Annotated in this window: 53 protein-coding genes (2 of these 53 running past the window's edge); 26 read left to right on the forward strand and 27 right to left on the reverse strand. The window is 58.2% G+C overall.

Features of this window, described 5'->3' with window-relative positions:
- Positions 1-241 carry the 3' portion of a hypothetical protein gene (locus ACYSMN_RS14070; RefSeq protein WP_488924530.1) on the forward strand. The gene continues 215 nt to the left of window position 1, outside the view, so 241 of the gene's 456 nt are visible here — the last part of the coding sequence; the start codon falls outside the window, past its left edge; the stop codon is at positions 239-241.
- Between the two features lie 273 nt (positions 242-514).
- On the forward strand, positions 515-1,588 hold the full coding sequence (locus tag ACYSMN_RS14075) for a fatty acid desaturase family protein (protein WP_488924531.1): 1,074 nt from the start codon (positions 515-517) through the stop codon (positions 1,586-1,588).
- 65 nt (positions 1,589-1,653) lie between these two features.
- On the opposite strand, the gene ACYSMN_RS14080 is transcribed toward ACYSMN_RS14075, so the two are convergent.
- The 7 genes from ACYSMN_RS14080 to ACYSMN_RS14110 form a co-directional block, all read right to left on the reverse strand.
- The gene (locus tag ACYSMN_RS14080) at positions 1,654-2,316 is read right to left on the reverse strand and encodes a LysM peptidoglycan-binding domain-containing protein (protein ID WP_488924532.1); all 663 of its coding nucleotides are present in this window, start codon (positions 2,314-2,316) and stop codon (positions 1,654-1,656) included.
- Positions 2,317-2,369: 53 nt separating this feature from the next.
- Complete coding sequence (locus ACYSMN_RS14085) at positions 2,370-4,808, reverse strand: LysM peptidoglycan-binding domain-containing protein (RefSeq protein ID WP_488924533.1); 2,439 nt, start codon at positions 4,806-4,808, stop codon at positions 2,370-2,372.
- Positions 4,809-5,665: 857 nt separating this feature from the next.
- Positions 5,666-8,632: a TonB-dependent receptor gene (locus ACYSMN_RS14090; RefSeq protein WP_488924534.1), complete on the reverse strand. Its 2,967-nt coding sequence runs from the start codon at positions 8,630-8,632 to the stop codon at positions 5,666-5,668.
- Between the two features lie 260 nt (positions 8,633-8,892).
- Positions 8,893-9,534, reverse strand: a complete 642-nt coding sequence (locus ACYSMN_RS14095; RefSeq protein WP_488924535.1) for an O-methyltransferase — start codon at positions 9,532-9,534, stop codon at positions 8,893-8,895.
- 102 nt (positions 9,535-9,636) lie between these two features.
- Complete coding sequence (locus tag ACYSMN_RS14100) at positions 9,637-10,077, reverse strand: YDG/SRA domain-containing protein (protein ID WP_488924536.1); 441 nt, start codon at positions 10,075-10,077, stop codon at positions 9,637-9,639.
- 235 nt (positions 10,078-10,312) lie between these two features.
- On the reverse strand, positions 10,313-11,545 hold the full coding sequence (locus tag ACYSMN_RS14105; protein WP_488924537.1) for a M16 family metallopeptidase: 1,233 nt from the start codon (positions 11,543-11,545) through the stop codon (positions 10,313-10,315).
- Positions 11,546-11,710: 165 nt separating this feature from the next.
- Positions 11,711-12,766, reverse strand: a complete 1,056-nt coding sequence (locus ACYSMN_RS14110; RefSeq protein WP_488924538.1) for a glycosyltransferase family 9 protein — start codon at positions 12,764-12,766, stop codon at positions 11,711-11,713.
- 395 nt (positions 12,767-13,161) lie between these two features.
- Between ACYSMN_RS14110 and ACYSMN_RS14115 the strand changes: the two genes are divergently transcribed.
- From ACYSMN_RS14115 to ACYSMN_RS14125, 3 genes are all read left to right on the forward strand, one after another.
- Positions 13,162-13,308, forward strand: a complete 147-nt coding sequence (locus tag ACYSMN_RS14115) for a hypothetical protein (protein WP_488924539.1) — start codon at positions 13,162-13,164, stop codon at positions 13,306-13,308.
- 15 nt (positions 13,309-13,323) lie between these two features.
- Entirely contained in the window at positions 13,324-13,869 is a 546-nt protein-coding gene (locus tag ACYSMN_RS14120) for a hypothetical protein (RefSeq protein WP_488924540.1), read from the forward strand.
- A gap of 415 nt (positions 13,870-14,284) precedes the next feature.
- Positions 14,285-14,518 carry a hypothetical protein gene (locus tag ACYSMN_RS14125; protein WP_488924541.1) on the forward strand — a complete coding sequence of 78 codons (234 nt, stop codon included), beginning with the start codon at positions 14,285-14,287 and terminating at the stop codon, positions 14,516-14,518.
- A gap of 115 nt (positions 14,519-14,633) precedes the next feature.
- On the opposite strand, the gene ACYSMN_RS14130 is transcribed toward ACYSMN_RS14125, so the two are convergent.
- Entirely contained in the window at positions 14,634-16,850 is a 2,217-nt protein-coding gene (locus ACYSMN_RS14130; protein WP_488924542.1) for a PAS domain-containing sensor histidine kinase, read from the reverse strand.
- Between the two features lie 251 nt (positions 16,851-17,101).
- On the opposite strand from ACYSMN_RS14130, the gene ACYSMN_RS14135 reads away from it, so the two are divergent.
- The 3 genes from ACYSMN_RS14135 to ACYSMN_RS14145 all read left to right on the forward strand — a co-directional run bounded on the left by ACYSMN_RS14135 (position 17,102) and on the right by ACYSMN_RS14145 (position 22,081).
- Positions 17,102-18,397, forward strand: coding sequence for an aminopeptidase P N-terminal domain-containing protein (locus ACYSMN_RS14135; RefSeq protein ID WP_488924543.1), 1,296 nt, complete (start codon positions 17,102-17,104; stop codon positions 18,395-18,397).
- A gap of 322 nt (positions 18,398-18,719) precedes the next feature.
- On the forward strand, positions 18,720-20,201 hold the full coding sequence (locus ACYSMN_RS14140; RefSeq protein WP_488924544.1) for an OmpA family protein: 1,482 nt from the start codon (positions 18,720-18,722) through the stop codon (positions 20,199-20,201).
- Positions 20,202-20,461: 260 nt separating this feature from the next.
- A complete protein-coding gene (locus ACYSMN_RS14145; protein ID WP_488924545.1) occupies positions 20,462-22,081 on the forward strand; it encodes an OmpA family protein in 1,620 nt (539 codons plus the stop codon).
- A 467-nt stretch (positions 22,082-22,548) separates the two neighbouring features.
- Here the strand turns inward: ACYSMN_RS14145 and ACYSMN_RS14150 are convergent, their stop codons facing one another.
- The 5 genes from ACYSMN_RS14150 to ACYSMN_RS14170 form a co-directional block, all read right to left on the reverse strand.
- On the reverse strand, positions 22,549-23,094 hold the full coding sequence (locus ACYSMN_RS14150) for a DUF4252 domain-containing protein (RefSeq protein WP_488924546.1): 546 nt from the start codon (positions 23,092-23,094) through the stop codon (positions 22,549-22,551).
- A gap of 276 nt (positions 23,095-23,370) precedes the next feature.
- On the reverse strand, positions 23,371-24,957 hold the full coding sequence (locus ACYSMN_RS14155; RefSeq protein WP_488924547.1) for a hypothetical protein: 1,587 nt from the start codon (positions 24,955-24,957) through the stop codon (positions 23,371-23,373).
- A 111-nt stretch (positions 24,958-25,068) separates the two neighbouring features.
- Positions 25,069-25,476, reverse strand: coding sequence for an EVE domain-containing protein (locus tag ACYSMN_RS14160; RefSeq protein ID WP_488924548.1), 408 nt, complete (start codon positions 25,474-25,476; stop codon positions 25,069-25,071).
- Between the two features lie 110 nt (positions 25,477-25,586).
- Positions 25,587-25,976: a hypothetical protein gene (locus ACYSMN_RS14165; RefSeq protein WP_488924549.1), complete on the reverse strand. Its 390-nt coding sequence runs from the start codon at positions 25,974-25,976 to the stop codon at positions 25,587-25,589.
- A gap of 63 nt (positions 25,977-26,039) precedes the next feature.
- Positions 26,040-26,435 carry a hypothetical protein gene (locus ACYSMN_RS14170; RefSeq protein ID WP_488924550.1) on the reverse strand — a complete coding sequence of 132 codons (396 nt, stop codon included), beginning with the start codon at positions 26,433-26,435 and terminating at the stop codon, positions 26,040-26,042.
- Positions 26,436-26,621: 186 nt separating this feature from the next.
- On the opposite strand from ACYSMN_RS14170, the gene polX reads away from it, so the two are divergent.
- From polX to ACYSMN_RS14200, 6 genes are all read left to right on the forward strand, one after another.
- Entirely contained in the window at positions 26,622-28,376 is a 1,755-nt protein-coding gene (polX, locus tag ACYSMN_RS14175) for a DNA polymerase/3'-5' exonuclease PolX (RefSeq protein WP_488924551.1), read from the forward strand.
- 93 nt (positions 28,377-28,469) lie between these two features.
- The gene (locus tag ACYSMN_RS14180; protein ID WP_488924552.1) at positions 28,470-29,537 is read left to right on the forward strand and encodes a glycosyltransferase family 9 protein; all 1,068 of its coding nucleotides are present in this window, start codon (positions 28,470-28,472) and stop codon (positions 29,535-29,537) included.
- A 166-nt stretch (positions 29,538-29,703) separates the two neighbouring features.
- Positions 29,704-30,009, forward strand: a complete 306-nt coding sequence (locus tag ACYSMN_RS14185; RefSeq protein ID WP_488924553.1) for a phosphoribosylpyrophosphate synthetase — start codon at positions 29,704-29,706, stop codon at positions 30,007-30,009.
- A gap of 6 nt (positions 30,010-30,015) precedes the next feature.
- A complete protein-coding gene (locus ACYSMN_RS14190) occupies positions 30,016-30,459 on the forward strand; it encodes an OsmC family protein (RefSeq protein WP_488924554.1) in 444 nt (147 codons plus the stop codon).
- Positions 30,460-30,586: 127 nt separating this feature from the next.
- Positions 30,587-30,850, forward strand: a complete 264-nt coding sequence (locus ACYSMN_RS14195) for a UBP-type zinc finger domain-containing protein (protein ID WP_488924555.1) — start codon at positions 30,587-30,589, stop codon at positions 30,848-30,850.
- 94 nt (positions 30,851-30,944) lie between these two features.
- Complete coding sequence (locus ACYSMN_RS14200; protein ID WP_488924556.1) at positions 30,945-32,675, forward strand: cellulase family glycosylhydrolase; 1,731 nt, start codon at positions 30,945-30,947, stop codon at positions 32,673-32,675.
- A 106-nt stretch (positions 32,676-32,781) separates the two neighbouring features.
- Here ACYSMN_RS14200 and serS read toward each other — a convergent pair whose 3' ends face one another.
- On the reverse strand, positions 32,782-34,068 hold the full coding sequence (gene serS / locus ACYSMN_RS14205; RefSeq protein ID WP_488924557.1) for a serine--tRNA ligase: 1,287 nt from the start codon (positions 34,066-34,068) through the stop codon (positions 32,782-32,784).
- Positions 34,069-34,557: 489 nt separating this feature from the next.
- Here serS and rho point away from each other — a divergent pair, with 489 nt between their 5' ends.
- The 3 genes from rho (at position 34,558) to ACYSMN_RS14220 (ending at position 38,608) form a co-directional block, all read left to right on the forward strand.
- Entirely contained in the window at positions 34,558-36,810 is a 2,253-nt protein-coding gene (gene rho, locus ACYSMN_RS14210; protein WP_488924558.1) for a transcription termination factor Rho, read from the forward strand.
- A 64-nt stretch (positions 36,811-36,874) separates the two neighbouring features.
- Positions 36,875-37,927 carry an adenosine deaminase gene (gene add / locus ACYSMN_RS14215; protein ID WP_488924559.1) on the forward strand — a complete coding sequence of 351 codons (1,053 nt, stop codon included), beginning with the start codon at positions 36,875-36,877 and terminating at the stop codon, positions 37,925-37,927.
- A gap of 21 nt (positions 37,928-37,948) precedes the next feature.
- A complete protein-coding gene (locus ACYSMN_RS14220; protein ID WP_488924560.1) occupies positions 37,949-38,608 on the forward strand; it encodes a DsbA family protein in 660 nt (219 codons plus the stop codon).
- 78 nt (positions 38,609-38,686) lie between these two features.
- Here ACYSMN_RS14220 and ACYSMN_RS14225 read toward each other — a convergent pair whose 3' ends face one another.
- The 4 genes from ACYSMN_RS14225 to ACYSMN_RS14240 form a co-directional block, all read right to left on the reverse strand.
- On the reverse strand, positions 38,687-39,526 hold the full coding sequence (locus tag ACYSMN_RS14225) for a hypothetical protein (protein WP_488924561.1): 840 nt from the start codon (positions 39,524-39,526) through the stop codon (positions 38,687-38,689).
- Between the two features lie 150 nt (positions 39,527-39,676).
- Positions 39,677-40,549, reverse strand: a complete 873-nt coding sequence (locus ACYSMN_RS14230) for a UbiA family prenyltransferase (RefSeq protein WP_488924562.1) — start codon at positions 40,547-40,549, stop codon at positions 39,677-39,679.
- A gap of 174 nt (positions 40,550-40,723) precedes the next feature.
- Positions 40,724-41,518 (reverse strand): class I SAM-dependent methyltransferase, encoded by a 795-nt coding sequence (locus ACYSMN_RS14235; RefSeq protein ID WP_488924563.1) that lies wholly within the window; start codon positions 41,516-41,518, stop codon positions 40,724-40,726.
- A 215-nt stretch (positions 41,519-41,733) separates the two neighbouring features.
- Complete coding sequence (locus tag ACYSMN_RS14240) at positions 41,734-42,165, reverse strand: hypothetical protein (protein WP_488924564.1); 432 nt, start codon at positions 42,163-42,165, stop codon at positions 41,734-41,736.
- Positions 42,166-42,248: 83 nt separating this feature from the next.
- Between ACYSMN_RS14240 and ACYSMN_RS14245 the strand changes: the two genes are divergently transcribed.
- The 8 genes from ACYSMN_RS14245 to ACYSMN_RS14280 all read left to right on the forward strand — a co-directional run bounded on the left by ACYSMN_RS14245 (position 42,249) and on the right by ACYSMN_RS14280 (position 51,400).
- Positions 42,249-42,890: a hypothetical protein gene (locus ACYSMN_RS14245; protein WP_488924565.1), complete on the forward strand. Its 642-nt coding sequence runs from the start codon at positions 42,249-42,251 to the stop codon at positions 42,888-42,890.
- A gap of 135 nt (positions 42,891-43,025) precedes the next feature.
- On the forward strand, positions 43,026-43,325 hold the full coding sequence (locus tag ACYSMN_RS14250; protein ID WP_488924566.1) for a winged helix-turn-helix domain-containing protein: 300 nt from the start codon (positions 43,026-43,028) through the stop codon (positions 43,323-43,325).
- A 41-nt stretch (positions 43,326-43,366) separates the two neighbouring features.
- On the forward strand, positions 43,367-44,818 hold the full coding sequence (locus ACYSMN_RS14255; RefSeq protein WP_488924567.1) for a B12-binding domain-containing radical SAM protein: 1,452 nt from the start codon (positions 43,367-43,369) through the stop codon (positions 44,816-44,818).
- A 20-nt stretch (positions 44,819-44,838) separates the two neighbouring features.
- Positions 44,839-45,606, forward strand: a complete 768-nt coding sequence (locus ACYSMN_RS14260) for a ferritin-like domain-containing protein (RefSeq protein ID WP_488924568.1) — start codon at positions 44,839-44,841, stop codon at positions 45,604-45,606.
- 91 nt (positions 45,607-45,697) lie between these two features.
- Entirely contained in the window at positions 45,698-47,308 is a 1,611-nt protein-coding gene (locus ACYSMN_RS14265; RefSeq protein ID WP_488924569.1) for a DUF4153 domain-containing protein, read from the forward strand.
- A 59-nt stretch (positions 47,309-47,367) separates the two neighbouring features.
- On the forward strand, positions 47,368-47,607 hold the full coding sequence (locus ACYSMN_RS14270) for a hypothetical protein (RefSeq protein WP_488924570.1): 240 nt from the start codon (positions 47,368-47,370) through the stop codon (positions 47,605-47,607).
- Positions 47,608-48,073: 466 nt separating this feature from the next.
- Positions 48,074-48,412: a hypothetical protein gene (locus tag ACYSMN_RS14275; RefSeq protein ID WP_488924571.1), complete on the forward strand. Its 339-nt coding sequence runs from the start codon at positions 48,074-48,076 to the stop codon at positions 48,410-48,412.
- Positions 48,413-49,027: 615 nt separating this feature from the next.
- Positions 49,028-51,400, forward strand: coding sequence for a transglycosylase domain-containing protein (locus tag ACYSMN_RS14280; RefSeq protein WP_488924572.1), 2,373 nt, complete (start codon positions 49,028-49,030; stop codon positions 51,398-51,400).
- 132 nt (positions 51,401-51,532) lie between these two features.
- Here ACYSMN_RS14280 and ACYSMN_RS14285 read toward each other — a convergent pair whose 3' ends face one another.
- The 7 genes from ACYSMN_RS14285 to ACYSMN_RS14315 form a co-directional block, all read right to left on the reverse strand.
- Entirely contained in the window at positions 51,533-52,045 is a 513-nt protein-coding gene (locus ACYSMN_RS14285; protein WP_488924573.1) for a hypothetical protein, read from the reverse strand.
- 315 nt (positions 52,046-52,360) lie between these two features.
- Positions 52,361-52,771 (reverse strand): hypothetical protein, encoded by a 411-nt coding sequence (locus tag ACYSMN_RS14290; protein ID WP_488924574.1) that lies wholly within the window; start codon positions 52,769-52,771, stop codon positions 52,361-52,363.
- Positions 52,772-52,872: 101 nt separating this feature from the next.
- Positions 52,873-53,088, reverse strand: a complete 216-nt coding sequence (locus ACYSMN_RS14295; protein ID WP_488924575.1) for a type II toxin-antitoxin system RelE/ParE family toxin — start codon at positions 53,086-53,088, stop codon at positions 52,873-52,875.
- Positions 53,076-53,285 carry a hypothetical protein gene (locus tag ACYSMN_RS14300; protein WP_488924576.1) on the reverse strand — a complete coding sequence of 70 codons (210 nt, stop codon included), beginning with the start codon at positions 53,283-53,285 and terminating at the stop codon, positions 53,076-53,078. The genes ACYSMN_RS14295 and ACYSMN_RS14300 overlap by 13 nt, the downstream gene beginning before the upstream one ends.
- Positions 53,286-53,329: 44 nt before the next feature.
- On the reverse strand, positions 53,330-54,244 hold the full coding sequence (locus tag ACYSMN_RS14305) for a TIGR01777 family oxidoreductase (protein WP_488924577.1): 915 nt from the start codon (positions 54,242-54,244) through the stop codon (positions 53,330-53,332).
- A 109-nt stretch (positions 54,245-54,353) separates the two neighbouring features.
- Entirely contained in the window at positions 54,354-55,025 is a 672-nt protein-coding gene (gene folE / locus ACYSMN_RS14310; RefSeq protein ID WP_488924578.1) for a GTP cyclohydrolase I FolE, read from the reverse strand.
- Complete coding sequence (locus ACYSMN_RS14315; protein WP_488924579.1) at positions 55,018-55,425, reverse strand: 6-pyruvoyl trahydropterin synthase family protein; 408 nt, start codon at positions 55,423-55,425, stop codon at positions 55,018-55,020. The genes folE and ACYSMN_RS14315 overlap by 8 nt, the downstream gene beginning before the upstream one ends.
- Positions 55,426-55,684: 259 nt before the next feature.
- Between ACYSMN_RS14315 and ACYSMN_RS14320 the strand changes: the two genes are divergently transcribed.
- Positions 55,685-56,392: a hypothetical protein gene (locus ACYSMN_RS14320; protein WP_488924580.1), complete on the forward strand. Its 708-nt coding sequence runs from the start codon at positions 55,685-55,687 to the stop codon at positions 56,390-56,392.
- Positions 56,393-56,518: 126 nt separating this feature from the next.
- Here ACYSMN_RS14320 and ACYSMN_RS14325 read toward each other — a convergent pair whose 3' ends face one another.
- Together ACYSMN_RS14325 and ACYSMN_RS14330 are read right to left on the reverse strand one after the other, a co-directional pair.
- Positions 56,519-57,112: an inorganic diphosphatase gene (locus tag ACYSMN_RS14325; protein WP_488924581.1), complete on the reverse strand. Its 594-nt coding sequence runs from the start codon at positions 57,110-57,112 to the stop codon at positions 56,519-56,521.
- A gap of 21 nt (positions 57,113-57,133) precedes the next feature.
- Positions 57,134-57,272, reverse strand: the end of a protein-coding gene (locus ACYSMN_RS14330; protein ID WP_488924582.1) for a M1 family metallopeptidase. The gene runs 2,864 nt beyond the window's last position; 139 of the gene's 3,003 nt are visible here — the last part of the coding sequence; its start codon lies off the right edge, out of view; the stop codon is at positions 57,134-57,136.

Consider the following 57,272-nt stretch of genomic DNA (forward strand, 5'->3'; position numbering starts at 1 on the left):
GGACTTACGATACGATGCAGATTTCGAGGACATTCTTTACGTCTTTACCTATCGTCGGGAGTTGCTACGGGAGATACTGGATAGTTCCACTGAGGTGCAGCACTACCTAGGCATTTGCTGCCAGGTACTACTCATGCGAACCAACCTTCAGGAAGCTATTGACGCTGCAAAAGACCACGATGCTAGTATTACAGCAATCGGGAGTGTCATAAAACAGATAGCCGCATTGCTGCATAAGTAGACGATAGATTTCAGCAAAATCCAACTAAAGAAGAGTTCCAGGAATCTCTAATGCACCGCAAACCGACTATCTTGCGCAACTCTACTATACGCATTCCACTTGCGGTGGCGTTAGGATAGCTCTTCGCGTTGTCTGGCTCTTCAGCGGCGCGCTTATCTCACCGAGTATTTATTTCGCAGCACTCTTGGCTTCGGCGGGCATTTTAATTTCTCTGTGTTTGCTATTTAGTCTCGCAGTCACCCACGGCCGAACCAACCGGCCAGTATGCCCTTCATGAAGTATTTGGTTGCCCTCACCGATCCGGTTTACGACCAGTCGGCCCCCGTTTCTCGCTTCGGCAGGTTTCTGCTGCAATTCATCCAGGATAAGCGCGACTTGCCTTTTGTTTATCTCATCCTGGAAATCTCGCTTACTCTGTTGCCGCTGGCAGCGCTGTTGTTTGTGCCGCACTTACCGAATACCATATGGTGGGGCGTGTTCAGCGTGTACCTCTTCCTGACGACTTTCTACTTCAAGGGGCCGTTTGGGCTGATGCTACACTGCACCAGCCACCGTATTCTGTTCAAGAAGAAATACGCGCAGCTGAACCACTACATTCCGTGGGTGATAGGGCCTTTGTTTGGGCAAACGCCGGAAACGTACTTCACGCACCATCTGGGCATGCATCACCCCGAAAACAACCTGCCCGACGACGAAAGCTCCACCATGTACTACCAGCGCGACTCGCTGGTCAGCTTCGGCCGCTACCTCGCTGATTTTTTTCTGCTGGGCATCCCAAAGCTCGTGCGCTATTTCGGCCGCACCAACAAAACCAAGCTGCGCCGTCGTTTGCTGCGCGGCGAGGTAGTGTACTTGGTGACGTGCGTGGTACTGGCTTTCGTGAATTGGCCGGCTATGCTGGCGGTGTTGGTGCTGCCCGTGTTAGTAACGCGCACCGTGATGATGCTCGGCAATTGGAGCCAGCACGCTTTCATTGATGCGGCTGACCCCGGCAACGCGTACACCAACAGCGTGACCTGCATCAACACCAAGTACAACCACAAATGCTGGAACGACGGCTACCACATCAGCCACCACTTGAAACCGGCCATGCACTGGACCGAGCATCCGGCGCACTTCCAGAAAAACGTGGCGCAGTACGCCCAGCAAGGCGCCGTAGTATTCGACGGGATTCACTTCCTGCACATTTTCGCCTATCTCATGACTGGGCGCTACAATCTACTGGCCCGCAACTTCGTCGATATAGGCAACCAGTATAGTTCCGATGAAGAAATAGTAGCTTTCCTGAAGTCGCGCACTAAGCGTATTGCGCGCGTGGCTGAGCCCGAACTGGTGGCGGCAGCGTAAGACGAGGGTTTACAGAATAAAAAGGCACCAGATCGGTGCCTTTTTTTGTGGTTGTGGCTGAAGCTTCACTTCGCCGGATCCAGGAGTAGGATTTCACCAATCCTAACCATAGCATCGGCTTTATTATTCCAAGCCTGGACCTGCGCGGGCGTAACGGCGTAGCGGCGAGCAATGCTGTAAAGACTTTCACCTTTTTGCACAATATGACGAACGCTGAGCCGTGCAAAGCTGCGTGGCACAGATGTAGCAGTTGCAGCTGGTGCTGGTTGCGGTTTGACAGGGGAAGCCGGTGCAGCGCCAGTTGCAGCGGTGGCGGGCGGTGAACTGCCTATAAAGCCGGTGGCGCGCAATTTTGCCGCGGCTTCCTTCAGGGCTGGGTTGCGGGCAGCCCGCACGTCGAAACCTTGGAACTGAGAGCTTTGCTGCAAGGTGCGCAACTCTTGCTGCCAGGGCTGCTGGCGGAGGCGTTGTGCCAGAGCTTGTTGCTGCTCCCGGGTGAGGCTACTCGTGTAGCGCGAAAGCCGCTGATTTAGCGCTGGTATATCGTGCAGGACAGCTTCAATGAGCTGCGTGGCACGGGCGTCATTCGGCTCGAAATAGATGCCGCGCAGCTGTCGCACGCTGGTTTGCACCAGACTCGCCATTGCTCGCACGGAATCTTCCGACAGCGGCGCTACAGCGGGAGCAGCCGGCTGCTGGGCTTGGCTGGTCAGCGGCGCCGTTGCCAAACAAGTGCTTAAAAATGCACAACAAGCCAAACGCATTACCAGAGCACTAAGGCCTATTTCGTGGGTTGTACGACCAGCACTTCGCCGGGCTTCACGTTGAAGTCAGCCTTGCTGTTCCACTCCATGATCTGCTTGATGGTGACGCCATATTTCCGCGAAATAGCGTACATGGACTCGCCGGCCGCTACTGTGTGGCGTACGGTGGCAAGGGCCGGCGCGGCACTCGGAGCAGGAGTGGCAGAGTTGGTAGCAGCCGCAGGTGTGACTGGTGAGCTAGCAATGGAAGCAGAACTGGTAGCTGCTTTGGGCTGATAGGCGCCAGCACTAACCACTGCTTTGGCAGGAGCCGTTTCGGCAGTAGGAGAGGCTGCGGGGGGGGTGGCAACTACCCGTAGCGTTTGACCGACGCGGAGCGAGGGATTCTGAGGCAGACTGTTCCAGGCAATAAGATCGGCGGGGCGCAGACCGTAACGACGAGCTATGGCATAGAGCCCTTCTTTAGGCTGAACTACGTGCAGGCCATTAGCAGGCAAGGCATCTACAGGACCAGTAGTAGCCACTGGAACTGGAGTGGAGGCTGGAGCGGCGACTGGCTGAGGCTTTGAAGCGGCGGCTGGGGTAGTAGCTGGAACTGGCTTGGAGGCAGCGGCAGCAGTGGCAGCCGGAGCAGAAGCAGCTGGCGTAGGCTTGACAACGGGCGCATTGCTCACCGGAGCTGGCTTGCTGGCTGGTTGCGAGGCAGCAACAGGTGCTGTAGATTCCTCGGCGACTGGTTCATCGGCAACGGGCGTGGGAGTCGGCAGCGTTTTCTTGGCCGGCTGGCCCGCGTATACCCCGCGTGATGGCGCCGCGGGCGCCGGAGCGGAAGAAGCTGGAGCTGTTTTGGGAGCTGGGGTGGGTTTCGCTACTGGCGCGGGCGGCAACTCGTTCAGATTCTCCGTGGTGGCATCGGTGGCGCTTTCCGGTTGGGTGGCGGTGCTGCCGCTAGCTTCGGTTTCCTCGGCTTCTTCTAGGGTTTCAGTGGCATCTTCCAAGGTGCGGACTGCACTTGCCGTCGAGCCCATGTAGGGATCTGCTTCATCAGCGCGGCGCTTTTTAGGAGCCGGGGCAGGTGCCGGCTTTGCCTTGGCTACTGGCGGCGCCGAGGCGGTTGGGGTAGCGGGGGAGGTGGGGGGTGCCGCCGTTACGGATTTGCTCACGGGCCGCTCGAAAGCTGCCAGAGCAGCCTCGTTTTTACTGTCGGCGTATTCGATGGCTACTTCCTTGGGGCGGGTGTGTTGCAGCCACAGAATGCGGCCGGGGCGCAGTTCCTCGTTGCGAGGCATGCGGTTTTTGCTCCAAATAGCCTTAGCCCGCACGCCGTACTTCTGCGACACCGTGGCCACGCTTTCGCCGGGCTGGGCCACGTGGTATTCCACTTCGCCTTTGTCGCGCTTCTTCTGTACAAAGTAAGGCTGGCCTACTACAATATTGTCGAAGGCGAATAAGTCGTTGAACTGCATGAACTTGCGCACCTTCAGGCCGGCACGTTTGGCCAAGCTTTCCTTGGTGTCGCCGGGTAGGGCTACGAGGGCCCGCAAGCCGTTTACGCGGACGTAGTCGGTATTTTGCGGGTCGGCTTTGGGCTGATGCAGGAGCTGGCCAGCGGTGGCGGTTTTCTGCTGCGCCGCAATGGCTGTGAGCTGGATCTGGTCCACGACGGGAACCATGATCGTGTAAATCCGGTCGCTGGGGATAGTGGAGGTGAGCAGCCAGCGGTTGTGGCGGGCCATCTCGGCGGGGTTGGTTTGCAGGGTCTGGGCGATGCTAACCAGCGTGAAGCCCGCCGGCGCCGGAAACTCCTGGAACGTCAGCGGGGGCTTGGGGTTCTGGCCTACGGCGGGCTCGTAAGCCAGCTTATGGGCCAGCATGGTGAGCACGTAGGGGTGGGTTTTTTCGGAAATTTCCATTTCCGTTGCGTCGAAATCGGTGGGTAGGGTGAAGGATTTCACGCCGCCGGAGCCCAGGTTGTAGCTGAGCAGCGCGTTCACCCAGTTGTGCAACGGCGCGTTGTTGCGCTGCAAATACTTGGCTGCCGCGTGCGACGAAGCCACAATGTGCTTGCGCTCGTCCACTACCTCGTTCATCACCAGCCCAAAATCAGCCGCCGATTCGCGCTTGAACTGCCAATACCCCACGGCATCGTGAATGCTGTGCGCTTCACCTTGTAGGCCGCTTTCCTGGAGGGCCAAGAAGCGGAAATCCAGCGGCACGCCTTCTTCCTGAAATACCCGCTCGATAACCGGAAAATAGGCGTCGGCGAGATTTACGCGGGACTGAAAGGAGGCCTGGTGGCTGCGGATGGCATCTACTTTCTGCTGCAAGGTCTTACGCCCACCGTCGGTGAGGCGCAGGTGCAGACCAGCAAAATCCAGGGTGGCAGGAACGGTCACGCTCTGGGCAGCGGCCAGCAACGGGAGCCAGCAGAGCAGCGTGAATAGGAATCGTTTCATAACAAGCAAATAATCAGCAAAAGCGGATACCTGGCCGCGCGACTTATGCCCGCCAGATTTCGACTCCTACAAAGTAGAGGAAAAAAATGCGGGAAATGATAGAATTAGGCTCTTTCCAAGGCATTATCCTCAATAAACTCTTTAGAAGGGGGCAGCTTTTTAATCTTGAGAAGACTGAGTTGCACATGAAGTATAGCGGCGCTGTCCTTCGCTAGAATCTTCTTACAATCTTGGAGTCAAGAAATTACAAGCCCTTTCGCCATTGAAAAAGCGCCGATCATTTGGCTAGCGCTCCGTCAGGCACAGTACAGGGCATTTGTGGAGAGTAGCTGTTAGAAGGCGAAATTTCTGCGTAGGTCGCTAGCTGTGAGGGTGTGCGGCTGAAGGGATATATCACACGCAAGCCCGTTTATTGTTGTTGGCACGCCCTATCTTTGGTGTAAACACGGTAAACACCTGGCCAACGTATCGTCCCTGAAAGACGAAACCCCCGGTTGTTGGAGCAACCGAGGGTTCCAAGAAGTGGGTGAGTAAGCACCTAACTTCTCTACGAAAATGGGAAAGTATCGTGTTAAAGCGAAGACAGGCGGTTTATCCGTCCGTTTTCGTGTCCTGTTAGAACTGAGTAAAGCAGTACTAACAGGGGTTGTAAGAGGGCTCGTAGAAGAGTTCTTCAAGCAGCCGTAAGGTGATAGCGGGGGCTGGCTCCCGCTATTTTACATTTCTACCGTTTGTAGAATGGGACAAATATATAACCTATAACGCAAATTCTGTGTCAAAAGGTGTCGCAATTGTATGCACTACCGAACACAGTTGCAGTCAAGTGGCAATTATAATTTAAGGTGTAAAGAGCCAGGCTACATGCCGCCACCCGGAGGGCCAAAACCACCGGGCCGAGGACCGTCGGGGCCTCGACGGTCGGAGGGAGCTTCGCCGGGCAGGGCGTCGGAGCCACGGCCGGCGCCACCAGCGAAGCTGCGGATGTTGTAGGTGAACATCAGCATGAAGTAGCGTTGCAGGATGTTGGTTTGCACGTCTTCGGTGTACGCGGCCGTGTTGTTGACCTGGATGCTGTTGTTTTGGCCCAGTAAGTCGAAGGCGTAAAGCTTGATTTCGCCCTGCTGCTTGGCAAATATTTTCTTGCCCAAGGAGGCATTCCAGAGCACGAAGTTCTGGTTGAAGCCCGCTGATAAGCCGCTGTACAGCTGGTGGCTCACATCGGACTGCAACGTGATGCCCTTCGCTATAATCCAGGAGAAGCGCAGATTGGTATTCTGCCGGAAATACTGCCGGTCTACCTGGCCGGGCAGGCTGTTGCGCACGTAGGTTTGGCTGGAATTGGAGGAGAGGGTGAAGTCCAGCTCCGGGCTGATATTGCTGCTCAGTACCACACCCAAGCCCACGGAAGGCGTACGGCTGTAATTCAGCTCACTGAACACCAGGCCCGGCGTCTGAGAATAAGTGGCGTTGGCGTTCAGGTTCAGGTTGGACTTCGCGAAGCTGAGCGGCAGGCTGTAATTCAGAAAGGAGCGAAGCGTGTACTGCTGGTCCACGTTTACGGGCCGCGTGAGCTGCCCACCCGCCGGAATCACGATACCATCGACAGTGAGTGGCTCCACGCTGGCGTAAATGGTGTTGTTGGTGATGTAATTGTTGGTGTAGGAGCCGCCGAGCAGGGCGAAAAATGAAGTCGATTTCTCCGGCACCGCCGATGAGTAGCGGATGAACAAGTTGTGTCGGCTTTCCTGGCGCAGGTTGGGGTTGCCGGTGGTGAGTTGCAGCGGGTTGGCATTGTTCACCACTTCCTGGAGCTGGCTGATGCTGGGCGGATTGGTGCTCATGCGGTACATGAGCCGCAGATTCTGCTGCTTCGAGAAATTGTAGCGCACCATGGCGTTGGGCAGCACGTTCAGGAAAGTACGCTCCGTAAGGGCGGGGCGCGGAAATTCCTGGTCGCTGCGGAGCTGGGCGTTCTGCACGGCCGCGCCCACCATCCATTGCAGGTCCTTGTTTTGGTAGCGGTAGCTCAGCTCGCCGACATTAGTAAGGTAGCGGCTCTGAAACACGCTGCTGAGCGTATCGTTGAGAAGGCTGTAGGCTTGCTCACCGAAGGAGAAATCGTAGGTTTTCTTGTCGGAGTCGTTGGGGGTGTAGGAGAGGCGGTACTCGGCCTGCAACTGGCTGAACTTACTCAGCGGCTCGGTGTAGGTGAGGTTGCCGTTCCAAGCCCAACCCTGCTGCGTCAGCTCCGAAAATTGGTTGAGTAGCGTAGTGCCGCCGCCCACCGCCGACGTAGTAGAGAACAGGTTGTTGTCGCCGTTTTTGTCGTTATACGTCGTGTTGAGGCCCACCGAAACCGTGCGGCCCCGCTTGGCAAAGCGGTGACGGAAAAGCAATTGGTTGCTGGCCGTGATACCCGTCAGGGCCGAGCGGTAGTCACTTTCGTTAGCGCCTTGCGTTTCGCCGGCAGCGTCGCCGTTGGCCAGGAACGTGCGGCCATCGAGACCGTTGTTGCCAGTGTTGCGCTGTACGGAGAGGCTGGGTCGCCAGATGATTGAGTTGAGCGAGTCGAATTTGTGTTCGAGGCGGAGGTTGAAGCGGTTGTTGATGTTGCGGCTCGTGGTGAGCGAGTTTTCGTTGTAGCGCAGATCTTGGGTGGAATTTTCCGGTGCCACGTAGCGGCGCAGCAAGTTGGTGCGGGCTGTGTTGTCGCTGAGGTTGAAGAAGTAGCTGCCCTGCACGTCAGTTTTGGTGCCCCAGGCGTCGGAGTAGTTCAGGCCCAGCGCGTGGGTCCGGCTGATGCCGCCCTGCTGGCTCACCAGAAAGTCGCTGGCATTGCTGCCGCCCTGGCCACCTGGCCCGCCCGGTCCACCGCCTCCGCCGCCAACCCGGCCGCCGCCTTGCCCACGCTGGCTCTGGCCGCCTGCGCCGCTTTGGCGCGAAGCACCCACTACGCCCAGCAAATCCTCGGTGCCGAAGTTCTGCTCGTTCACATTGTTGCTCTGCGCCACCACGCTCAGCCGCTGCTTGCCTTTGAAGGAGTTGATGTTGCCGCTGAGCCGGTACCGGTCGTCCTGGGGGCCGTAGCCGGCCAGCACCCGCCCAAACTTACCGTTGCGAAACTGCGGCCGCGTCACGATGTTGATGGTTTTCTGCTGGTTGCCATCATCGAATCCCGTGAACTGGGCCTGGTCGGAGGCGCGGTCATAAACCTGCACTTTGTCGATTACCTCGGCCGGAATATTCTTAAGTACAGCGTCGGGGTCGTTGCCGAAAAACTCCTTGCCATCCACCAATACGCGCTGCACCTGCTCACCCTGGGCTTGTACCTTGCCCGTGCTGGGGTCCACCGTCACGCCAGGCATTTTGGTGATGAGGTCCTGCGCGTTGGCATCGGGGTTGGTTTTGTAGGAACCCGCGTTGAATTGGGCCGTGTCGCCCTTCTGGACGGCCGCCGCTGCTTTGCCCACCACCTCGACGCCTTTCAGCGCCACTCCGCCCGCACTCAGCGTGAGCGTGCCGAGCGCCAGCGGCTGCCCGGTGGCCGTGAGCTGCCGTCGTAGCGTCTGGTAGCCCAGAAACGAGACTATCAATTCGTAGCGTCCTGCTGGTAGGCCGGTTATCGTGAAGCTCCCGCTAGGGTCGGCCGCGGCGCCGTTCTTCACAGAATCAGCACCAAGTCCGCGCATGAGGATGTTGGCTCCAATCAGCGGCGCTTGGTCGGCCCCATCCACGACGCGCCCGGTCATGGACGTAGTCTGGGCCTGCACCGCGGCCATGCTCGTAAAAATCAGCAGAATACAAAGCGAAAAGAGTCGGTTCATCAACACAGCATAGAAACAGTATGCGCCTTAGACGCGGATAAGGCCACGTTGTTTAACCAAGCCGACTGTTTTCGGGTATTTCCGCCGGTCTGCCCGCTTTTTCGGCGGGCTGACCGGTCGAAGGACGCGCCATCTGGTAATTCTGAATTGGGAATTCTGAATTAGGGCGACCGGGCTATTATAACAACGTCAGCTTACTTCGACCCGTCTGCCCGCTTTTTCGGCGGGCTGACGGGCAGGCGTCTTTTTCGGGGCTGCTGCTAGAGTTTACGCACTAGCAGCAGACCGTCACGCAGGGGCAGAAACACATTCTCCACCCGAGCATCGGCCTGCACTTTATCATTGAAGGCGCGCACGGCGTGGGTGTCTTTGTCGGACGGTTTTACCGCGTAAGAGTCCACTACTTTGCCGCCCCACAGCACGTTGTCGATGAGCAGGAAGCCGCCCGGCCGCACTTGGGGTAGCACCAGCTCGTAGTAGGTATCGTTGTTGATTTTATCGGCATCGATGAACACCAAATCCCAGGTTTCCGTGAGCGTAGGCACGATGTGAGCCGCCGCGCCAATGTGCAGGTGTACGCGCGCCGCCAGCCCCGCCGCCGCCACGTAGCGCCGAATCCGGGTTTCCAGCTCGGGGTTGAATTCGATGGTGTGCAACTCGCCATCCGGCGCCAAGCCTTCAGCCAGGCACAGCGCCGCGTAGCCCGTGAAAGTGCCCAACTCCAGCACCCGCCGCGGCCGTATCATGTGGCTGATCATGCTTAGCAACCGCCCCTGCGCGTGCCCCGACAACATGCGCGGCATGAGCGTCTGCACGTGCGTTTCGCGGTTGAGCCGGGCTAGCAGCGGCGGCTCAGGCGACGTATGCAGGTCGGCGTAGCGGAAGAATTCGTCGGACGACATAGCGGGAAGAATAGGTAGCCGCAAATGTAGCGCGGACTTTAGTCGCAGCTCCTGGTTGTACACCTCAGGCTTGGTGCCGAGAGCTGCGGACTAAAGTCCGCGCTACAGCCGATCAGGAACCAGCCGGAACAGGAATACTTGAAAACCGGCTTTGCCACGAACAAACTTGTAGTCCACGACGCGGTAGAGGCCTTCGTAGCGAAACACCTCGGTGCCATCGTGTAGCACGCGCTGAAAGACGCGCACGGGCTGGCCGGTTTCCTGGCTGCGGCGCATTGCTAGATTGCGCCCCGTCATTTCCTGGTCGGTTATCTGCTTGCCGGTTTTGAGGTCACGACCACCACTGCCGGAATAGATAATTTCTTCTTCCCCAAACAGATCATCCTCGTACGCCCCAGCCAGCACGATGGAATCGGCGCCTTCGGCTTGGCTGCCGCTCACGCCGGCGCGGCGCGGCCGGTGTAGTCCCCGCAAACTCAACTCCAACCGGTTCGCGAATGTGTCGCCCGGCCGGTAAGTGCCGATGTGGCCAAAGACGCGCATGGTTGATGTGCTGATTTTTTAATGTGCTAATGGTTGTGCTGTCATTGCGAGGAGGCACGACGACGCAATCCTTCCTCTCACAGCGGAGAATGTCACTTGTAAGAAAAGCCCTTGACGTTAGGTTGCCACACTAATTTCTGAAGGCTTGTCTGTGTAGGAAAGGTGAATCTTTGAGAGGAAGGATTGCTTCGCTTCGCTCGCAATGACAGAGGCTGCGCAAGAACAGCAGTCCGCTTTACTCCGGCACGTATTGCAGCACGCTCAAATTGTCGTCGGTCAGCACGTCGTTGGCTAGTTCCAGCAGCTCGGCGGCGGTGATGGCGCGCACCCGGTCGAATATTTCGTTGATGGATTCGACGCGGCCGATGTCGAGGATGCTTTTGGCTAGCAACTGCATCATACCGCCGTTACTTTCCTCGGCCATCGCCATTTGGCCCATTAGCTGCTCCTTAGTGGTGTGCAGCTGGGCAGTGCCCAGCGCCTGCTCACGCAGCTTTTTCAGCTCCTTTTGCACCAGCGAAATAGTGCGGGCCACTTGCTTTTTCTCGGTGCCGAAGTAGATGCCAAATAGTCCCGTATCGGTGTAGGGCGAGTACGTGGCGTCGATGGTATAAACGAGGCCGTACTTCTCGCGCACGGCCAGGTTGAGGCGAGAATTCATGCCAGGACCGCCGAGCAGGTTGCTCAGCATGAAAAACGGAATCCGTCGCGGGTCTTCGATGGCGTAGGCCGGGCCCCCAATCAGGCAGTGCGCCTGCGTGATGGGCTTGCGCTCCAATTTCTCCACCCGCTGGTAGCCACTAAACGCGGTGCGGGGCCGCGCACCCAGGCGGGCCGGCAGCGGCGCCAGAAACTTATCGGCCAGGCGTTTCACCTCTTTGAAGGGCAGGTTGCTCACGGAACTGAATACCAGCCGGTCGGTGCGCACGTTCTCGGCCAGAAACTGCCGGAAATCGGCCTGCTGGAAGCTGCTCACGCTTTCCCGCGTGCCCAGAATGTTGTGGCCTAAGGCGTGGTTGGCGAAAATCACCCCGTCGAAATCGTCGATGATGGCGTCTTCGGGAGCGTCGAGGTACATGGCCATTTCCTCCAGAATCACACCGCGCTCCTTCTCAATCTCCTTCTCCGGGAACACCGAGTGGAAGGTCAGATCCGTCAGCAGCTCGAAGGCCCGCTCGAAATGGGTGCTGAGCAGCGAGGCGTAGAAGCAGATTTTCTCTTTGGTCGTATAGGCATTCAGCTCGCCGCCCACGGTTTCGAGGCGGTTTAGAATGTGGAAGCTTTTGCGCTTTTCGGTGCCTTTGAAGGCCATATGCTCCCAGAAGTGCGCCAGCCCCTGCTGGGCCGGTTTTTCGTCGCGGGAGCCAATGTCGAGCAGGAAGCCGCAGTGCGCGATTTTGGTGTGCAGCACTTGCTTATGCAGAACCCGAATGCCATTCGGCAGCTCGTACAGGTCGTAATCAGACATGGAAAGGGAATTGAAGTCTTGGGGCCGGCAGTGCCAGGCCCCGGTCCTGTATAACCCGTCAGCGGGGCAGGTGGTTGCAAAGGTACGCACGCCAGAACCCCACCCCAACCCCTCCCCAAAAGGAGAGGGGCTCTAGCTTTAGAACACTAGCTCCTAAAATTAAAGCTAGAGCCCCTCTCCTTTGGGGAGGGGTTGGGGTGGGGTTACCCGCTCCGCTTCCGCCAAAACAGCCAGCAACTGCTGGGTTTCGATGCCGTGGGCGCAACAGAAGTGGCCTAAGGGGCATTTGCGGTAGCCGTGCAGTCCGCACGGTTTGCAGGGAAGCCCGCCTTCAATTTCGACCACGCGCGAAAACTTGCTGAGCGGGCCGAAGCCAAAAGCGGGAACCGTGGAACAGAACACCGCGCAGGTGGGCGCATCCAAAGCCGAGCACAGGTGCATGGGGGCTGAGTCGTTGACGTAGTTGAGCACAGCGCCGCGCATCAGAGCGGCCGAGGCCAGCAAGGAAAGCTGCCCGGCCAGATTTACCACGCCCAACCGGCCGCTGGCTTGCCGCAGCTCCTCGCAGGCCGCTACGTCGGGCGGGCCGCCGAGCAAGTACACGGGGTAGTGCGCCGGCAAAGCAGCTAGCAGCTTGAGCCACTGCTCCGGCGGAAATTGCTTCGTAAACCACACCGATGTAGGCGCGATGCACACGTACGGACCAGCCGCGGCATAAGGCGCGGCGGCAGCTTCGTCGGCGGGGGTAGGGTAGAGGCGGGGCCGGATGGTGGGGCCTGCGTAGGTTGGGTCGAGCAGGCGCAGGTTGCGTGCCACCTCGTGCACACCTTCCTCAATCACGTGCGGCGCGGTGCGCGTAAACCAGCGGGCAAATGGATTTTTGTCGAAACCAATTCGCTCCCGCGCGCCCGAAAACGCCGTCAGGAAGCCGGTGGAGGCGAAGCGCTGGAGCGTAATTACCCGGTCGTAGTGCGTGCGGCGGATGTGCTGAAGCAGGTACCACAAGCCGCGGTATTTGTCTTGCTTCTTGTCCCAGACCAGCACTTGACGCACGTGCGGATGCTGCTTCACCAACCCTTCATTGCCCTTGCGCACCAGAAAATCTACGGGCGTATCGGGCTCCGTGCGGTGCAGGTGTTCCAGCAGCGCCGTCGCCAGAATTACGTCGCCGATAAAAGCAGTTTGGATGAGCAGAACGGGCCGGGGTGCGGAGGTAGGCATACAAAAGCAGTACGGGGCCGGCTAGTCAGCGGTAGCCGAATCGGAAAGTTAGCACCCCCAACGCAAGGTTAGCGAATAGGACGGCAGGTTAGTGGCCCGGACGCGCGGTCAGTGAACCGAAAGCCCGGTTACCGCACCGAATGCTCGCGGAAGTATCCCGAACACGCCCGGAAGTAGCCCGAGTGCCCCCGGAAGTCCCCCCGACGCTTCCAAAAGTGCCCCGAAGCTACCGCGCAGCGCCCCCAACACGTTCGGCAGTGCCCCGGATGCCTCCAAAAGTGCCCCCAACACGTTGCGCGCCTCCCGGCACGGCCAGCACGGTGTGCCCATTAGCTCAAGCATTAATTCCTCTATATTTAAGCAGTTTAGTACTTCACTCATTTTTTTCAGAACCTATGGAAAATAACCGCCTCGATGCCATGCTCCGGCGCGACGAAGGCACGGCCGCTGGCCTCGTGCGAGATCAGCCGCTCTGCGTCAACATCGAAGAAGACCTGGGTCCGTTGCGCACCGAGCATGCCGCCAACCTCGCGCAGGCCTAAAAGCTGGAAAGCGCCGTGCTCCGCGAAGACCTCGACGACTCCAGCAAGCAGAAAACCGCCGCCAAGAAACTCATGATCAACCTGGGCGAACGGCTGGCCAACGCCTTGCAGGCGCACGCCACCAGCGCCAGCAACACCGATGCCGACCTCGCCGGGCGGGTGCGCGTGAACCGCACCATGCTCACCGCCGCCGACGAGGGAACCCTGGCCGGCCTCGTCAGCGGGTTGCTGCGGGAGGCCGAACCGCTGACCGATGCCTTGGCCCGCCGTGAGTTTACGGCCACCGACCTCACCGAACTGCAACGCCTGCACCAGCGTTTCGAGGCCAAGCAGCTGCGGCAGCGCGCCAGCACCGTAGACGGCAGCACGGCCCGCAAAACGCTGGAAGCCCTGCTGCGCCGCAACGCTGACCTCATCAAAAAGATGCGCGTGCAGGTCCGCCCTTTCCAGGGCACGGCCAAAAACGAGGTGTGGCTGCGCTTCCAGAGCTATACCAAAGTGCTCGTGCGTGGCGGGGGTAGTACAGCCACCGGTTCCAAAGGCACCACTACCCCAGCTTAGAACCCGCAACGCGGCCCCAGAGGCGCGAAGCCGTTGAAACCAAGCGTCCCTCGCCGCACCCGCGACGAGGGACGCTTGGTTTCAACGGCTTGTTTCTACGGACCACCTCTCTAATAAAGGTAGGACTTACGCACGGCGGCGCTTGTTTAGCCCCGGAGGGGCGGTATGTCGGTAGCAACCAGCCGGTAAAAAACCACTAAAGCCCCGGAGGGGCGACACTACCCGTTCAACGATTGGTGCCGCCCCGATGGGGCTTGGTTCCATAGCGCAGCTGTTTTTGCTACCGATATACCGCCCCTCCGGGGCTTCCCATAGGCCGCCGTGCGTAAGTCCTGAAAGGATAAAGCCCCGGCGGGGCTTTGCATCATTCACTCAGCGGAGCCTACCGATATACAGCCCCTCCGAGGCTGGTTGCGTGAGTTCTGTCGAAGTAGAAACGAGCACGAAGCGCCATACAAGATCCATCCGTCCGATAACGCTGCCCGTGGAAATGGATGGCGGCTACCAGAACGCCACGCTCACGCTCCGCCACGACTACGGCGAGGTCGTCCTAAACAAAGCCGTAGTCGGGGTTTACCGCGAAGACCAAAGCGAATTTCAGGTTGGTGTACGGGGTGTAGCGCGAAGCTCCGGCTTCGCGCATCGTTGAACGACACGCGTTGCTACCACCCGCTAGTCGTTCAACCTCCGCAACGATGCGCGAAGCGGAAGCTTCGCGCTACACCCCGTACACCAACTCAGGAACCGCTATAAGTCAGCCCCGCTTACTCCCGCAGAAACACCCGGAACGTGGTGCCTTGGCCGACTTCGCTTTCCACCTCAATGTGCCCGCCGTTGGCCTGCACGATGCGGTTGACGAGGTAGAGGCCCACGCCGGTGCCTTCCGCGTGGGCGGCGTGGAAGCGGCGGAAAAGTTGGAATAATTCGCCCTCGTGGCGCTCCACGTCAAAGCCCAGGCCGTTGTCATCTACTCGTAAAATGGGACTGTTATCCTCCGCCACCCACACCGACACGTGAATGCGGGCCGGGCGGGCCGGGTCGGCGTACTTCAGGGAATTACCGATGAGGTTGAGCAGAATGGTGCGCAGGTTGGGGCGCGAAAAGTGCAGCTCGGGGCGGGCCGCAAAATCAGTCGTGACACGGGCCCGAGCGGCTAGTACCTGAGGGTGTAGTGTTTGAAGAACTTCTTGCGTGAGGTCGTGCAGCCGCACGGTTTCGGCGGCCTCGTGCGGCTCTTGCTGCGTCTGACCCAGCGCGGCCAAATCCTCAATGCTGGTGCTAAGCTGACGCAGCGCATCATGGATCAATGACAACAGAATCTGTTCCTCCGCCGGATCGTGAAACGTGACGGCGTGGCGCAGCTCATCAAACAAGCCGGAGAGGTTGTTAACGGGTTGTTTGAGGTCGTGGCTGGCTGCGTACACGAAGTTGTCGAGGTCTTGGTTGGTGCGCGTGAGTTGGCGGTTGGTACTGCCCAACTCGCGGTTGGTGGCCCGCAGCTGCTCGTTGATAGCCGCCAGCTCCTGGTTTAAGCTTTGGATTTGCTGATTGGCGCGAATCTGCTCCGTTACCTCAAACGCGAAGACCAGTACCCCGTCAACGTGCCCATCTTCATCGTAGCGGGCCTGCTGAATAAAATTGAAGTAACGGTCTTCTAAACCTCCATCACTGGGGCGGGCAAAAGCAATGAGCAGATTTTCTGCCCGGTGGGTAATGCCGGTTGCGTATACCGTCTGGATGGTTTGGTAAGTGGTGTGGCCTATTATTTCGGGCAAAGCCTCCAGGAGGGGAAGGCCGAGTAAAGTACGCTCAGGAAATAGCTCTTGGTAGCTGCCGTTAACCAGCTCAAACACCAGCCTCGTTCCGCCAAGTATGCAAATGGCGGCGGGTGCCTCAAGGAAGAGGCGTTCCAGCCGTTTTTTTTGCCGCTCGGCTTCCCTCTGCGCGGCCTGGAGCTGAAAAGTGCGGTCTAGCACGCGCGCTTCCAACTCCTGATTGAGCTGGCGCAATTGCTGGTCTGTCGCGTACAGATCCTCGTTGGTGGCCTGGAGCTCTTCGTTGGTAACCTGTAGCTCCTCGTTGGCGGTAGCCAGTTCCTGCTCACTTTCCTCGCTGCGGCGACGAGTCAGTGCCTGCTCGCTCACGTCGTAGGCAAAAATAAGTACGCCTGTGATGGTGCCCGTCGCGTCGCGGGCGGCTTGGTAGATGAAGTTGAAATATACCGGATCGAGCCGCCCGGAGTTGGTTTGGTCGAGGTAGGCCAGCACTTCCTTGCCGTAAAAAGTTTTGCCCGTGCGGTATACCTCATCGAGCAGCGCGAAAAAGGGTTGGCCTTCCAGCTCGGGCAGGGCTTCTCGAATGGTTTTACCCACCAAGGACCGACCGCCAAACAGTTGCCGGTAGAGCGGATTGGCTAGCGTGAAGGTGTGCTTGGGGCCCGTGAGAGTGGCAATGCAGGCCGGCGCCTCCGTAAAAGCAGAATGTAGCTGCTGGCGTTGAGCTTCGGCCTCGGCGCGGGCAGCTTTCTCCCGCGCCTGGCTCTCTCGCAAGGCCTCTTCCACGGCCGTGCGCGGCTGGTCGGCCGTATCCGTGACACTCACTATCAGGCCGGCCCCTACGCGCCGGGCTGCCGCGCGGAAATAGTTATCAATCTGGCCTTCCTGGTATAGTAGCTCAAAATACGCGGGCTCGCCAGACAAAAATGTGTTACGCAGAAAGGCCAAGCCCCCATTTTCAAGGCTGGGCTGAAACTGCTGTACGAACGTCTGGTGGGGGAGGGCGGGCAGCCGGAGCATCTGCTGCGCTGCGGGGTTTAAGTGTACAAATGAAAAATCTACCACCTTGCCAGCGTCCACCTGATCGTAGATGGGTGCGAGGAACATAACACCAGCCAGTGAAACATCGAGCAAACTGAGCAGGAGCTCATCGGGCGGGAAGAACTCGGTAAGCGCCACCAGCGACAAATTGGGAGAATCGGGCATATGTATAGCGCAGCTTGAGGCCTGACGCAGTAAGAGCAGCCGTTGCGGGTCTCAGAACTGAACGAAAACCAGAGGCACAGGTTGGAAGAGCAAAGTAACAATGTGCTGCTCAGCTTTATTGTGTTAGGCCGGGCCCAACCCCACAATTGGCCCCGAAAACATCCTCCCTAGGCCACCTGAAGGCTAGAGTAGCTGTTTGTGGGAGAGGCTTGTTAATTTGCGCGCCTCTCCACGTTCTAAATGCCCCACCCATGCGCTACGGCCCTATTTCTCCCGAGCTGTTCATTGAAAACCGCCGCCGCTTCCGCGAGCAGCTGCCCCCGGCTTCGTTGGCCATCTTCCACTCCAACGACGTGATGCCCACCAACGCCGACGGCACCTTGCCGTTCCGGCAAAACAACGACCTGTTCTACCTCTCCGGCGTCGACCAGGAAGAAAGCATCCTCGTGCTCTGCCCCGATGCCACGCTGCCGCAGTACCGCGAAATCCTGTTCCTGAAGGAAACCAGCGAGCATATTCTGGTGTGGGAAGGCTACAAGCTCACCAAAGACGAGGCCCGCGCCCAGTCGGGGGTGCCCACCATCATGTGGCTCGACTCGTTCAAGACTGTGCTGCCGGCTCTCATGAACGAGGCCGAAAACGTGTTCCTCAACACCAATGAGCACATTCGCTCGGTGGTGGAGGTCGAAACCCGCGACGCCCGCTTCATCAAGTGGGTTCGGGAGGCGTACCCGCTACACACCTACCGCCGCGCCGCGCGCATTATGCACCAGCTGCGCGCCATCAAGAGCCCCGAGGAAATCCGGCTCATGCGCCGCGCTGCCGACATCACCGGCGACGCTTTCCGCCGTCTGTTGGGTTTCGTGCGGCCGGGCGTGATGGAATACGAAATAGAAGCCGAAATCTTCCACGAGTTTTTGCGCCAAGGCTCCCGCGGGCCGGCCTACGGCAGCATCATTGCCTCCGGGGCCAATGCCTGCATTCTGCACTACGTCAGCAACGACCGGGAGTGCAAAGACGGCGACGTGATGCTGCTTGATTTCGGGGCCGAATACGCCAACTACGCCGCCGACCTCTCGCGTAGCATTCCCATCAACGGCAAATTCACGCAGCGCCAGCGCGACGTATACGAAGCCGTGCTCCGCGTCATGAAATTTGCCACTTCGCAGCTCATAGCCGGCAACAACATTGAGGAGTACCACGCCGCCGTGGGCCGCACCATGGAGCAGGAGCTAATCAAGCTGGATTTGCTCAATGAGTCGGATGTGAAAAACCAGGACCCGGCCGCGCCGCTCTACAAAAAGTATTTCATGCACGGCACCTCGCACTACCTCGGCCTCGACGTGCATGATGTCGGTTTCAAATACCGCACCTTCGAGCCAGGCATGGTCTACACCTGCGAACCGGGCATTTACATCCGTGAAGAAGGCCTCGGCATCCGCCTCGAAAATGACATTCTCATCACCCAGTCCGGCAACGAAGACCTGATGCGCGACATCCCACTTGAAGCCGACGATATTGAGCGCCTGATGAGTGCCGGCCGGTAGGCACGAGACGACCATCAAATCTGCCACTGGAAAGGCCGTTCACCCGAGATGAGCGGCCTTTTTCATTGTATTTATAGATAAATATTAATTCTTGTGCTAAGATATAAACGGCCATTTTGAGGGCCAATATGTGGTCTGTCTGGTTGGGAATCAGGAAGAAGGCTCCTCGGTAGGCTTCTGCTTGTGCATAAGGCTCGGTCATCTTCTGTGGGCTGCACCATAACTTTCCGAAGCGTAGAACGGTATAGGAGGCTACTTCTGGGCGCCGGGGCTGTGTTGGCGATGGTGTTCCGGGAGGTTTTGTTCACCAAAATTCTCGGCTATGAGAAAGCAATTAACTACTACTTTGGCGCTGGGACTAACGCTACTGGCGGCGGCTCCGCGCGGGCATGCTCAGACGGCCGACCGCAAAACGGCAATTAGTCTCTATGGCAGCGCCTACCAGTACAAAGGCAACTTCGGTTCCAGCTTCTGGAAGTGGGACGACAACCAGTACGGCCCCGGCATCAGCATCAACCGTTACCTCTCGCCCGGCTTGGACCTTGGCCTGCAAGGTGCGTACGTGGAACTGAAAAGCACCGACGAGCAAACCGCTGCTCGGGCCAATTCGCTCTTCACTACCAACGTGGTGAACGTGAACCTGGCGCTGAAGCTGAAACTTAACAACGGCTGGGCGCTGAAAGAAGACGCCGTAATTCAGCCGTACCTGTTGGCGGCACCCGGCATTGCCTACACCAGCCGCGAAGGCTCGTTCAACGCCAACGGCACCAGCACGCTCATCGACGAGGACAAAACGTATTTCGACCTGTTCGGCGCCGCTGGTATCAACTTCCGCATTAGCGACGCGGTAGGCATTTTCGTGCAGACGGGCCAGCACATTCCGCTGAATGCCAACCTCGATGGCGACCCTAACCGCGACGACAACAAGTTTGACGACCGGTATTTACAGCACACGGCTGGTGTTACCATCGCCTTTGGTAAGGCCAAGGACGAAGACCAAGACGGAGTTCCGGACCGTAAAGACAAGTGCCCCGCAACTCCTGCGGGCGTAGCAGTAGACGAAACCGGCTGTCCGCTTGATGGCGACAAAGACGGGGTTCCAGACTACCAGGATAAGTGCCCCACTGAAGCCGGCACGGCTGCCCTCGAAGGCTGCCCCGATAAGGACAATGACGGCGTGCGCGACTCGGAAGATGAGTGCCCCGACCAAGCTGGTACAGCTGCGCTACGTGGCTGCCCCGATGCGGATGGCGACGGTGTAGCCGACAAAAACGACAAATGCCCCGATACGCCAGCCGGCACGCAAGTAGATGCCAACGGTTGCCCGCTGGTACTCGACTCTGACAACGACGGCGTGAAAGACGACGTGGATAAGTGCCCCGGCACCCCAGCCAACACCCGCGTAGATGCCAACGGTTGCCCGCTGACCATCGATCCGGCCGTGAAGCAACTGGAGAAACCCATCCGCTTCCGTACCAACAGCACCGTTATCACGACGGCTTCGTACCCGGCCCTGAACAAGATTGCTCAGGCCCTGAAAGACCACCCCGAGTATAGCTTGCGCGTTATCGGCCACGCCGACAGCCGCGGCAGCGACGCCTTCAACCAGGCTCTCTCCGAGCGCCGGGCCAACTCGGTGAAACGTTACTTCACGGGCAAGAAGGTTGATCCGACCCGCGTAGTGACGGAAGGCCGTGGCGAGAGCGAGCCAGCTGCTCCGAACACGTCTTCTAAGAATATGAGCCAGAACCGTCGGGTAGAATTCAACTTCGAGTTCTTCATCCCGACCACGCCGCAGCCCTAAGGCCAAGCGTTGAACCGCAAAAAAAGCGGCGAGCCCTCGTGGTTCGCCGCTTTTTTTGCGGCTCAAATCGCCTGAAAGCTCAAAATTCACGTTCAATACTGAACCCGGCGTATATAGAAGGCCGTAAATAAGCCGCAAGTAGATGTATTAGAAATAGAATCTTGTTTAAGCACAACCTTAGCGTGACAGAAAAAGTATAGCAGGCAGGTTTCAGAACCCATGCGGCTTTCAGCATCTCTCTCAACCCCCTCTTCCTTCCCATGAAACACCTTATTACCACTGGCGTCGCGCTGGGTATGCTCTTATGGGGCGCCCCGCAGGCGAAGTCCCAATCGGCCGATAAGAAGACGGCCATCAGCCTCTACGGCAGCGCGTATCAATACAAAGGCAACTTCGGTTCCAGCTTCTGGAAGTGGGACGACAACCAGTATGGCCCTGGTATCAGCATCAACCGCTACCTCTCGCCCGGCTTGGACCTCGGCCTGCAAGGTGCGTACGTAGAGCTGAAAAGCACCGACGAGCAAACCGCTGCTCGATTCAATTCGCTCTTCACCACCAATGTAGTGAACGTGAACCTGGCCCTGAAGCTCAAGCTCAACAACGGCTGGGCTTTCAAGGAAGACGCTTTCATTCAGCCGTATCTGCTGGCTGCTCCCGGTTGGGCGTTCACCAGCCGTGAAGGCGTGTTTAATGGCAATGGGCAGAGCACGCTCATCGACGAAGACAAAAGCTACTTCGACCTATTTGGCGCCGCCGGTATCAATTTCCGGCTCGGCGATGGTGTCGGCCTGTTTGTGCAGACGGGCCAGCACGTGCCACTGAAAGCCAACCTCGACGGCGACCCCGCGCGGGATGAGGATAGCTTCGATGACCGCTACCTGCAACATACCGTGGGCCTGACCGTGGCTTTCGGGAAGATGAAGGATGAGGACGGCGACAAAGTGGCCGACCGCAAAGACAAGTGCCCTGGCACGCCCGCCGGCGTAACCGTAGATGCCAATGGCTGCCCCCTCGATGGCGACGGCGACGGCGTACCGGACTACCAGGATAAGTGCCCCACCGAAAAAGGCGTAGCCGCGCTGGAAGGCTGCCCCGACCGCGACGGTGACGGTGTGCGCGACAGCGATGACAAATGCCCCGATACGCCCGGCAAGGCCGAACTCCAGGGCTGCCCCGATGCCGACGGTGATGGTGTGCGTGATGGCGATGATAAGTGCCCCAACACCCCGGCTGGCGTGAAAGTAGACGCCACTGGTTGCCCCGTAGACAGCGACGGTGATGGTGTGCCCGATTTCGAAGACCGTTGCCCCAACCGTCCCGGCCCGGCTTCCAACAAAGGCTGCCCCGAAATGAAAGTGGAAGAGAAGAAGAAGCTTCAGGAGGCTACTAAGTTCATCCAGTTCGACTTCAACAAGGCCACTCTGAAGCCGATTTCCTTCCCCACGCTCGATGGCTTGGTGCAAATCCTCAACGATTACCCAGACTACAGCCTCGCCATCTCGGCCCACGCCGACAACAAGGGCGACGACAACTACAACCTGCGCCTGTCGGATGATCGGGCAGCCTCGGCCCGGATATACATGCTGAGCAAGGGCATCACCGCCGACCGGATTGTGTCGCATGGCTACGGCGAAAGCAAGCCCATTGCCGATAATGCCACCGAAGCCGGCCGTGCCATCAACCGCCGCGTGGAATTCGACGTGTACCTGCCTGGCGACCCGAACCCTGCCGAAACGAAGTACGGCCCCGCCCCGGCAATTCCTGCCGCTCCTGCCAAAGCTGCTCCGGTGAAAAAGGCGCCAGTGAAAAAGGCGGCTCCCACCAGAAAAGCTCCGGTGAGAAAAGCCCCTGCTCGCAAGCCTTCTCCGGGCGCGAGATAGGTTCTGTTAGGCTCAAAAAACGCCTGATGCCTTCACTAAAAAGCGGCCTGCTACTTAGCAGGCCGCTTTTTGTTTGCTACAACAAGCCAACCGGCCAACTACTAGCCGAGCCAGAAGAACGTACCCGGTACACAACGCCAAGTTCGCAGCGGCTTTTGAGTTAAAGTGGGGCCTTGCGGTGGCAGGCAGCGAAAAGCTATCTGCCCCGATTCTATACCAACGCTGAAGCAATTATAGGTTGGTAGACACTAGTGGGAAAAAGTAGAGACGCGTCTACCAAGCTTGATAGACACTAGTAGGAAAAATAGGAGAGGTGTCTACCAACTCTAGTATGCCTTTATAAAGTGGTTCTCGCGGCAGTCGATAGTGCACGCCGATGCACTTGGCTACACCTGACAACAACGCATAAGAAACGGCCGCTTCTAGTAAGGAGCGGCCGTTTTTTATGAAATTAGGGAAGGGAACTGCTATTTGCTCGTTTCGGCTATGCTAGGCAGTATTTTAATGAGCTGGTCGAGCTGGCCTTTGGTGAAGTTGCCACCAATGGACATAAGCATAAAAGAATCTGGCACGCCGGACACGCTCGTGGTGGCTACCACTTCGCTTACTCGGTCGCCCTGCTGGCGGGTGGCGTAGCGCACGTTGTTGCTGCTGGTAGTGAGCGGCGTGTACCGCTCGTTGGCTAGCAGGCCATTCACTTCTTCCACCAGACCTTCGGATACCAGTTTTTGGGCGCTGGCGCTGGTGGGCGTGAAGGTGAGAATGCGGAAGCTGCGAATGGACGATAGGGCCTCCGTGATGTCATTGTCGCCACCTAGCTTGCCGAGGCGGCCGAGCAGGAAGCGGGTGGTAAGTCCGGCTTTCCAGTCGGTAGCCTTGAAGCCGGAGCGGTTTTCATATTTGTTGAAAAACTCGGCCACCGTACGGGCTGGCTTACCCGGACCACTGGCCCGGCAGCCGGCTAGCAACAACAGCGCTACCAGGGGCAGCCAGAAAAACGCGCGTATTCTCATGCGGAAAAGAAAATGAAGTTGACAGGTAAGAAGAGGCAAGTTGGTGGATTAAACGCTGTTCTTCGCATTACAGCCATTCCCGTGTCGTAAAGCCTCTCTATTGGCCGGTGCAACTCTCTGCTGTCAGCTCATTTCTGCCTTTCGCCTTATGTTATATTGAATTGAGCAGCGCGAAGTACTTGGAAAATGTCGTGCTGGTGCAGGCGGACAGGATTATCCGGATGCTGCCTATCGGCGGACAGCATGGCAGAATATATCCGTTGCTACTCGGCTCCGTTACTCGAAGCTTACGGCATTCAGGAAGAAAACTTCCCGGTCGGGGGCTCGCTCCGCGCGTACGTGCTGGTAGCCGTAGGCCAGAAAACGGCTACCGTACCACGTAACTAGCCCTTCCTGCGTGGTATTGGTAGGCTTCTCCTTTGCCGTAGGCAGCGCCGACGTTTTCAGATTGACGTGCAAATCATTAGGCGAAGGACTGGATTTGTCGATGACCTTGTAGCAGAGCTTGTCGTTGTCGAGGTAGGCAATGGCGACGCGGCCGTCGGGCATGGGGCGCAGCCGTACGGTTTCAGTTAGCGTGTAGCGCACCACATCTTTTAGCACAAACGTGTTGTCCCAGAGAAGATTGCCACGCTTGTCGAAGCCGCATACCAGGGCGTGGGTGATGCGGTAACCATCGAAATTGCGGTTGCCGTTGGCCCAGTTGGCGTTGCCGTAGCCCGAATAGTAATAAGGGCTGTAAGGAAAGCCCATCCCGTAGGAATTGTAGCGGTAGTGCGGGAAATACACTTCGGCCACCATCACGTAGCCATCCTCGAACGGAATTAGGTCGTGGATGAGCGTGCGGTAGCGCAGGCGCATCACCCGGTCGGTGGCGCGCATTTTCTCGCTCCGCTGCTTGATCCGGTTGGCCCGGCCCGGACTCATGAAGTCGAAAAAGTGCTTGAGATTCGCAAAGTCGTAGAACCGCAGCGAGCGGCGAGAACCGGTAGGCGTCACGCCGGCCGACAAATCGGCGGCGAACAAGCCCTGCGAATAGCGCGGGTCGCGGAGGGTGTAAGTGCCCGCCAACAGCCGCCCGTTGGCCGAGTCGGTGGCCGGGCTGATTTGCGCCGAAATCAAGCCCCGCTCGCTCTCAGCCTGCACAAACTCGGAGTGCAGCAACATACCGCGCGCCGACAGCTGTTTGAGCTGCAAACGCATCTTGTACCCGTTGGTCTGGCTCATTACGAACTCAGCCCGCTGGGCAGCAGAATCGGCCAAGAAGGAAAGTTGCGCCGGCAGCGGCTCATACACCGACGGCAAAAATTGGTGCTTGCCCGTGGCAAGGTCGAGGAGCAGGATGGTGAGGTGGTTGTCCACAAGCACCGTCACGAAGAGGTTGCCGGCCAGCGCCTTCAGGTCGTAGATGTCGCGGGCCAGCTTGGTTTCAAACTGATACGTGCGCATTTCGCCGCTGAGACCATCCACCGCGGCTACCCACAGCTTATGGTTGACGTATTCGGACTGAAATAGAGCGTACACGTTGGAGCCCTCGGCGCAGAATTGCTGGAACTCATACTCGGGCGGCACGGTGAGGGCGCGGTTCCAACTGGCTTGCAGGCGATGGTCGTATTTCTGGAAAGAGTAAGAGTCGCGCCGATGACCGGGGGCATCTTGCTTCACCAGCAGCACCACGCTGCTGTCTTGCATAAGCGGTTGCACCCGCACATCACTCGAATACACTTCCAAGGGTAATTCGAGGCGGGCGGCTTGGGCAGGGGTATAAGCGGCCGGAGCGGCGGCTTGCGTTTGGGCTTGGGCCGGCTGCACGGTGGTGCCAGCCAGCAACAAGCAAAGCAGGAAGGAATAGTAGTGCTTCATAACCAAAACCTAAGGCTTGTAGGAGCTACTTGGTTCCGGAAGATACGATGAAGCTGGCGCAAAGTCACGCCCAATTGTAGGAAAATTCCAAGCTGAGCGGCCTCTCTTTCGTTAGGCGCCCAGCTCCACAATAGTGTCGAACTCAGCGGCTTTTAGCGGCATCACCGACAGGCGCGACTGGCGCAGCAGCCCAATCTGGTTCAGGCGTTCATCTTGCTTGATTTGAGCCAGGGAAACGGGCCGGGCAAGCGGCTGCTGCGGTTTGAGACGCACGGCCACCCAGCCGCTGCCGGCTTCGGCGGTAGCATCGGGCGCGGCGGCAGCAGCTACCTCGGCGATGCCCACCACCTGCTTTTCGCTCACGCTGTGGTAGTAGAGCACCAAGTCGCCGGGTTGCATCTGTTGCAGGAAGTTGCGGGCTTGGTAGTTGCGCACGCCGGTCCAGTCGGTGCCACCATCGCGCAGCAAATTTGCCCAGGAATAGGCTTCAGGTTCAGATTTGACGAGCCAGTAGTTCATGCGGCGAAGCTAGCAAAGAACCCGCAAGCTCTGCAATTCGCGAGGCTTCCCAACTGTCGCCGTTGCGCAACACTTGCTGATCTGCCAGTGCCGCATCTGCTGGACTAAGCCTACCACTTCACCCGGACCGTAGTGGCATCCACTGCTTTGAGGGTTACTTGGTAGGCGGGTTGCTCGTTGCTTAGTTTGATGCGGAAAACCCCTTCCCCAAGGGCCGTCCATGTACCAGGCACATCGAGGGCTTCATCGGCTGGGCCTTGGGTATGCTGCACAAAACGGCCTTCGGGCTCGAACCGAAAACCATCGATGCCCCCTTCGCCCGTGGGTTTAAATTCGCTCAAGGGGCGGTAGCTGTAGAAGCCTTGCGCATCTTGCTGGCGGGTATTGTACCAGTCTTTTCCAAATAAGGCATCCGGCGTTGATAGGTCGCTTTCTTGTCTGCAACTGCCCAAAGTCAGGACGAACACGAAAAGGAGCGAGAGAAACGAGGAATAGCGCATAATCGAACTGGAAAGAAGATGAAGTTTTGTTGTCAAGATTCAGCTGTTGGGCCAACCGCTACTTCACTTCTCAATCCGACGCACTTTCAGCACGTCATTTTCCAACGACACTATTTCTAGTGTATAATCGGGGTCTTTCTGGTCGGTGAGGGAAATGCGGACGGTATGGTCGTTTTCGGGCTTCCAGGTACCTTTGCGGCCTTCCAGCCCATCGGTAGGGGCGATGTCGAACTGCGTGAAGAGGCCGTTGGGGTCGAAGGAAAAGCCGGTGCGGCCGCGCGAGGGAGGGAAGGCGTAAGTGTTGGGCCGGTACACGCGTACGTCGCCTTGGTCTTCTTCGTGCGCGTGCAGCCACGTGCGCTCCAACTGCTTGAGCCGGGTGCTCGTTTTGGCGTCGGGCTGGCAGGTGGCGGCCAGCAGTAGCACGCTCAACGCGGCCAGAACAGTGAACAAACGCATAAAAAAAGAAGGCTGAAGAGTGGGAATAGAAGCTCACCGAAAGGCAGCCTCGTATGGGCAAAGGTAGTACTTCGCGGCCCGGTATGGCGTATACGACTAAGCCATACGCTAGAGTTTAGGCCATCAAGCTACAACTTTGCCCGTACCTTTACTTGCTCTCCTTCTCACCCTCTACTGCTACTTCCCTTGGACAACCGCGCGCTGATTCGTGCCTTCCGCCTGACTGCCCAGCTCATGGAGCTGCACGACGAAAATCCGTTTAAAATCCGGGCGTACGAAGGCACGGCCAACGCGCTGGAGCAACTCAGCGTGCCCGTGGCCGACATTGAGCGCCACGGCCTGCCCGACCGCACGGGCCTGAGCAAAACCGCCGCCGCCAAAGTGGCCGAAATGCTCGACACTGGGTCCTTCGAAGAGCTGACGCGCTTACTCAACAGCACGCCACCCGGCGTGGTGGAGCTGCTGAAAGTGAAAGGCATCGGCCCCAAGAAAATCCGCAGCTTGTGGAAAGACCTCGGCATCGAAGGCCCGGAGCAATTGCGCGAAGCCGCCCAGAACGATGAGGTGAGCAAACTCAAAGGCTTCGGCAAGAAAACGCAAGACGCCATTCTAGCCGCCCTCGAATTCACGGACCAGAGCCGCGGCAAGCTGCTCTATCCGCAGGCTGAAGAGCTGGCCGAAGACCTGCTTGGCCGGTTGCAAGAAGTTGCTGGCGTAGAACAAGCCGCCGTAGCCGGCGAAGTGCGCCGCCGCCTCGAAACCGTAGAAACGGTGCTGCTTGTGGTGGCTACCACTCAGCCACCGGCCGTGCACACTGTACTCAACCAACTCGATGGTCTTACGCCCGACCCGCGCCGCAGCGGCCCGTTTGCGTGGCGCGGTACGGCCACGGCATCAGGCGTGAAGGTGGAAGTACTGCTCGTGGCGCCCGCCGATTTCGTTAATCAACTGTTGCTGCATTCGGCGGCCGAGGAGCATTTGACCGAGGCTCTGGCGGATGAAATACGGCCCGGCCAGCCGGCCACCTTGCGGCAGTGGCTACGGCGGGAAAAGTTTGCCGCCGAGCCGGAGCTATACCAGCGGGCGGGCTTGCAATACGTGGAGCCCGAGCTGCGCGAAGGGCTAGGCGAGCTGGCGCTGGCCCGCGAAAACAAGCTGCCCCAGCTGCTCGAAGACCAGGACCTGCGCGGCTCCCTGCACAACCATAGTACCTACTCCGACGGCAGCCACAGCCTGCGCGAAATGGCCACTTTCCTGCGCGACCAAGGCTACGAGTACCTCGGCATCTGCGACCATTCGCAGGCGGCGCACTACGCCAACGGCCTCTCGCCGGAGCGCGTACGCCAGCAGCAGCGCGAAGTAGACGAGTTGAACCAAGAGCTGGCGCCGTTTCGCATCTTTAAAGGCATCGAGTCCGATATCTTGTCCGATGGGGCGCTGGATTATCCGCCGGCGGTGCTCGAAACCTTCGATTTCATCGTGGCTTCGGTGCATTCCAACCTCAAAATGGACGAGCGCAAAGCCACCGCGCGAGTGCTGCGGGCCATCGAAAACCCGTACACCACCATGCTAGGCCACCCTACGGGCCGCTTACTGCTGCGCCGGGAGGGCTATCCGCTCGACCACAAAACCATCATCGACGCCTGCGCCGAGCACAAGGTTATCATCGAAATCAACGCCAACCCCTGGCGCCTCGACCTCGACTGGCGCTGGGTGCGCTACGCCCTCGACCAAGGCGTACAACTGAGCATCAACCCCGACGCCCACCACACCAATGGCTACGCCGACATGCGCTACGGCGTGCTGATGGGCCGCAAAGGCGGGCTCACCAAAGCCATGACTTTCAACGCGAAGTCGGTGGAAGAAGCAGCTGCCTACTTCGCCCAGCGCAAGGCCAACATCAAGCCCCCGCTGGAATTCAAGGATTCGTTGTTCGGGTAATTTTGGAAGGAGCTAGGAGATAGAAGCTAAGAGTTAGGAGTCGTTCAGATGCTCCTTTCTCCTAGCTCCTGTCTCCTGTCTCCTAACTCCTCTATGAAAATTCTGATTCTGCGCTTTTCTTCCATCGGTGACATCGTGCTGACTACGCCCGTGATTCGGGCGGTGCGGGAGCAGGTGCCGGGGGCAGTAGTGCATTTTTGCACCAAGCCGGCCTACCGGGGCATACTCGAAGCCAATCCGTACGTGGCGAAGGTGCATTGCCTTACGGGCTCGCTCGGGGAACTGACGGCGGAACTGAAGGTTGAGCAGTTCGATTTCGTCGTGGATCTGCACAACAACCTGCGCACCACGCTGCTCAAGGCCCGGCTCGGAGTGAAGTCGGCCAGCTTCGACAAGCTGAACTGGCGCAAGTGGCTGCTCGTGAACCTGAAAATGGACACGCTTCCCCGCGTGCACATCGTGGACCGTTACCTGGCCGCCGCCGCGCCGCTGGGCGTCAAAAACGACGGCAAAGGGTTGGATTATTTCATTCCGGCTGCCGATGAGGTGGACGTTGCTACGGTGCTGCCGCCCGTCTTTCAGCGCGGCTACGTGGCCTTTGCTATTGGCGCGCAGCACGCCACCAAACGTCTGCCAGTGGAGCGTATCATTGAGCTGTGCGGCTTGCTGCGCCAGCCCGTGGTGCTGCTCGGGGGGCGCGAAGACGAAAGCACCGGCCACATCATCGAGCTGGCTTTCGATGAAGGGGCGGCTGCTTCGCCCCCCGCGCCCGGCCGCATCCCCGACAGCCCCTACTATTTCCCCAAGCTGCCAACAACCAACAACCAACCCCAAACCATCATCTACAACGCCTGCGGCAAGTTCAACCTCAACCAATCGGCCTCCCTGGTACGGCAGGCCCGGTTTGTGGTAAGCCACGACACCGGCCTGATGCACATTGCGGCAGCGTTTCGGAAGGAGATTTACAGCGTCTGGGGCAACACGGTACCGGAATTCGGAATGTATCCGTACCGCACAGAGTTTCGGGTGCTGGAAGTCCGTGGCTTACCGTGCCGGCCGTGCTCCAAAATCGGGTACGAGAAATGCCCCCAGGGCCACTTTCGCTGCATGCGCGACATCCCCTTCAACCTGGAACTGCCCCCGCCCCGCGACGGAAGGTGACTCCTGAATGAGGAATTAGGAATTAGGAATGAGCAATGAAGAATTTGGGTCGCAAGCCTGATGATGCTCTTCCTATGATTGGCGCAGTTAGCAGTAGGTGGGCAGTGAGATGTTGAGTTAACCGAACAATGTATACCTTCTCGTGTCTCTAACCTAAAGCCTACTCATGGAAACATACGATACCCTCAGCGAGGCCATGCAGGCCTTGCAGCAGCGCGGCTACGACCAGGATTTCAATCTTGCCGACGAGTACTTGCACTGTCCTGGCCTCGACTTGAAACTGTATCCGCAGCACTTTCAGGTGCGTGAGGTTTACCGTTTCGAGGGCGAAACCGACCCCGGCGACGAAAACGTGCTCTACGCCATCGAGTCCGATCAGGGCGTGAAAGGTTTGCTTGTGAGTGCCTACGGGCCATACTCGGAGCCGATCAACGACGAGTTGATGCAGAAACTCAACTTCCCGCAAGCCTAAGCCACCATGATAGACGCGAACGAGAAGTCGGTGCTGGTGAAGGTAGGCCCCGAAGCACTGCTGGCCGATGTGCAGGCTGGCCGCCACACCTATTTCGTAGATGAGCCCGTGGAAGTAGGCGGCCAGGATCGGGGCCCTACTCCCTACGATTTACTGCTGTCGGCACTGGGAGCCTGCACGGCCATCACGCTGCGCCTTTACGCCACGCAGAAAAAGTGGCCGCTCGAAGGCATTGAGGTGCGCCTGCGCCACCAGCGCATCCACGAGCAGGATTGCGAAAAATGTGAGCAGCCCGGCCACATGCTCGAAGAAGTGCAGAAAGAGCTGCGTCTGCTGGGGCCGCTCAGCGAAGAGCAGCGCCAGCGTCTGGAGGTGATTTCGCAGAAGTGTCCAGTGCAGAAAACACTGACCAACGGCCTACGCATCGTCACGACGCTGGTGACGGAATAAGCGGAGCCGCTACCCTAAACCGTCGTTCCGAACCATCTCAAGGAGCCAGCTCTCCTGTAGCCATGAGGCTCGGCTGACACCAAAACCTAGTCTAACTTCTCACCTCTCAGTTCTAAGCTCTCACCACATGCCTCTTTGCCAGCACCTTTCCGCCCTCGAAACGCTCATTCCCGCTCCCGACCATACCTGCCCCGAGTGCGTCGCCCTCGGCGATACTTGGGTGCACTTGCGCGTGTGCCAGACCTGCGGCCACGTCGGCTGCTGCGACCAATCAAAGAACAAGCACGCCACCGCCCACTTTCACGCCACCGAGCACCCCGTCATTATCTCCGCTGAGCCTGGCGAGCAGTGGGCCTGGTGCTACAAGGACGAGGCGTTTGCGGAATATTAAAGCATAACGTGCCGCGGCCAACATAGTCGCGGCACCAGCCGTAGCCCAGTTAACATCAGCGCTTTTGCTGCCACCCTTTTCCGCCCTGCCTACTATGAAAACACGCTTTTTACTCTCGGAAACCTTGACTAGCCACCGCATGATCGGGGCAGTGCTGGGTTTGCTCCTTAGCTGGGGTTTTTCGGTTGCCGCTTTGGCCCAAACGCCGGTAGCAAAGTATGGAGCCCTGCGCGTGCAAGGCAATCGGATTCTCGACAAGAATAGCCAAGCCATAAGTCTGGCCGGCAACAGCCTTTTCTGGAGCAACAGTGGCTGGGGCGGCGAAAAGTACTACACCGCCAACACGGTGAGCTGGCTGAAAAACAACTGGAACGCCAGCATCGTGCGCGCCGCTATGGGCATCGATGAGTCGGGCGGCTACCTGGAAAATAAGGCCCGCGAAAAAGCTAAGATCAAAACCGTGGTTGATGCCTGCATTGCGCAGGGACTGTATGTTATCATCGACTGGCACTCCCACCAGGCCGAGAAGCACCAGCAGGATGCCATCGACTTCTTCCGGGAAATGGCTACCATCTACGGCAACTCACCCAACGTGATTTATGAGATCTACAACGAGCCGTTGCAGGTGTCGTGGAGCGGAGTGGTGAAGCCCTACGCGCAGGCCGTAGCGAATGCCATCCGAGCCGTGGACCCCGATAACCTCATCGTAGTAGGCACTCCCACTTGGTCGCAGGATGTGGACGTGGCCGCCAACGACCCCGTATCGGGCGCCAACATTGCTTATACCCTACATTTCTACGCTGCCACCCACAAAGAAAGCCTGCGCGACAAAGCCCGCACGGCCCTGAACCGGGGGGTAGCTTTATTCGTGACGGAGTATGGCACCTGCGAAGCCAGCGGCAACGGCTACATCGACAATACTTCCACGCAGCAGTGGATGGATTTCATGCGGCAAAACAGCCTCAGCCACTGCAACTGGGCCTTCAACGACAAAAGCGAGGCAGCTTCGGCGCTGGTATCGGGTACTAATCCAGCCGCTGCCTGGTCCGACAGCTACCTCACCACTTCGGGTAGACTGGTAAAGGGCTACGTGCAAAACTGGAACGGCAGCGCCCCGCCAACATCGCCTCCTCCCACGGGCGGCACCGGCACAAAAACTAAAGTGGAAGCCGAAAGCTACCACGCGATGTCGGGCGTGCAAACAGAAACTACCTCCGACACTGGCGGCGGCCTGAACGTGGGCTGGATTGATACCGGCGACTGGATGGCCTACACCGTAGAGGTGCCCGAGGCCGGAACGTATACCATCGAATACCGGGTGGCGAGCGTAAACAGCGGCGGCCAGATTCGGCTGGAGCAAAATTCCGGTACCACCTTCCTGGGCACCATAGACGTACCCAATACCGGCGGCTGGCAGAACTGGACCACAATTTCGCGCACCGTCACGCTGGCCGCAGGGCGCCAGGATATTGCCATTGGCGTGCCTTCCGGCGGGTTTAATATCAACTGGTGGAGCTTTGCCAAAGCGGCGACTGGCAGCCGCTTGGCTGACAACGGCGCCACCAAGACGCTAACGGCAACCCAGGAAGCAGTGGCGTACCCCAACCCGGTGCAGCAGCAATTGCACGTAAAACGGACCAACACAGAGCAGCCCGGCCACCTGGAAGTGCGCAACGCCCATGGCCAAACGGTACTGCGCCGCAACTGGAACGCCAACAGCGCCGCCACCCTCGACCTACCGACGGAAACGCTAAAAACCGGCCTCCATACGCTGCACCTCACTCAAGGCGACCGAACCACGCTCATTCGGTTCGTGAAGGAATAGCCATTTGCAAAGCTCAAAGAAGCAAAACGGGGTTGCGCTACTGTAGCGCAACCCCGTTTCTGTTTTCACCGGGCGCAAGTAAAACCCTCGCCAATCAGCAACGAAATCAACGGGCTTCGTGCTGAATTTGCTCAAACCCACAGTAGGAGTGGAGCGCCTGCGGCAGGCGGATGCCCGTTTCAGTCTGGTTGTTTTCCAGCAGCGCCGCCACAATGCGCGGCAGCGCCAGGGCCGAGCCGTTGAGTGTGTGCAACAACTGCGTTTTGCCGTTTTCGGTGCGGTAGCGCAACTTCAGGCGGTTGGCCTGGTAGGTTTCGAAGTTCGAGCACGACGACACTTCCAGCCAGCGGCCCTGCGCGGCGCTCCACACTTCGAGGTCGTAGGTGAGGGCCGAGGTGAAACCCATGTCGCCGCCGCAGAGGCGCAGCACGCGGTAGGGCAGCTCCAGCTTCTGCAGCAGCCCTTCGATGTGGGCCAGCATTTCTTCCAGCTGGGCGTAGCTGTGGTCGGGGTGCGCAATCTGCACGATTTCCACCTTGTCGAACTGGTGCAGGCGGTTGAGGCCGCGCACGTCGGCGCCCCAGGAACCGGCCTCGCGGCGGAAGCAGGGCGTGTAGCCGGCGTTACGAATGGGCAGCTTTTCCGGCGCTATGATTTCGTCACGGTACAGGTTGGTGATGGGCACCTCGGCCGTGGGAATCAGGTAGAGGTTGTCCTGCGTGTCGTGGTACATCTGGCCTTCCTTATCGGGCAGTTGGCCGGTGCCGTAGCCGGAAGCCTCGTTCACGAGCACCGGCGGCTGGATTTCGGCGTAGCCGGCGTCACGGGCCTCATCGAGGAAGAAGTTGATGAGGGCCCGTTGTAAACGCGCGCCTTGGTTTTTGTACACCGGAAAGCCGGCTCCTGTAATCTTAACGCCCAGCTCGAAGTCGATGATGTCGTACTTCTTGATTAGCTCCCAGTGGGGCAGGGCCGTGGCGGGCAGCGTGGGCTGTTGGCCAACCTCGCGCACCACCTCGTTGTCCTGCGCCGAACGGCCTTCGGGCACGCTGCTGTGGGGCAGGTTGGGCAATTTGTAGAGCGTTTGCTGCAAGCCCAACTCTACCTGGGCCAGCTCTTCGGCGTGGGTTTTGGTTTGCTGCTTCAGTTCGGCGGTGCGGGCTTTCAGCACTTCCGCTCCGGCTTTGTCGCCGGCCTTCATAAGACCTCCGATCTGACGGGCCAGCTCATTGGCTTCGGCCTGGGCGGAATCGTGGGCGGTTTGCAACTCTTTGCGGCGTTGGTCGAGGGCCAGAATGGCCTGTACGTCGGCCTCGGCCGTTTTGTAGTGTTTTTTCGCCAGCCCGGCCAGTACGGCTTCGGTATGTTCTCTCAGGACGGAAACTTGTAGCATAGAAGGCAGAAAACGCGGAAGGAATGCGGCAAAAGTAGCCGAATGATTTTGCAGATTCTACGGCGGCACGTATTCAGCCATAACCGACCAGCCCATTCGTCGCGAACCTAATACGCCAACGCTCCGTTTTAAGGCACATACCCCAGGCTGCTTTTCGCTGGTATAGCCTCACAGGCTGGATTTTCAGTCGGTTGAGTAACCAGCTAGCGGCAATAAATCCGTAAAATCTGTGCTTGGGTTTGGCAGTTCGACTGTATTACGCTAACATTGCGCTAACAAGCCGGCTGCTGATAGTCGGGCCCGTCGTTGATTTCATACGTCCGGTCCGCGGTTATTTTCCAGCATCACCGCCTACTACAACCCCTCTGTTCCTTTTCGAACCCCTCCCGTGCTGAACGCCGCTCCCGCGGCTCCTAGGCATTGCCACATTTGAGGGCAATGCGCTGCTGTTGGCTGTGCCCCCCGATTTTCCCTCCCCTCATTGCATCTATGTACACTATTGAAGAGTTGAAAGACCGCCTGCTTTCAGAGTTAAAAGAAATAGCGGAAGAACTCAACGTTGGCAACTTTAAGAAACTCAGCAAGCAGGATCTGATTTACAAGATTCTCGATCAGCAGGCCGTACTGCCCGCCGACAAGCTTCCTCCTAAAGTGAAATCGGCTGGCAAAGCCCGGCCCGCCCAGGCCGAGCCGGCAGTAGCAGTGGCCGAAGCTCCAGCTCCGCCTCGGCCCGCCACCCCAGCTCGGCCGGCTGCTCCGGCCCGTCCTACTGCCTCCGCAACTCGCCCTGCTGCCCCGCGCGGCAGAGCAGCTAAAGCCCCCGTAGCGGTGGCTGCCCCAGTACCAGAACCTGCCGTTGCTCCAACGCCAGTTGCAGCCCCGGAAGCCCCGGCTCCAGTTGAGGCGGTGCGCAGCCCGGCGCCAGCCCCGGTGGCCGAGGTAGCTGCGCCGGAAGTAGCCATTTCTGAGCGTCCCGTAAAGCCTTATCAGCGCCCCGAGCGTCGTACCCGCGAAGCCACCGGCCGCGGCGGACGCCTCGTCTCAATAACTCCCGAAGCACCCACCGAGGCCGCTGCACCAATTGCGGAGGTAGCTCCAGTAGTTGCACCAACCGTGGCACCGGCAGCTTCGCCAGTAGCCGTAGCGGCGCCAGTCGTTACGGAAGAGCCTAGCGCCCCCGCCGAGCCCGCAGTAGCTCCAACCCCGCGCATCTTCCGCCCCGAGCAGATGAATGCGCCGGTGCGTGCCCTACGCGACCAGCCGCGCGAACGGGAGTCTCGTTCCGACCGTGACCAGCCACGGGATGGCCGGGAAGTGCGGGATTTCCGCGAACTGCGCAACGGCAGCAGCGACGTAGCGCGGCCGGCCGAAGTGCCCCGCGAAAACCGCGAGTTCCGCCCGGAACAGCCCCGGCCAGAGCGGGCTGACCGTGACCCCAATCGTCCTTTGCGCGACCCCAACCGGCCAGAGCGTGATGGCCCGCGCCCCGAGCGCGACCCTAACCGTCCCGACCGGGAGCAGCGCCGCGAAGACCGTTACGCCGCCCGCGAACAGCAGCGCCAGCAACGCCAGGAAGGCGGCGCGCCGCAGCAACAACAGCAACAGCGCGTACGGGCTAACGATTTCGACATCACCGTTCCCGGCGAAGGCACACTGGAAATGATGCCCGACGGTGGCTACGGCTTCCTCCGCAGTCCTTTCTACAACTACCTCGCCTCGCCCGACGACATTTTTGTGGCGCCGCAGCAGGTGAAGCAGTTCAGCCTCAAGGCCGGCGACACGGTGATTTGTACCATTCGGCCGCCCCGCGAAGGCGAGAAATACTACGCCTTGGTAGGAGTGGAAAGCATCAACGGCCGCGCCGTGGAAGACGCCCGCGACCGAGTGCCGTTCAACAGCCTCACGCCGCTGTTTGCGGAAGAGCGTCTGAAGCTCACTACCAAATCCAGCCTCTACAGCACGCGTATTCTGGATTTGTTTGCGCCGATTGGTAAAGGCCAGCGCGGCTTGATTGTGGCGCAGCCCAAAACCGGTAAAACGGTGCTTTTGCAGGAAATTGCCAACGCCATCAGCGAAAACCACCCCGAGGTGTACCTGATGATTTTGCTGATTGACGAGCGCCCGGAAGAAGTAACGGACATGGCCCGCTCGGTGAAAGCCGAAGTGCTCAGCTCCACCTTCGACGAAACGGCCGACCGCCATGTGAAAATCGCCAGCATCGCGCTCGATAAGGCCAAGCGCCTCGTAGAGTGCGGCCACGACGTGGTGATTCTGCTCGACTCTATTACTCGTCTGGCCCGGGCCTACAACACGGTGCAGCCAGCTTCGGGTAAAATTCTGTCGGGTGGTGTGGATGCCAATGCGCTGCACAAACCCAAGCGCTTCTTCGGGGCGGCCCGCAACGTGGAAAATGGCGGCTCGCTCACCATCATTGCCACGGCCCTCATTGAAACCGGCTCCAAGATGGACGAGGTGATTTTCGAGGAATTCAAGGGCACCGGCAACATGGAATTGCAGTTGGACCGCAAACTAGCCAACAAGCGCATCTTCCCGGCCATCGACGTGCCGGCCTCCGGTACGCGCCGCGAAGACTTGCTCATGAGCAAGGACGAGTTGAGCCGGATTTGGGTGCTGCGCAAATTCATGGCCGACATGACGCCTTCCGAAGCCATGGAATTCCTCAAAGACCGCATGAAAGGCACTCGCGACAACAACGAGTTCCTGATTTCGATGAACGGCTAAACGTCTTCTAGCTTCTGAAAAGCCGCCCCCGTGATTTCGCGGCGGGCGGCTTTTGTTTGTGTCTATGAATCAATTATTCGAATCGCACGCACTGGATGCTGACCTGGCAGCCCGCCTGAGCGCCATGCCCAAAGTGGAAATCCACGTCCATCTGGAGGGTGCCGCCGACGCGGAAACTGTTTGGGAAATGGCTAGCCGTAATCGGATTGCTCTACCCGCCAGCTCTCTGGCCGAATGGCAGGCTTTTTACGAGTTTCGGGACTTTGCCCATTTTGTGGAGGTGTGGCGGGCCGCTACAGGCAGCCTACGCACGGCTGACGACTACACTTGGTTGGTCGAGCGGTTTTTGCACCATCAGGCCGCCCAGCATATTCGCTATTCCGAGACATTTTTTAGCCCGCAATTGCATTTGGGCCGGCAACTCAGTGCCACGCAGTTATTGGATGCTCTGGAGCGCGGGGCCCGCGCCGGGGAGGCAGCCACCGGGAGCCGGGTACGCTTTCTGGTAGACTTGGACCGCAGCCAGCCGACTACGGCGGAAGTAGGGCTGCAATTTGCGCTGGCCGGTCAGCAGCGCGGCGGGCTGTTTGTGGGATTTAGCATCGGCGGCCCCGAACAAGGGTTTCCGCCGGAGCTGTTTACCGATTATTTCGCCCGCGCCCGGGCCGCAGGACTACGGGTGGTAGCTCATGCCGGCGAAACTACTGGCTCAGCCAGTGTGTGGGGCGCTCTGCGCAGCCTAGGAGCTGAGCGCATTGGCCACGGCGTGCGCGCCCTCGACGACCCTGAGCTGGTACATCATCTGCGTACCACCCAGATTCCGCTCGATATTTCGCCCAATAGCAATTATTGCCTCAAAGTAGTGCTTAGTCATCAGCCCCATCCCATTCGCCAGCTGCTTGACCAGGGTGTGTTGGTGACGTTGAACTCCGACGACCCTCCAATGTTTTCTACGAACCTAGTTAACGAGTACCACACCTTGGCCCGGCAGGGCTTCACATGGGCCGAACTGTGGCAGCTGAACGTAAATACCTTGGAAGCCAGTTTTTTGCCCCCTGCTGAAAAAGCTGTTTTGCGCCAGCAATGGCAGGAATTTTTAACGAATACTTCTTTCTAACAACTCCAAGTTACTTGCCCCATGACACTTGCTGCCGACCGTCCGGAACTGCTTTATATTTTCGACCCGCTGTGTGGCTGGTGCTACGGCATGAGCCCCGTGATTCAGCGGGTGCGCGAGGAGTTTGCTGACCGGCTGGACGTATCGGTGCTGTGCGGCGGCATGGTAACCGGCGAGCAGGCCGGGCCTATTCGGGAAGATTGGCCTTACATCAGCGGGGCCTTGGAGCAGGTGGAAAAGGTGACGAGCGTGGCGTTTGGGCCTGCTTTTCGGGCGTTGGGGGAAGAAGGCAGCTACGTGCAGGACTCGGAGCCGCCGAGCTGGGCTATCAGTGCCTTCCGGCAGTTCAACCAACCCGATACCGTCCGCTTCGCCCACGATATCCAAGTGGCTTACTTCCGCGACGGCGCCGACCTGAACGAGCCCAAAACCTACGTGCCATTAGCCACAGCCTACGGTGTGGATGGCGCGGAATTTCTGCACCGCTTGGCGTTGCCCGAAACGGCCCAGGCCACTCGGCAAGAGTTTGCGGCCGTAGCCAAAATAGGAGTGCAGGGCTTTCCAATGGCCATTTTGCGCGTGGAAAACCAAGGCTACGTGCTAGCGCGCGGCTACCAACCCTACGACACCTTTGCCGCCGGAATCGAGCAGGCCTTGGAGCAAGCTCAGGAGTTGAAGTAGGCCTTAGCTAGTTGGTATTGGGACAAAGAACCAGCTCTTGTAAGCCAACCGCCTACCGTCCTATTACCAACTATCTCCTTAGCTGCCCAAGCCAGGTAATTGTACCACCTGTTTCGTGCGTGGTGAATAGGCAATTCGGTGACGATCTTCTTTGCCAACTAAATACATGAAGGCAACGGCGTCGGGGCGCTGGCGTAGGTCGTCCCAGGTGGCGCGGTCGGCGCCGCCGGTTTGGTAGGTGTCTTTGGCGCTGAGAGCGGGCTGGCGGAAGTTTTTGTCGGCAAAAAACTCGTCCATGCGGCGCCGGATGTAGACTTCACGCGCGGCGGGCGTGGCCGTCGTGCCTTTCATCTCATAGACCATACTGGCTTCCAAATCTGCCGTCGAATGTACTTCCCGGAAGATAACCTGGCCCGCTGCATCCGTAATAGTAAAGGTGACTTCGCCAGTAAGCACGTCTTTGCCGCGAAGTGTCAGGCGAAACTCGTCGGGTGAGCCTGGGGCGGAAAAGGCGTGGCGGCGGCTGACAGTTTTCAACGTGTCGGACTGTGCAGTGGCGGCACTTGCACGGGCCGTGTCCATAGGTTCCATTCGCGTTGCTGAGTCGGTAGCAGTGGCGGCGGAAGTAGTGGCTTGGCGGGTATCGGGCGTGGAACAGGCGGCTAGAAAACCGAGGAAAGGCAGAAGCAGAATGGCACGCATGGTAAGCAGAAAAAAGGTGAATTTGGCGACAAGTACGGGATTTGCTAGCGTAGCGTTGAGCTGCCTGGTGATCCGCAAGATGTCAGGCAACTCCCGCACCCCGCCAGATATCCTCCGCACCCCGCCAGACATCTCCCGCAACGTGTCAGGCAGCTCCCGCAACCCGCCAGCCATCTCCCGCAGCTCGCCAGATGTCTCCCGCAAGCTGACAGCCATCTTCCGCAACGTGACAGACGTCTCCCGCAACCCGCCAGACATCTCCCGCAACGTGACAGACGTCTCCCGCAGCCTGACAGATGTCTCCCGCAAGCTGCAAGCTTCACATCTGCCTGGCAGGCTTGAAGCTTGGCGCTTACCGCTTATATCTCACCAGAGCAGCATCAGAATAAACGCCGCGCTCATGCACACCGACGACACTTGGTTCATGCGCATAGTGTGCTCAAAATCGGCGGCGGCGGGGTTGTGCCACGCGGCCCAGGCCCACCGCCCAAACAGCACGACTACTGGCCCCGTAGCGGCCAGGAAAATGAGCAGATGCCGGGTTTCCTGGCGCAGCCACAGCGTGTAGGCCAGCACGGCGGCGCCCGCCAGCAACCCTACCGCCGCAAACACGAACGTGCCCCGAATGCCCAGCATGAGGCTTAAGGTTTGGTCACCGCGGCGGGCGTCTTCCTGGTGCTGGTAGACCTGCGTGAGTGGGTAGGAGCCGCACAGAAACAAGCTGCTCACCAGGGCCAGCAGCAGATTGGTTGGTTCCGAAATCGTGCTCCAATCGGCTCCGACCCCCACTTGCGTCATCAGAAAGGTGAACAAGCCTTGGAAAACCACCACCACGAATGTGCTCAGCAGCGGGTACTTTTTCAGCCGGATGCCTTCGTAGCTGTAGGCTTTCGAGATGAGCAGGTACACGGCCACTAGCAACCCGAACCACGGACTCAGCAGCACGGCGCCCAGCACGGCCAGCGCATCAAACAAATACACCAAATGCAGCAGCTCCGCCGATACTTTGGGTGGGTGTTTCAGGCCCCCGATGCTGCCCTCATCCCGGTCGTAGTAGGAGTTGTAGCCGTTGGAGGCGGGGTAGGCCAGCAAGTGCAGCACTACAAACACGCCCACCGCGCGCGCCACGCTAAATGGCTCCCGCAACGCGCTCAGCCCAAACCAGAATACCGGCATCAGGTACACCGAAAAAGGGATGCGGAGCAGCGGCAAAGCCCGGCGGTAAGCAGCTAGGGACATTGAATCAGGAATGAAAAATGGGCAGTGAGGAAGGCAGAATAAGCGGATAAAGGTAATTGTCCTCCTGAGCTTGCGAAGGACTTCCAACAGTAGAACGAGCCGGTGTTGTGTGTCGTCCGCCCCTCAATCCGCCACAATATATTCTTCCCTTGCTTCAGGCGTTTCCCCAATTCTTCATTTGTAACTCGCCTTTGGAATCCCAATCAGATACGTTACCTGTGGCCCCCACCAGCGGCGCACCTTGCCGGCTTGCCATTGGAAGGTCTCGGTTGGGTCGGCGCGGCGGGCTAGTGCCAGCAGGTAGTCCGGCGGATACATGCGCAGAATGGAGACCGTGCCATCCCAGATGGTGAATACTGGAATGAGGGGCACTACGTAGGTGAACAGCAGGCGGCTCAGCCGAAAAGGCCGGATGAAGGGCGTAACGAGAAGCTGCACCAAGGGCAGAAGCGTCCAGGCGAGCAAGATTTCCAGCCAGTGCTTGCCCGAACCTTCGAACACGCCAATGCCCGCGCGCTGCCGCACGGCGTCGGCCAGAATTTTTTCGGCCTGGGGCGGCGCGAAATGGTGAAAAGCGGAAAATATGGTGCGAAAACCACCCAGGTTTTGGGGCACGGCCGTAGCATCCACAGGGTTGGGTTCGTGGACCAGGCCGGGCGTATCGGCGGCCAGCAGCTCCCAGGCGGCTGGCTGCGGATATAAGTCGGTGAGCAGGATGCGGACGTCGGATAAGCCGGCGGCTTGCAGGCTTTGTAGTATGCCGGCCGTGCCTCCACCCGCCCCCGCACCCAGCTCTATAATAGTGCTTTGCTGGGTTTGCAGCAGGGCTTCCAGCAGCAGCGGAACTATAGGCTGGTAAATGCGCAACGCCGAAATCGTGAAGCGCAAATAGTCCATCATGCCCGCCCGAATGAGGCGCGGAAACCAAGGTAAATCTTCAAACTCAAATAGCTGGAGGCGTAGCTTCACGGACGGTAAGTACGCGAATATTGGCAGGGTAGTCGTACCTGGTAGAAATGTCTGCTTGCAAAGAGAGAGAATGAGCGGGATAGTAACTGGAAAATGGCCTAATCAGCTTCCAATTTTGATTTGGCACCGAACCCAAGCCAAGGTGCAAGCTATAATAACTGTAAGAGCTAGTCCGCAACCTGAGTTAATCAGCTGGAAGTTGACCTATGGTACCCTCATCTAGGTTCTTCTGCTGCCGAAAACAACAGTTTCTGATACACGAGTGCCGCTGAAGCTAGTGCGGCAAAGAAGTAAGGACTCGCCACATCAAGTAGTACCATCAATACCTGAGTATCATACCCAAGCACAACGGTCATTAACCCTATTGCCAGCAGAAACAACCCAGTAACTGCTGCTGCCGCCACCCAAGGCCGGTATAGCCGCCGCAACTTCTTGATGCCACGAAAGGCGTACACAGCCACGGGAATAGTAATTAGAGAGGACCCTGCGGCCAGCAAGCCAACATTAAGCACCATATCGGCCCCGCCACTTAGCAACTGGTTCCGAGGCAATACAGGCCAGATGCTAGTGCCGATAATGTTGGTGCAGAGCCACAGCTTTAGGGCGCTTCCGTAGTTAGAGCCAGAAGAATCAGGGACACTATGCATGGCGAAAAATGAAAATAGTTTTGGTTGATGTTTGCAAAGACCCACAATCTTTTCCAGCTTTGCAACACAAAGTGCTTTCAGATATGAACAAGCCCGCCGTCGATCCGCTTGCCCAGCTTACTGAGATACGCGCCATCATGGAGCGTTCTTCCCGTTTCATTTCGCTCAGCGGCTTGAGCGGGGTAGGAGCGGGCGTCGTGGCGCTGGCCGGGTCGGGTGCAGGACACTGGTTTCTGCGCCGCGAGTACGGCGAAACTGGTTTTCTGCGCCTGCTGGAAAGCACTGAGCAGGAGCGGTGGCTGGTGCTGCCCTATCTGCTGGTGCTGGCCGCTACCATGATAGCCGCGGCGCTGGCCGTAGCCATGTTTTTCACGCTCCGCCGCGCCCGCCGGGCCGGGCAGCCGCTCTGGACGGCGTTGGGGCGGCGGCTGGCCCTTAGCTTAGCAATACCACTGGTTACGGGCGGACTGTTTTGCATCGCGCTATTTTTGCGCGGGGCCGTGAGCCTCGTGGTGCCGGGGCTGCTGCTGTTCTACGGTTTGGCCCTGCTCAACGCCAGCAAGTACACCCTCGAAGAAATCCGGTGGCTGGGGCTCACGCAGATAGGTTTAGGACTGGTGGCCGTGCTGTTGCCAGGGGCCGGCTTGCTGTTCTTCGCCCTCGGCTTTGGCTTAGGACATATTGGCTACGGCTTGCTCATGTACAACCGCTACGAGCGGGAATAAGCCAAGCCTACTGACAATAGCTGGTTTCCATCGAAGGAAAGCCATTTCCGTACTCCTGCCAGAAAGCCGCACCAAGCCACTTAGCCCCACGAAAACCTAACGAGTCAGCAGACCCAGCAGGTTAGCCTCTAATCCGTGAAACACGTCATTCACACGCTCAATAAAGCTTTTGACCACCGCGTGCGGCTGGGCGTAATGGCCGTGCTCATGGCCAACGATGCCGTGAGCTTCAACGAACTAAAAGAAGCCCTCGACCTAACCGACGGCAACCTGGCCAGTCACGTAGCGGCGCTGGAAAAAGCGGGCTACGTGCAGGTGAGCAAGCAGTTTCTCGGGAAGAAGCCTAATACCACCTATACGGCTTCGAAAGAGGGAAAAGAGGCTTTCCAGGACCATTTGACGGCGCTGGAAAAGTTACTGCGGGGCGGAAGCTAAATTTTTTTGCCTTTATACTTTGAATCACAAAGTTCTTTAAGATGAAAGTAAAGCTCATTCTTCCGGCCCTCACCGAAGCCACCAGCCCGTATTGGCGGCCCATCAAATACTCGCTGTTTCCGCCGCTGGGGCTGGCCACGCTGGCCGCCTACTTGCCCGCGCATTGGGAAGCCGATATGCAGGATGAGCACGTGGAAACCCTGCACTTAGACGATGAGCCCGACCTCGTCATCATCCAGGTATACATCACGAATGCTTACCGCGCCTATGCCCTAGCCGACCATTACCGCGCCCGCGGGGCCTACGTCTGCCTCGGTGGCCTGCACGTGACCAGCCTGCCCGATGAAGCCGCCCCGCACGCGGACAGCATCTTTCTGGGGCCGGGCGAGGAAATCTTTCCAGAGTTTTTGAAAGACTGGCAGGTGGGCCGGGCTCGGCCGCGCTATGTGTCGGGCGCGGGGCGCACCCTGGTCGGTATCCCACCCATCCGCCGCGACCTGATTAAGCGGGAGCGTTACCTCGTGCCGAACTCGATTGTGGTGACGCGCGGCTGCCCGCATCACTGCGATTTCTGCTATAAGGATGCTTTTTTCCAGGGTGGCAAAGGCTTTTACACCCAAACCGTGGACGATGCCCTAGCCGAAATCGACCGGCTGCCGGGACGCCACCTCTACTTCCTCGACGACCATTTGCTGGGGCACACGCGCTTTGCCGTCGGGCTGTTTGAGGGCATGCGCGGTATGGGACGGCTGTTTCAGGGCGCCGCCACCGTGGATAGCATCTTGCGGGATAATGGCTTGCTGGAAAAAGCAGCGCAGGCGGGTTTGCGCAGCTTGTTTGTAGGCTTCGAGACGCTGAGTCCCGCGAACCTGAAAGCCAGTAACAAGCCTCAGAACCTGGGCCGTGACTACGCCGCAGCCATGCAGCGGCTACACGATTTGGGTATCATGGTGAACGGCAGCTTTGTATTTGGGCTCGACGACGACCGGCCCGACGTGTTCCTGCGCACCGTAGACTGGGCCGTGGGGCAGGGCATCACTACCGCCACCTTCCACATCGCTACGCCCTATCCGGGCACGGCCCTCTTCCAGCAAATGGAGGCCCAAGGGCGCTTGTTGCACCGCCGCTGGAACGAGTACGACACTCGCACTGTGGTGTGCCAGCCCGGCCCGCACCTCACGGCCCGCCAGCTAAAGGACGGCTACGACCAAGCTTACCGCGATTTCTACTCCTGGTCCAACATCACCAAAGCCAGCCTGGTACACGACACGCTACGCCACCAACTCAAGCATTTCGCCTACGCCGGTGGCTGGAAAAAATTTGAGCCGCTCTGGAATTTCATGATAAAGTCGCGCCACCTCGACTCGATGCGGCCGCTGCTGGAAGCCATTCTGAGCAAGGTGCGCGGCAAGGAAGAAAAAGCCAATGTCGACCCATTGCTTCAGCCAACCAATGCTTCCGAAACGCTGATGCCGCTGCCGGTGCTGCAATAATTCCAGACTATGCCCGCAAGATGATGACCTTCACCGACGTAAAAACCTACTTCGAGGCCAACCGGGCCCACCCAGCCGACCTGAGCTGGGACGACCTGTACTGCCTTTCGCCTACGGAGGCCCACGCCGTGCGGGCATCGCTGCAAACCTTTCAGCGCGGCGAAGGCACCGGGGGTGACCACCTAATGGCCCTGGCCTCCAAATGGGGAGAGCCCGACTACGCCGCGGCCATGCAGTTGTTCATTCAGGAAGAGGAGGGGCACGCCGACATGTTGGGGCACTTTATGGTCCAGGAAGGCATTCCCCGGCTCGAAACGCACTGGCTACATGAAATTTTTCGCAGCCTGGGCCGTCCTCTAGGTCTGGAGCACATGGTGCGGGTGATACTGACGGCGGAAGTGGTAGCCGCTGTTTACTACCGTGCCTTGCGCCAAGCCACGCTTTCGGGGCTGCTACAGCAGATTTGCCAGCGCATTTTGCACGACGAGGAAATGCACCTCGCTTTTCACTGCCTAGCTATTCAGCAGTGGAGCAAGGACCGTGGCCGACTGAGCAATTGGCTGTGGCAGCAATTCTACCGCGGGCTGATGGCTGGCACGGCACTGGTGGTGTACGCGGCTAGTCACCGCACTTTCCGGGCCGGGGGGTACGGGCTGGGTCACTTCACTAGAACTATTGCGGCCGAGTATTCTCGCCTGGAGCAGATGCAACAGACCAATGCGGCTATAACACCGCGGATAGTGCCCCAGTCACCTCCCGCCAGTCAGGAGCTTCTTTCTTTGTCTTGATACTTTGAAATACAAAGTTCTTTAGAATCATAATAACACACAGCTGACACGCAACGCCAGCATCCTAGCGAAACCTTCAACCCATCATTGCATGAACACCTCCATTCCCGTCGTCAACTCCCGTTTCGCTGAATCGGTGGCCGCGCCTCGTCTCACGCTCAGCACGCTGCAAAAAGTGGCGCTGCCGCTGGGAGCCATCCTTTTCGATGTACTGTTTTGGCACGAGCGAGCGGGCCTGAATATGCTGCTCTATACGTTGCTGGTGGTAGGAGTGACGGTGGCTGGACTGCCCCGACACGCGCCGCAGTGGCGCTCTGGCTACTTCCAACTTACGCTGGCCGGCACCTTGCTGAGCGCGGCTATGGTGGCCTGGTACGGTTCCGGGGCCGCCAAGCTGGCCTGCATAACGTCGTTGGCGGTGTGGTTGGGCTACGTGAATCAGCCGCATCTTAAGCTGGTGGTTTACGCGCTGCTGACGGCCTTGGGCAGTGCCGTGCGCATTATGCCGGGCTTGGTGCGGCTGGTGCAACTGCCCAGTAACGTGAGCGGCCGAATGAGCCGAACGTGGTTTTACGGACGGCTACTCGGGGTGCCGGTGCTAGCCTTGGCCGTATTCCACGTGCTGTTCCTTATTGCCAACCCGCGCTACGAAGCTGCGGCCAGCCGGCTGCTCGACATTGTAGGGGAGTGGCTTGACGCATTGTTCGCACAGCTTTCCGTGCCGCATTTGCTGTTCTTCCTGCTAGGGCTGGCCCTAACCGGGGCCGCGCTGGTACTCGTGCCGGTGCATTATTTCGCCGATGAGGAGTCGCGCTTTGGGGAGTTTGTGTTGCGGCAGCGCGACCGGGTGGCCTCCTTCGCCGTGCGTCGCCCCGATTTTCGCCCCCAGAAGTTTCGCGCCCTCGATCTGCGCAAGGAATATCTCATTGCGCTGAGCATGCTGGTCCTGGTGAACGTGCTGCTGCTCGTGGTGAATGCCATTGACATCAACTGGCTATGGTTTGGCTTCGAGCCCGCGGCTGACTTCGACCTGACCCAGTTCGTGCACGAAGGTACTTACGTGCTTATTCTGAGCATTCTGGTGGCAATGGGCATTGTGCTGTGGTTTTTCCGCCGCAACCTCAACTTTTACCAGCCCGGCTTGCGCGTGCTGCGTTGGGGCGCCACGGTGTGGGTGCTGCAAAATGCCGTGCTGGCCGTGTCGGTGGGGTTGCGCAACTACTACTACATCCTGCACACCGGCCTGGCCTACAAGCGCATTGGCGTGTACGGCTTCCTGCTGCTGACCTTCTTCGGGTTGGTGACAGTGCTACTCAAGATCTGGCAGCGTCGCTCGGCCTATTCACTGGTGCGCCTTAACGCGCTGGCGGCCTACGGACTGCTGCTGGTGCTGGCGGTAGGCAACTGGGAAATCTGGATTGCGCGCTACAACCTGCGCCCCGAGCTACGGGTGCTCGACTACGGCTTCCTGCTCGATATGCCCGATCGGGTGCTGCCCATTCTGGCCGCCAACCAAGCCGTGCTACCGCAGCGCCACCTCGTGCACGAAGTCTACGAAGGAACCTGGGCCAAGCTCGAACCCGCCGACGCCGCCAGGCAGCTCCACCAGCGCCTGCAAGAATTACGAGCAATCCAGGAAGCGCGCCACTGGCCCAGCTACACCTACGCCGACTGGCAAGCCTACCAGGAACTGAAGCAATAAATCTGCTTAAGTCGCTTCGACGGCCTCATAAAACCAAACGTCACTTAGCTCCTCCCATCATGCTTGTTCAACTCTCTCTCACGGTTGTGGCCCTGCTCATTTGTGCCGGCGACGTAGCGGCGCTGGCCACCCTGCTGGCCTGGCAGGAACGCGCCGCCGACCCCGATTCCCGCCGCCTCCGCTTGCTGCGCGGGGTGCTGCCCGCCACCAGCGTGCTGCTGCTTGTGCTGCTGGGCATGGTGTTTTCGCTCCTGATGCTTTGGTCGCCGCAAGGGGCGGAGCTGCTGCTTGGGCGCTAGGCTAATGCTGCCCACCCGACAGAAAAGACACTATTCCTCCAATGAAAACTGAAGAAGACCTAACAACCAGCGGCTACCAGCCCCGGCCAGCCGCGCTGCCCTCCGCCGGCCGGGCTTTAAGCGTGCTAATAGCCGTGTGCGCCGTGTTGTGGCTAAGGATGATGTTGCCTAAGCTTTGGCCCTTGGCCGATACCCGAGAATTCGAGCAACTTGTCTATGGCGGGTGGTTGTTCATCTTCGACGGGTTTTTGTTGGTACCGTTGCCGCTTCTCGCGAACGGCTGTGTGTTTTGGTGGGCCACCCGGCCCATGTGGCCCGGTCCTCGCTCCAACAAAGCGCAGGAGCTACAGTGTACTTGGGTTCTGACGCTGTGCGTGCTGTTTCATCTGATCTCTCTCATTCCCTGGTTACTTTTCGCTTTCCTGATGCTTATTTGCTCTGTCGGCGACTGTTCCCTTCGAGGCTGATGGCGCGGCTCCAACTCTTCGCTGCCCGCGCCTTGCGCCAACTGCCTGTGTCGCTGTGGTGGGTGCTGGGCCTGCTGCTAAGTGCGGCACTGAATATCAAGCTTGAAAAAGAGCTGTTCCCGCACACGCCCGCCGCCGCGCAAGTGGCCCGCTGGGTGGTGCTGGGCTGCGCCGTGGCGCTGCCGCCGCTGGGTGTAGTGGGCATGTGGCGCGTAGCCGCACACGTAGAACATTCGGGTTGGCGGCTGCTGTGCTACCTCGCTGCCGCTGGCGCTACTGGCCTGATGCTTTTGCTCGTCTTATTGGTACTTGTGCTGGGCGTGATAAATCTCTTCTAGATCTATTCTACCGCCATACCAACGCCCTCGCCGCCTTTGCCGATGCGCTTTCCATTGTCGCCGATTGACTTTCCATACCTACCGACTCACTTTCCACGGCTACCAACCCATTCGCCACCGTCGCCAAAGCCTTCGACACAATCACCAATCGACTTTCCACCTCTGCAAAAGGGTTTTCCGGTACTGCCAATCGATTTTCCATCGTTACCAATCGGTTTTCCGGCCGAACCGACGTCCGCGCTCCAAACCAGCGTCCGCACACCGAACCGACCTCGCGCTTCGTGAACCGCCGCGTACAGTCAACCCTTGTTGCTGGCAGCTTGCCGCACGTCTCTAGTCAGCTTCTACCGATCCTCATCAGGCTCCTCCTCGCCAATGGGAGAGGGAGCTGGGGACGACCCACGCTAGAACGAAGCTACGCCCGGACCGGAGGCCGGTTGAGTAATGCCGCCTGTTTTCAACTGATTTTCCTTGCTATCACTCCCAACTACAGCAAGGCTTGCCGGAGGTAAATAAAGCCGCGCAGGTAGTTATACAGCGTTGGGCCGCACCTATTGGTATATTTGCGGCTCCCTTGCTGGCGTTCTTGTCTGGCCGCCGACCAACCTGCTCTGAATGTCCGCTCCAAAGTCACCGAAAACAAACCCCACTCCCCGGCCGCGTCGGCCCTGGTCAAATCGTCTGGCGCGCCTCGCCTGGGTGTTTTTCGTGCTGGGAGTGGGTACTTTTCTGCTTTATCCTATTCTGGTGAGTATGAACTTTATGTTCCTCTTCGGTAAGTCGCCGAGCTTGGAGGAACTGGAAGATCCCAAGGTGGAGCAGCCCTCCGAAATTTACACCGCCGACGGTGTGCTCATCGGCAAATATTTCCGCGAAAACCGCGTGCCGGTGCCCCTGAGCAAGATGTCGCCGCTGCTCGTTAAGGCCCTCATTGCCACTGAAGACATTCGTTTTTACGAGCACTCCGGCATTGATGCCATTGCGCTGGGCCGCGCCATTACGGGCGTCGTGACCGGCAATCGGAGCGGGGGCGGCTCCACTATCACGCAACAGCTGGCTAAAAACCTCTACAACACCCGTCGGGGCGAGACGCGCGGTGGCCTTGGCTACATCCCGGTGGTAAGTACGCTGGTGAGCAAAACCAAGGAGTGGCTCACGGCCGTGGAGCTGGAGCGCCGCTACACCAAGGAAGAAATTCTGCGGATGTATTTCAACACCGTCGAATATGGCTCGAAAGCCTATGGCATCAAAGTAGCCGCCAAAACGTTCTACAGCACCTCCCCCGACAGCCTCACCGCCGACCAGGCCGCTATGTTGGTGGGCATGCTCAACAACCCCACCGCCTACAACCCGCGCTTCCACCCCGAAGCCGCCCGCAAGCGCCGCAACCTCGTGCTTACGCGCATGGGCCAGGCCAACATGCTGCCCGCCGCCGAGGTAGCCAGCCTCCAGCAGCAGCCCATTGGCCTGAAGTATCAGGTCGAGAAACACATCGACGGGCCGCCCACCTATTTCCGGGGCGCGGTAAGCCAGTTCGTGAATGCTTGGTGCGAGAAGAACGGCTACGACATGTACCGCGACGGCCTCAAGATCTACACCACCATCGACTCCCGAATGCAGGAATACGCCGAGGAGTCGGTGCAGGAGCGCATGAAGCGGCTGCAAAAGCAGTTCGATAATTTCTGGCGAAATCGGGGCTCCAACCCCTGGGTGGATGAGGATGGCAAGGAGATTCCTGGCTTCATCGAGACGCAGATGAAGCGCACCGAGCAGTACAAGGAACTGGCCGCCCGCTACCAAGGCCGCCCCGACTTGCTCGAAGCGGCCCTCAACACCAAACACCCCACCAAAGTCTTCACCTGGAAAGGCGATGGCGACACCACGCTACTGCTCTCGCCCCTCGATTCACTGGCCTATTACAAGCACTTCCTGCACGCCGGCATGATGACGATGGACCCCTTCACGGGCCACATCAAAGCCTGGGTGGGCGGCCTCAATTATCGCTTCTTCCAATACGACCATGTGAAACAAGGCCGCCGCCAGGCCGGCTCCACGTTCAAACCCTTCGTCTACCTCACCGCCCTCGACAACGGTTACTCGCCCTGCGACCGTATCCGCGACGAACGCGTGACCATCAAGTACGTGGAAAACGGCAAGCCCATGGAGTGGCAGCCCGACAACGTCACCCGCGAGTACACCGGCAGCAACATGACGCTGCGCCACGCCATGGCCCGCTCCGTCAACTCCGTCACGGCCCAGCTCACGGAGCGCGTCGGCTGGGAAAATGTGGCCAAATACGCGCATAAAGTCGGCATCAAAAGCCCCCTCTTACCCGTGCCCAGCATCGGCCTCGGTTCCGGCGGCGACGTGAGTGTCTATGAGATGGTTAACGCCTACAGCACCTTCGTCAACCAAGGATTCCAAACGGAACCCCTGATTGTAACCCGCATCGAGGACCGCAATGGCAACGTCATCAAGCAGTTCGACCCCAAGCAGAAACGCGCCATTCCTTCCGAAACGGCCTGGCTTATGCTCTACATGCTCAAGGGCGGCATGGAAGAGCCCGGCGGCACTTCGCAGGCGCTGTGGGATTATGAGCTGTGGAAAAAAAACAACCAAATCGGCGGCAAAACCGGCACTACCTCCAACTACTCCGATGGCTGGTACATGGGCGTCACCAAAGATCTTGTGACCGGCGTATGGGTGGGCGGCGAAGACCGGAGCATTCACTTTTTCCGCTCCCAGAGCGGCGAAGGCAGCCGCACCGCGCTGCCCATCTTCGGCAAGTACATGGAGAAGGTCTACCAAGATCCTGACCTCGGCATCAAAATGGGCCCTTTCCCCAAATATCCCGGCAAAATCACGCGCAAATACCAGTGCGTAACCGAAGCTCCCCGCCGGCAGGCCGAGCCCGTAGATACCATCGTGGCCGACAATCTGTTGGAACAACTCAACACCGGCGCCGTAGCCGTGCCGGATAGTTTATAAGGGGCTATGCATAAAGTTGCTGCTAATAGCTAATAGCCATGGGGAACCACTAATACAAGCACGATATCCTCTAAGTGAACTTGATATAGAATACTATTTGTATTCAGAAGGCTATTTTCCTTATTATGATGACTACGGCTGGGACGGCCACATTTTTGGACTTCGGCGATATAATAGAATCAGGCCTCCTATTAGCACCAGCGTAAAGAGAGGGGCGCCGAGGCTGGCGCTAAACACGAAAGTGCCGTATTTTTTCAGTCCTAAATAGTGCAATTCCTTTTCTAGATTAAGCAGATAAGCCACTGAAAATACCACATACAGCCACCGACGACCTGTAACAAAGCCATAGGCGGCAAGAAACAACAACGCTGGGTGCCAGTAACGCTCATGCATTTGGGTGTTGCACAAGGTGAACACCAGAGGTATGAGCCCACAGCTAAGCAGTACTAGTTGATGGTCAGCACGACTGAACGCTTGGCCCTGCCGAAGGCAGCCCCAAGCCGTGCGGGCTAGAGGCCACAGTGCCACCGCCGAAACAGCGGTAAAGGCTGCTAGGCCCCAATGCTTATACGTCACGCCAGCGAAGCGACCTGTATCAAGCACGTTGGCGGGAAATATAGCTCCCCACCAGTTAGAAGCATTCATGCTGACGTAGGGATAAAAGTCTACCCCATGGCTTACGACATACACTATGCGGACTAGGGCATGGGGGTCGTTGCCCCAAATAAATGGGGCTAACAGCAGAATCTGTACTCCCACCGCCGTGGCTGCTGCTCTTACCAGTGTACGTGGGGCGCAAGCCCAGAGCGGAATCCAGAGTAGCAGTAGGGGAGGGACGAAAATAATAGCTTGAAGCTTGGCATTTAGCGCTAAAACGAGGCAAACGGCGCTAGCTATTGCCTGTTTTCGTAGAGCTAAAGTAACGGCGCCAAACACCAGGCAGCCCAGCACCCCATCTATCTACTCCCATGCAAGGGTGTTGTATACAAAAGCCAGGTTACACAAGAGCAGCAATGAAGCGTTGAAACGCTGGTCGCGGGTGCCGGGAGCGAAGATCCAAGCGGCGAGCAGAGCCCCAGCAAAATCGAAGGGCAGCACCAGAATTTTGAGAAAATGTATGTAGTGGACAAATTTTTCGGTACTGCCCGTTGCTTGGCCGAATAGGTACAAAAAATAGTGGAAGAGTGGTGGGTAGTTATTATCATCTACTTGATAGACACTGGTTAAACCATGGGTGAGCATGTAAGTACCCCAACGTTTCCAGAATGCTACGTCACCAGCATAACCCGCATGAGGAGCAAGGCCAATGAACGTGGCAAAAAGCAATAGATATATAACCGACTGTTGTCGGCTGGGAATGAGAACAGTCACAGGAAAGTGGGACAGAGATGAATGTGACCTCATAGTTGGCATTCAGCAGTGGATTTTACCAAGCAGGCCGCTCACCCACTTTTGAAGCAACACATTACAGTTCACTTGACGGGAGGGTTTATAAAATAGCTTTTAATATCGATACGGTTGATTTCGGGTACTATACGCCCCATTCGAGGCTGTGTTTCTAACAGCAAAGCCTTCTCAAAGATCTTGTCAACCAAGGCGTCTGCATAGCTAGCCGAATAGCTTCGGTGGTATTCACTCACTGTGTGAATATCCTCAATAGCCTGTTTGGACCATTTTACTTGGGCCATTGCTTGAGCAATTGACGGGCTTGTTCAGTGGAAAAAACTTCTCCGCGTGATACTTGCTCTAAGCCGCGCTCAACTTTCTCAATAATCAACAACCTCTCCATCAGTTCATCCAGAGAGAACTGCTTAGGCATATTCTGCAGGCTGAGTAATACCTTTTCCTTGCTAAGCATAACGTGGTGATCTGGGAAAGTTTTCATGAGAATATACACAGTACATGACAAAAGAATGCCGTGCACGCAACTCACTTCTCTCCATAAAACGATTCCAGCGCCGGCCTTAGCTTCGGATATTCAAACCTGAAGCCTTGGCGAAGCACCTTCTCAGCACTCACGCGCTGCGAAGCCAGCACAATTTCACTCATTTCACCCATCATTAAATTCAGGGCAAACTCCGGCACTTTGGGCAGTACCAACGGGCGATGCAGCACCTCGGCCAGCGTTTTGGTGAATTCCTGGTTTGTGACTGGGTTCGGCGCTACGGCGTTGTAGGTGCCCTGCCACTGCGGCTCCTCCAGCATCTGAATAAGTAGCCGGCACAAGTCGTCGAGGTGAATCCAGGACATGTACTGTCGGCCCGAGCCCAGGGGCGCGCCGGCCATCATTTTCACGGTGCGAGCCAGCGGCACCAGCGCCCCGCCTTCCGGGCTCAGTACGATGCCGATACGAGTAATAACAGTTCGGACGCCCAGTTTCTCTACCTCGTGCGCCGCTAGCTCCCACTGCCGCGACACGTCGGCCAGAAAGTCGTCGGGCGAAGCGGGCGGGGTTTCTTCGCTCACCACCCGGTCGGCGCTGTCGCCGTAGATGCCAATAGCGGAAGCCGAGATAAATGCCCGCACCTGATGGTTCGGCTTCGCCAGCGCGCGCGCCAACAGCGAGGTGCCTCCCAGCCGGCTGGTCATGATGTCGCGCTTGCGCTCATCGGTCCATTTCCCATCCGACACACTGGCACCGGCCAGATTAATGACGTAATCGGCGTAGGGAATGGCGGCTTCGTCAATGGTGCCAGCGCGTGGGTCCCAACGGAAACTACGGTAGTTGCTGCTGGCAGATTGCCGACTCAGCAAAGCCACTTCGAAGCCGGCGTCAATGAGCATCTCGGCGAGGCGCGTACCAATCATGCCGGTGCCGCCGCTGATGAGAACTTTTCGGGACATGAGAAGAAGCTGTGCGCTACGAGTAAGCGGGTAGCAGTTGGGTCTATACGAAATGAATGAACCAGGAATACGCGGTAAGCTAACAGCTTACGCGCAATAACCCGAAGTGTTATTTCCCCAATAATCGCAAAAACTCAGTCCGCAGGGCAGCGTCGGTGCCAAACACGCCCCCATACTCGGCCGTGATAGTTGAACTGCTCGTGTCATTTACCCCGCGGCTCATCACGCACAAATGGTCGGCTTCGATGAGGACGGCCACGTTGTCGGTGTGCAGCGTTTGCTTCAGCTCCTCCGCAATCTGGCGCGTGAGACGCTCCTGCACCTGTGGCCGCCGAGCGTAATACTGCACCACGCGATTGAGCTTGCTCAACCCTACTACGTTCTCGCCGGGTAAATAAGCCACATGCGCTTTTCCGATGATGGGTACGAAATGGTGCTCACAGCAGGAAAAGAGCGTGATGTCGCGCTCCAGCAGCATCTGGCTGTATTGGTAGCGGTTCGAGAAGAGGCGCACATCCGGGCGGTGTTCCGGATTCATGCCCCGAAACCATTCCTGCACGTACATCTTGGCCACCCGGCGGGGCGTGCCAGCCAAGCTGTCGTCTGTAAGGTCGAGGCCTAATAGCTGCATGATTTCGCGGAAATGCTCCGTGATGCCAGCAATTTTTTCGTCGTCGGTCAGCGCAAAGGCGTCAGGGCGGAGGGGAGTGTGCAAATCGGTGGGCAGGTGCGCGTCGGGAAGGCGCGGGCCGCCATCCGGCGCGGGCACAGAATTAACCATGGTATTCTACAAAATTGCGCTCGGTCTCATACAACGTGACCGAGAGAACCAGTTCCGCCGCAAGGTGCGGGCGTAACCGATTCCAAATGACTACCGCGATATTTTCGGCAGTAGGATTAAGGTGGCGGAACTCCTCCGTGTCAAGATTGAGGTTTCGGTGGTCAAAGGTATCCAGAATCTCGCGTTTGATGAGGTCGCTCAGCCGCTTCATGTCATACACATAGCCAGTATCGGGGTCGATGTCGCCCGTGAGGCGCACGATCAGCTCGTAGTTGTGGCCGTGATAGTTGGGGTTGTTGCACTTGCCAAATACCCGTGCATTCTGTTCGGGAGTCCAGGCGGGATTGTGCAGTCGATGGGCAGCGTTGAAATGTTCTTTACGGCAGACGGTTACAGACATAGTTGAGGAAAACCAGAAGATACAGGATTAGGTTTACGTGAAACGATAAATGTAGGCACAAGCTAATTAGGAAAAGATGCTGCTGGCTTATATTAAACTTAAGCAGTATTTTATATGATATATTCAATAAAACATAACTTGTCGTAAAAAAAATGGCATACTGCATAGGCAGATGAGTACACAGTGGCTAAATTTGGTGAGCCGGAATAAAGAATCCGGACTTAACAGAGACTTCCTTTCTTTTAAACACTTCATTCACATGAAAAAAGGCGTACTCCTCTCTCTGCTGATGTTTGTGCTGACGGTGACTGGCTACGCACAGAAGTCACCCGTCGACGAGACAGACATGGCTATCAAAGGCATTCCGCGCAAAGGCCAGCGCGTGACCATTCAGCTGGATAGCAAGCGGGTTGATGAATCCTGGAAAAAGCAACTTGACACCCAGTTCGGCAGCAAAGTGAAAGCCGACAAAGGTGTTTACTCCATGGACGGCGTGGTTATCGAAGATATTTCCAAAACCCCCATCCGCGTAATCAGTAAAGTAGATGCTACGCCTACTGGCACGTCGGTGTGGTGGTCTATTGACTTGGGCAATGCTTACCTAGGCAAGGATGCTACGCCGGTGCAGTGGAAATCGGGCGAGAAATACCTGAAGGATTTTGCCCGGATGCTCTACCGCGAAGACTTGGCCGTGCAGGTAGCCGAAGCTGAACGCTCGCTCGTAGCTTCGCAAAACAATCACATGGCTGTTATTCAGAAGTCCGACGCTATCAAGAAGGACATCGAGCGGAACAAGGCGAAGAAAGCAGAGATTCAGCAGCAGCTGGCTCAAAACGCCGCCGAATTGCTCCAGTACAACAACCTTGTTGATCTAAACCTGAAAGAGCAAGAAGCCGCCCGCGCCGACATTGTGAATATGCGCGTAGCTCTGGAAGCCGTAAAAGAGCGCATGAACAAAATCGAGTAGCACACTCCGATTTTATCAAATTCAACAAAAAGCCACTTCAAACGAAGTGGCTTTTTGCTCTTTATAGCATTTGTACCTGATGCTTTATTTATAGTAGACAGCACGAAGCGCGAACTTAAAAGCGCGTTAGTTCATCGCGCTACGGACTTGCTGTTCGGCGGCCTTTTCGTCTTTCCAACTCATGATGCGCACTTCGCCGGGCCGGCCTTGGTGCTGAAACCACTGGCGCAGCACTTCTTTTGCCCCAGGGTAGCGCCCAGTCAGCTCCTGCCACGACGCCACTTCGGGCAGAATTTGTTGGCTAGGCCGGGCAGGCACCGCCAGCACAATTGGGAGCAGCGTACCATTATCGTCGAGCGTAAGCAAGCCAATGGGCAGTACTTCCATGACGGTTCCAGTGGGTTGGGTCTCAGCCAATACTAAGGCGGCTAGTGGCGTAGCGTTGGAGCCGGTGCTGGTGCCCGGAATAAAGCCGCTGTTGCCGGGACAAGGCAGAAATTCTACTACGTGGTCGAGGCCGGCGCGGCGGGCCGTTTGGAATTCCCCACTAGCCGGGTCGTATCGTTTGGCGTGGTTGGTGCCGGCAGGCATTTCTACCACCACTTGCAACAGCTTGCGTTCCGCCGAGAAAGTAGGCAAATCCTCGTAGTGGGTGCCACAGCCGGGCAGCCAAACGCTGCTCAGTGTCAGCAGTGCTACTATTCGGAACGAGGCGCGCATGGAGGAAAGCAATGGCGAGAATTATTGGGTTAGCTGGTCCTCTAGCAGCCGGAATGGATTCAGCTTGTCGAGGCGCAACACGAAACGAATCTGGTCCGTGAAATCCTGACGGCTGGAGGGCAGTCCATCCGCATACTGCGAACCAGCCACCGGGAAGTAG

The sequence above is a fragment of the Hymenobacter sp. M1-2 genome (genome assembly GCF_057808495.1).

Coding starts and splice junctions, on each gene's coding strand:
- ACYSMN_RS14265 (WP_488924569.1), top strand. CDS start 45,698: ATGAACACCTCCATTCCCGTCGTCAACTCCCGTTTCGCTGAATCGGTG.
- ACYSMN_RS14320 (WP_488924580.1), top strand. CDS start 55,685: ATGAAAAAAGGCGTACTCCTCTCTCTGCTGATGTTTGTGCTGACGGTG.
- add (WP_488924559.1), top strand. CDS start 36,875: ATGAATCAATTATTCGAATCGCACGCACTGGATGCTGACCTGGCAGCC.
- ACYSMN_RS14315 (WP_488924579.1), bottom strand. CDS start 55,425: ATGTCTGTAACCGTCTGCCGTAAAGAACATTTCAACGCTGCCCATCGA.
- ACYSMN_RS14105 (WP_488924537.1), bottom strand. CDS start 11,545: ATGTCTGATTACGACCTGTACGAGCTGCCGAATGGCATTCGGGTTCTG.
- ACYSMN_RS14140 (WP_488924544.1), top strand. CDS start 18,720: ATGAGAAAGCAATTAACTACTACTTTGGCGCTGGGACTAACGCTACTG.
- ACYSMN_RS14135 (WP_488924543.1), top strand. CDS start 17,102: ATGCGCTACGGCCCTATTTCTCCCGAGCTGTTCATTGAAAACCGCCGC.
- folE (WP_488924578.1), bottom strand. CDS start 55,025: ATGGTTAATTCTGTGCCCGCGCCGGATGGCGGCCCGCGCCTTCCCGAC.
- ACYSMN_RS14285 (WP_488924573.1), bottom strand. CDS start 52,045: ATGAATGCTTCTAACTGGTGGGGAGCTATATTTCCCGCCAACGTGCTT.
- ACYSMN_RS14280 (WP_488924572.1), top strand. CDS start 49,028: ATGTCCGCTCCAAAGTCACCGAAAACAAACCCCACTCCCCGGCCGCGT.
- ACYSMN_RS14150 (WP_488924546.1), bottom strand. CDS start 23,094: ATGAGAATACGCGCGTTTTTCTGGCTGCCCCTGGTAGCGCTGTTGTTG.
- ACYSMN_RS14245 (WP_488924565.1), top strand. CDS start 42,249: ATGAACAAGCCCGCCGTCGATCCGCTTGCCCAGCTTACTGAGATACGC.
- ACYSMN_RS14170 (WP_488924550.1), bottom strand. CDS start 26,435: ATGCGTTTGTTCACTGTTCTGGCCGCGTTGAGCGTGCTACTGCTGGCC.
- ACYSMN_RS14225 (WP_488924561.1), bottom strand. CDS start 39,526: ATGGCTGTCAGCTTGCGGGAGACATCTGGCGAGCTGCGGGAGATGGCT.
- ACYSMN_RS14115 (WP_488924539.1), top strand. CDS start 13,162: ATGGAAAATAACCGCCTCGATGCCATGCTCCGGCGCGACGAAGGCACG.
- ACYSMN_RS14300 (WP_488924576.1), bottom strand. CDS start 53,285: ATGAAAACTTTCCCAGATCACCACGTTATGCTTAGCAAGGAAAAGGTA.
- ACYSMN_RS14325 (WP_488924581.1), bottom strand. CDS start 57,112: ATGCGCGCCTCGTTCCGAATAGTAGCACTGCTGACACTGAGCAGCGTT.
- ACYSMN_RS14090 (WP_488924534.1), bottom strand. CDS start 8,632: ATGAACCGACTCTTTTCGCTTTGTATTCTGCTGATTTTTACGAGCATG.
- ACYSMN_RS14230 (WP_488924562.1), bottom strand. CDS start 40,549: ATGTCCCTAGCTGCTTACCGCCGGGCTTTGCCGCTGCTCCGCATCCCT.
- ACYSMN_RS14075 (WP_488924531.1), top strand. CDS start 515: ATGAAGTATTTGGTTGCCCTCACCGATCCGGTTTACGACCAGTCGGCC.
- ACYSMN_RS14145 (WP_488924545.1), top strand. CDS start 20,462: ATGAAACACCTTATTACCACTGGCGTCGCGCTGGGTATGCTCTTATGG.
- ACYSMN_RS14305 (WP_488924577.1), bottom strand. CDS start 54,244: ATGTCCCGAAAAGTTCTCATCAGCGGCGGCACCGGCATGATTGGTACG.
- ACYSMN_RS14295 (WP_488924575.1), bottom strand. CDS start 53,088: ATGGCCCAAGTAAAATGGTCCAAACAGGCTATTGAGGATATTCACACA.
- ACYSMN_RS14270 (WP_488924570.1), top strand. CDS start 47,368: ATGCTTGTTCAACTCTCTCTCACGGTTGTGGCCCTGCTCATTTGTGCC.
- ACYSMN_RS14200 (WP_488924556.1), top strand. CDS start 30,945: ATGAAAACACGCTTTTTACTCTCGGAAACCTTGACTAGCCACCGCATG.
- ACYSMN_RS14085 (WP_488924533.1), bottom strand. CDS start 4,808: ATGAAACGATTCCTATTCACGCTGCTCTGCTGGCTCCCGTTGCTGGCC.
- ACYSMN_RS14255 (WP_488924567.1), top strand. CDS start 43,367: ATGAAAGTAAAGCTCATTCTTCCGGCCCTCACCGAAGCCACCAGCCCG.
- ACYSMN_RS14155 (WP_488924547.1), bottom strand. CDS start 24,957: ATGAAGCACTACTATTCCTTCCTGCTTTGCTTGTTGCTGGCTGGCACC.
- ACYSMN_RS14095 (WP_488924535.1), bottom strand. CDS start 9,534: ATGTCGTCCGACGAATTCTTCCGCTACGCCGACCTGCATACGTCGCCT.
- ACYSMN_RS14100 (WP_488924536.1), bottom strand. CDS start 10,077: ATGCGCGTCTTTGGCCACATCGGCACTTACCGGCCGGGCGACACATTC.
- ACYSMN_RS14160 (WP_488924548.1), bottom strand. CDS start 25,476: ATGAACTACTGGCTCGTCAAATCTGAACCTGAAGCCTATTCCTGGGCA.
- ACYSMN_RS14180 (WP_488924552.1), top strand. CDS start 28,470: ATGAAAATTCTGATTCTGCGCTTTTCTTCCATCGGTGACATCGTGCTG.
- ACYSMN_RS14185 (WP_488924553.1), top strand. CDS start 29,704: ATGGAAACATACGATACCCTCAGCGAGGCCATGCAGGCCTTGCAGCAG.
- ACYSMN_RS14275 (WP_488924571.1), top strand. CDS start 48,074: ATGGCGCGGCTCCAACTCTTCGCTGCCCGCGCCTTGCGCCAACTGCCT.
- ACYSMN_RS14110 (WP_488924538.1), bottom strand. CDS start 12,766: ATGCCTACCTCCGCACCCCGGCCCGTTCTGCTCATCCAAACTGCTTTT.
- ACYSMN_RS14220 (WP_488924560.1), top strand. CDS start 37,949: ATGACACTTGCTGCCGACCGTCCGGAACTGCTTTATATTTTCGACCCG.
- ACYSMN_RS14165 (WP_488924549.1), bottom strand. CDS start 25,976: ATGCGCTATTCCTCGTTTCTCTCGCTCCTTTTCGTGTTCGTCCTGACT.
- ACYSMN_RS14260 (WP_488924568.1), top strand. CDS start 44,839: ATGATGACCTTCACCGACGTAAAAACCTACTTCGAGGCCAACCGGGCC.
- ACYSMN_RS14240 (WP_488924564.1), bottom strand. CDS start 42,165: ATGCATAGTGTCCCTGATTCTTCTGGCTCTAACTACGGAAGCGCCCTA.
- ACYSMN_RS14130 (WP_488924542.1), bottom strand. CDS start 16,850: ATGCCCGATTCTCCCAATTTGTCGCTGGTGGCGCTTACCGAGTTCTTC.
- rho (WP_488924558.1), top strand. CDS start 34,558: ATGTACACTATTGAAGAGTTGAAAGACCGCCTGCTTTCAGAGTTAAAA.
- ACYSMN_RS14190 (WP_488924554.1), top strand. CDS start 30,016: ATGATAGACGCGAACGAGAAGTCGGTGCTGGTGAAGGTAGGCCCCGAA.
- ACYSMN_RS14195 (WP_488924555.1), top strand. CDS start 30,587: ATGCCTCTTTGCCAGCACCTTTCCGCCCTCGAAACGCTCATTCCCGCT.
- serS (WP_488924557.1), bottom strand. CDS start 34,068: ATGCTACAAGTTTCCGTCCTGAGAGAACATACCGAAGCCGTACTGGCC.